The sequence below is a fragment of the Flavonifractor sp. An10 genome, from assembly GCF_002161215.1.
In the GTDB taxonomy this organism is placed as follows: domain Bacteria; phylum Bacillota; class Clostridia; order Oscillospirales; family Oscillospiraceae; genus Flavonifractor; species Flavonifractor avistercoris.
In genome coordinates this window covers 340,197-396,023 of record NZ_NFMB01000001.1, presented here as the reverse complement: position 1 = coordinate 396,023, position 55,827 = coordinate 340,197, and the positions used below count along the sequence as shown (strand labels likewise).

56 protein-coding genes (1 of these 56 cut by a window edge) are annotated in these 55,827 nt (G+C 65.8%); 32 read left to right on the top strand and 24 right to left on the bottom strand.

What is annotated here, in order from left to right; all coding sequences use genetic code 11:
- The 4 genes in view from B5E42_RS02010 to B5E42_RS01995 are tightly spaced (at most 29 nt apart) and all read left to right on the top strand, a layout consistent with a single transcriptional unit that may run on beyond the window.
- A protein-coding gene (locus tag B5E42_RS02010) for a WecB/TagA/CpsF family glycosyltransferase (protein ID WP_087236386.1) crosses the window boundary here: on the top strand, positions 1-326 show its 3' end. The gene continues 409 nt to the left of window position 1, outside the view; only the last 326 of its 735 coding nucleotides appear in the window; the start codon falls outside the window, past its left edge; the stop codon is at positions 324-326.
- Entirely contained in the window at positions 323-1,009 is a 687-nt protein-coding gene (locus B5E42_RS02005) for a thymidylate kinase (protein WP_087236384.1), read from the top strand. The genes B5E42_RS02010 and B5E42_RS02005 overlap by 4 nt, the downstream gene beginning before the upstream one ends.
- A gap of 29 nt (positions 1,010-1,038) precedes the next feature.
- Entirely contained in the window at positions 1,039-1,584 is a 546-nt protein-coding gene (locus B5E42_RS02000; RefSeq protein ID WP_087236382.1) for a DJ-1 family glyoxalase III, read from the top strand.
- On the top strand, positions 1,562-2,164 hold the full coding sequence (locus B5E42_RS01995; protein ID WP_087236380.1) for a 5-formyltetrahydrofolate cyclo-ligase: 603 nt from the start codon (positions 1,562-1,564) through the stop codon (positions 2,162-2,164). Before B5E42_RS02000 ends, B5E42_RS01995 begins: the two co-directional genes overlap by 23 nt.
- A 36-nt stretch (positions 2,165-2,200) precedes the next feature.
- Here the strand turns inward: B5E42_RS01995 and B5E42_RS19270 are convergent, their stop codons facing one another.
- Positions 2,201-2,344, bottom strand: a complete 144-nt coding sequence (locus B5E42_RS19270) for a hypothetical protein (protein ID WP_204244365.1) — start codon at positions 2,342-2,344, stop codon at positions 2,201-2,203.
- A gap of 115 nt (positions 2,345-2,459) precedes the next feature.
- Here B5E42_RS19270 and mltG point away from each other — a divergent pair, with 115 nt between their 5' ends.
- From mltG to B5E42_RS01975, 4 genes are read left to right on the top strand one after another with little or no spacing between them, the layout of a single operon-like run.
- Positions 2,460-3,650: an endolytic transglycosylase MltG gene (gene mltG, locus B5E42_RS01990; protein WP_087236378.1), complete on the top strand. Its 1,191-nt coding sequence runs from the start codon at positions 2,460-2,462 to the stop codon at positions 3,648-3,650.
- Positions 3,643-4,857, top strand: coding sequence for a U32 family peptidase (locus B5E42_RS01985; protein WP_087236376.1), 1,215 nt, complete (start codon positions 3,643-3,645; stop codon positions 4,855-4,857). Before mltG ends, B5E42_RS01985 begins: the two co-directional genes overlap by 8 nt.
- Positions 4,854-5,966: an acyltransferase gene (locus B5E42_RS01980; protein ID WP_087236374.1), complete on the top strand. Its 1,113-nt coding sequence runs from the start codon at positions 4,854-4,856 to the stop codon at positions 5,964-5,966. The genes B5E42_RS01985 and B5E42_RS01980 overlap by 4 nt, the downstream gene beginning before the upstream one ends.
- A complete protein-coding gene (locus B5E42_RS01975) occupies positions 5,963-6,502 on the top strand; it encodes a DUF3795 domain-containing protein (protein WP_087236372.1) in 540 nt (179 codons plus the stop codon). The genes B5E42_RS01980 and B5E42_RS01975 overlap by 4 nt, the downstream gene beginning before the upstream one ends.
- Before the next feature lie 910 nt (positions 6,503-7,412).
- On the opposite strand, the gene sigK is transcribed toward B5E42_RS01975, so the two are convergent.
- Positions 7,413-8,102, bottom strand: coding sequence for an RNA polymerase sporulation sigma factor SigK (gene sigK, locus B5E42_RS01965; RefSeq protein WP_087236370.1), 690 nt, complete (start codon positions 8,100-8,102; stop codon positions 7,413-7,415).
- A gap of 211 nt (positions 8,103-8,313) precedes the next feature.
- Here sigK and vanG point away from each other — a divergent pair, with 211 nt between their 5' ends.
- From vanG to vanT, 4 genes are read left to right on the top strand one after another with little or no spacing between them, the layout of a single operon-like run.
- Positions 8,314-9,366, top strand: coding sequence for a D-alanine--D-serine ligase VanG (gene vanG / locus B5E42_RS01960; protein WP_087236368.1), 1,053 nt, complete (start codon positions 8,314-8,316; stop codon positions 9,364-9,366).
- Positions 9,363-10,088 carry a M15 family metallopeptidase gene (locus tag B5E42_RS01955; protein WP_087236366.1) on the top strand — a complete coding sequence of 242 codons (726 nt, stop codon included), beginning with the start codon at positions 9,363-9,365 and terminating at the stop codon, positions 10,086-10,088. Before vanG ends, B5E42_RS01955 begins: the two co-directional genes overlap by 4 nt.
- Complete coding sequence (locus B5E42_RS19435; protein WP_242966982.1) at positions 10,085-10,753, top strand: acyltransferase family protein; 669 nt, start codon at positions 10,085-10,087, stop codon at positions 10,751-10,753. Before B5E42_RS01955 ends, B5E42_RS19435 begins: the two co-directional genes overlap by 4 nt.
- The gene (gene vanT / locus B5E42_RS01950) at positions 10,702-12,201 is read left to right on the top strand and encodes a serine racemase VanT catalytic subunit (RefSeq protein ID WP_242966981.1); all 1,500 of its coding nucleotides are present in this window, start codon (positions 10,702-10,704) and stop codon (positions 12,199-12,201) included. The genes B5E42_RS19435 and vanT overlap by 52 nt, the downstream gene beginning before the upstream one ends.
- Positions 12,202-12,505: 304 nt before the next feature.
- Here vanT and B5E42_RS01945 read toward each other — a convergent pair whose 3' ends face one another.
- The 10 genes from B5E42_RS01945 to B5E42_RS01900 all read right to left on the bottom strand — a co-directional run bounded on the left by B5E42_RS01945 (position 12,506) and on the right by B5E42_RS01900 (position 22,446).
- Positions 12,506-14,068, bottom strand: a complete 1,563-nt coding sequence (locus B5E42_RS01945; RefSeq protein ID WP_087236364.1) for a phosphodiester glycosidase family protein — start codon at positions 14,066-14,068, stop codon at positions 12,506-12,508.
- A gap of 199 nt (positions 14,069-14,267) precedes the next feature.
- A complete protein-coding gene (locus tag B5E42_RS01940; RefSeq protein WP_087236362.1) occupies positions 14,268-16,268 on the bottom strand; it encodes a YgiQ family radical SAM protein in 2,001 nt (666 codons plus the stop codon).
- On the bottom strand, positions 16,265-17,443 hold the full coding sequence (locus B5E42_RS01935) for a bifunctional histidine phosphatase family protein/GNAT family N-acetyltransferase (RefSeq protein WP_087236360.1): 1,179 nt from the start codon (positions 17,441-17,443) through the stop codon (positions 16,265-16,267). Before B5E42_RS01935 ends, B5E42_RS01940 begins: the two co-directional genes overlap by 4 nt.
- Before the next feature lie 37 nt (positions 17,444-17,480).
- Positions 17,481-17,810 (bottom strand): hypothetical protein, encoded by a 330-nt coding sequence (locus B5E42_RS01930; protein ID WP_087236358.1) that lies wholly within the window; start codon positions 17,808-17,810, stop codon positions 17,481-17,483.
- Between the two features lie 14 nt (positions 17,811-17,824).
- Positions 17,825-18,154, bottom strand: a complete 330-nt coding sequence (locus tag B5E42_RS01925; RefSeq protein WP_087236356.1) for a DUF6054 family protein — start codon at positions 18,152-18,154, stop codon at positions 17,825-17,827.
- A 15-nt stretch (positions 18,155-18,169) separates the two neighbouring features.
- Entirely contained in the window at positions 18,170-18,520 is a 351-nt protein-coding gene (locus tag B5E42_RS01920; protein ID WP_087236354.1) for a DUF6054 family protein, read from the bottom strand.
- A 4-nt stretch (positions 18,521-18,524) separates the two neighbouring features.
- Complete coding sequence (locus B5E42_RS01915) at positions 18,525-19,448, bottom strand: dihydroorotate dehydrogenase (RefSeq protein ID WP_087236352.1); 924 nt, start codon at positions 19,446-19,448, stop codon at positions 18,525-18,527.
- On the bottom strand, positions 19,441-20,220 hold the full coding sequence (locus B5E42_RS01910; RefSeq protein ID WP_087236350.1) for a dihydroorotate dehydrogenase electron transfer subunit: 780 nt from the start codon (positions 20,218-20,220) through the stop codon (positions 19,441-19,443). Before B5E42_RS01910 ends, B5E42_RS01915 begins: the two co-directional genes overlap by 8 nt.
- Before the next feature lie 12 nt (positions 20,221-20,232).
- Positions 20,233-21,159 carry an orotidine-5'-phosphate decarboxylase gene (gene pyrF, locus B5E42_RS01905; RefSeq protein WP_087236347.1) on the bottom strand — a complete coding sequence of 309 codons (927 nt, stop codon included), beginning with the start codon at positions 21,157-21,159 and terminating at the stop codon, positions 20,233-20,235.
- 3 nt (positions 21,160-21,162) lie between these two features.
- Positions 21,163-22,446 carry a dihydroorotase gene (locus B5E42_RS01900; RefSeq protein ID WP_087236345.1) on the bottom strand — a complete coding sequence of 428 codons (1,284 nt, stop codon included), beginning with the start codon at positions 22,444-22,446 and terminating at the stop codon, positions 21,163-21,165.
- 218 nt (positions 22,447-22,664) lie between these two features.
- Between B5E42_RS01900 and B5E42_RS19265 the strand changes: the two genes are divergently transcribed.
- Positions 22,665-22,841 carry a hypothetical protein gene (locus B5E42_RS19265; RefSeq protein WP_191379024.1) on the top strand — a complete coding sequence of 59 codons (177 nt, stop codon included), beginning with the start codon at positions 22,665-22,667 and terminating at the stop codon, positions 22,839-22,841.
- A 321-nt stretch (positions 22,842-23,162) separates the two neighbouring features.
- Here B5E42_RS19265 and B5E42_RS01895 read toward each other — a convergent pair whose 3' ends face one another.
- Both B5E42_RS01895 and B5E42_RS01890 read right to left on the bottom strand, forming a co-directional pair.
- Positions 23,163-23,798: a TetR/AcrR family transcriptional regulator gene (locus B5E42_RS01895; RefSeq protein WP_087236343.1), complete on the bottom strand. Its 636-nt coding sequence runs from the start codon at positions 23,796-23,798 to the stop codon at positions 23,163-23,165.
- Between the two features lie 247 nt (positions 23,799-24,045).
- Positions 24,046-26,049, bottom strand: a complete 2,004-nt coding sequence (locus tag B5E42_RS01890; protein ID WP_087236341.1) for an S-layer homology domain-containing protein — start codon at positions 26,047-26,049, stop codon at positions 24,046-24,048.
- A 218-nt stretch (positions 26,050-26,267) separates the two neighbouring features.
- Between B5E42_RS01890 and B5E42_RS01885 the strand changes: the two genes are divergently transcribed.
- Both B5E42_RS01885 and B5E42_RS01880 read left to right on the top strand, forming a co-directional pair.
- Entirely contained in the window at positions 26,268-26,768 is a 501-nt protein-coding gene (locus tag B5E42_RS01885; RefSeq protein ID WP_087236338.1) for an RNA polymerase sigma factor, read from the top strand.
- On the top strand, positions 26,768-28,105 hold the full coding sequence (locus tag B5E42_RS01880; RefSeq protein WP_087236336.1) for a DUF4179 domain-containing protein: 1,338 nt from the start codon (positions 26,768-26,770) through the stop codon (positions 28,103-28,105). Before B5E42_RS01885 ends, B5E42_RS01880 begins: the two co-directional genes overlap by 1 nt.
- A gap of 403 nt (positions 28,106-28,508) precedes the next feature.
- Here the strand turns inward: B5E42_RS01880 and B5E42_RS01875 are convergent, their stop codons facing one another.
- The 5 genes from B5E42_RS01875 to rpmB all read right to left on the bottom strand — a co-directional run bounded on the left by B5E42_RS01875 (position 28,509) and on the right by rpmB (position 31,108).
- Entirely contained in the window at positions 28,509-29,093 is a 585-nt protein-coding gene (locus B5E42_RS01875) for a DUF308 domain-containing protein (RefSeq protein ID WP_087236334.1), read from the bottom strand.
- Positions 29,094-29,336: 243 nt separating this feature from the next.
- Positions 29,337-29,810 carry a YbaK/EbsC family protein gene (locus B5E42_RS01870; protein ID WP_087236332.1) on the bottom strand — a complete coding sequence of 158 codons (474 nt, stop codon included), beginning with the start codon at positions 29,808-29,810 and terminating at the stop codon, positions 29,337-29,339.
- Between the two features lies 1 nt (position 29,811).
- Positions 29,812-30,207: a thioesterase family protein gene (locus B5E42_RS01865; RefSeq protein WP_087236330.1), complete on the bottom strand. Its 396-nt coding sequence runs from the start codon at positions 30,205-30,207 to the stop codon at positions 29,812-29,814.
- A 106-nt stretch (positions 30,208-30,313) separates the two neighbouring features.
- Entirely contained in the window at positions 30,314-30,787 is a 474-nt protein-coding gene (locus B5E42_RS01860) for a superoxide dismutase family protein (RefSeq protein ID WP_242966980.1), read from the bottom strand.
- 132 nt (positions 30,788-30,919) lie between these two features.
- Complete coding sequence (gene rpmB / locus B5E42_RS01855) at positions 30,920-31,108, bottom strand: 50S ribosomal protein L28 (protein WP_033116638.1); 189 nt, start codon at positions 31,106-31,108, stop codon at positions 30,920-30,922.
- Between the two features lie 172 nt (positions 31,109-31,280).
- Here rpmB and hprK point away from each other — a divergent pair, with 172 nt between their 5' ends.
- The 9 genes from hprK (at position 31,281) to B5E42_RS01810 (ending at position 42,586) form a co-directional block, all read left to right on the top strand.
- Entirely contained in the window at positions 31,281-32,237 is a 957-nt protein-coding gene (gene hprK / locus B5E42_RS01850) for an HPr(Ser) kinase/phosphatase (RefSeq protein WP_087236326.1), read from the top strand.
- Between the two features lie 94 nt (positions 32,238-32,331).
- Positions 32,332-33,774, top strand: coding sequence for an MBOAT family O-acyltransferase (locus tag B5E42_RS01845; RefSeq protein ID WP_087236324.1), 1,443 nt, complete (start codon positions 32,332-32,334; stop codon positions 33,772-33,774).
- Between the two features lie 18 nt (positions 33,775-33,792).
- Complete coding sequence (locus tag B5E42_RS01840) at positions 33,793-34,842, top strand: hypothetical protein (RefSeq protein WP_087236322.1); 1,050 nt, start codon at positions 33,793-33,795, stop codon at positions 34,840-34,842.
- A gap of 360 nt (positions 34,843-35,202) precedes the next feature.
- The gene (locus tag B5E42_RS01835; protein ID WP_087236320.1) at positions 35,203-35,703 is read left to right on the top strand and encodes an RNA polymerase sigma factor; all 501 of its coding nucleotides are present in this window, start codon (positions 35,203-35,205) and stop codon (positions 35,701-35,703) included.
- Positions 35,684-36,961 (top strand): DUF4179 domain-containing protein, encoded by a 1,278-nt coding sequence (locus B5E42_RS01830; RefSeq protein WP_087236318.1) that lies wholly within the window; start codon positions 35,684-35,686, stop codon positions 36,959-36,961. Before B5E42_RS01835 ends, B5E42_RS01830 begins: the two co-directional genes overlap by 20 nt.
- A gap of 239 nt (positions 36,962-37,200) precedes the next feature.
- Complete coding sequence (gene rpsB, locus B5E42_RS01825; RefSeq protein WP_087236316.1) at positions 37,201-37,935, top strand: 30S ribosomal protein S2; 735 nt, start codon at positions 37,201-37,203, stop codon at positions 37,933-37,935.
- An 86-nt stretch (positions 37,936-38,021) separates the two neighbouring features.
- A complete protein-coding gene (gene tsf / locus B5E42_RS01820; RefSeq protein ID WP_087236314.1) occupies positions 38,022-38,936 on the top strand; it encodes a translation elongation factor Ts in 915 nt (304 codons plus the stop codon).
- A gap of 531 nt (positions 38,937-39,467) precedes the next feature.
- On the top strand, positions 39,468-41,648 hold the full coding sequence (locus B5E42_RS01815; RefSeq protein ID WP_087236311.1) for a UvrD-helicase domain-containing protein: 2,181 nt from the start codon (positions 39,468-39,470) through the stop codon (positions 41,646-41,648).
- Positions 41,645-42,586 carry a 3'-5' exonuclease gene (locus tag B5E42_RS01810; RefSeq protein ID WP_087236309.1) on the top strand — a complete coding sequence of 314 codons (942 nt, stop codon included), beginning with the start codon at positions 41,645-41,647 and terminating at the stop codon, positions 42,584-42,586. The genes B5E42_RS01815 and B5E42_RS01810 overlap by 4 nt, the downstream gene beginning before the upstream one ends.
- A 274-nt stretch (positions 42,587-42,860) precedes the next feature.
- Here the strand turns inward: B5E42_RS01810 and B5E42_RS01805 are convergent, their stop codons facing one another.
- From B5E42_RS01805 to B5E42_RS01785, 5 genes are all read right to left on the bottom strand, one after another.
- The gene (locus tag B5E42_RS01805; protein WP_087236307.1) at positions 42,861-44,282 is read right to left on the bottom strand and encodes a DUF4340 domain-containing protein; all 1,422 of its coding nucleotides are present in this window, start codon (positions 44,280-44,282) and stop codon (positions 42,861-42,863) included.
- On the bottom strand, positions 44,269-45,723 hold the full coding sequence (locus B5E42_RS01800) for a GldG family protein (protein WP_087236305.1): 1,455 nt from the start codon (positions 45,721-45,723) through the stop codon (positions 44,269-44,271). Before B5E42_RS01800 ends, B5E42_RS01805 begins: the two co-directional genes overlap by 14 nt.
- Positions 45,723-46,586: an ABC transporter permease gene (locus B5E42_RS01795; protein ID WP_087236303.1), complete on the bottom strand. Its 864-nt coding sequence runs from the start codon at positions 46,584-46,586 to the stop codon at positions 45,723-45,725. The genes B5E42_RS01800 and B5E42_RS01795 overlap by 1 nt, the downstream gene beginning before the upstream one ends.
- Positions 46,583-47,638 (bottom strand): ABC transporter ATP-binding protein, encoded by a 1,056-nt coding sequence (locus tag B5E42_RS01790; RefSeq protein ID WP_087236301.1) that lies wholly within the window; start codon positions 47,636-47,638, stop codon positions 46,583-46,585. The genes B5E42_RS01795 and B5E42_RS01790 overlap by 4 nt, the downstream gene beginning before the upstream one ends.
- A gap of 150 nt (positions 47,639-47,788) precedes the next feature.
- Positions 47,789-48,136 carry a helix-turn-helix domain-containing protein gene (locus B5E42_RS01785; protein ID WP_087236637.1) on the bottom strand — a complete coding sequence of 116 codons (348 nt, stop codon included), beginning with the start codon at positions 48,134-48,136 and terminating at the stop codon, positions 47,789-47,791.
- A 167-nt stretch (positions 48,137-48,303) separates the two neighbouring features.
- Here B5E42_RS01785 and B5E42_RS19075 point away from each other — a divergent pair, with 167 nt between their 5' ends.
- From B5E42_RS19075 to B5E42_RS01745, 8 genes are all read left to right on the top strand, one after another.
- Positions 48,304-48,879 (top strand): hypothetical protein, encoded by a 576-nt coding sequence (locus B5E42_RS19075; protein WP_087236299.1) that lies wholly within the window; start codon positions 48,304-48,306, stop codon positions 48,877-48,879.
- Between the two features lie 93 nt (positions 48,880-48,972).
- The gene (locus B5E42_RS01775; protein ID WP_087236297.1) at positions 48,973-49,647 is read left to right on the top strand and encodes a response regulator transcription factor; all 675 of its coding nucleotides are present in this window, start codon (positions 48,973-48,975) and stop codon (positions 49,645-49,647) included.
- Entirely contained in the window at positions 49,644-50,906 is a 1,263-nt protein-coding gene (locus B5E42_RS01770) for a HAMP domain-containing sensor histidine kinase (RefSeq protein ID WP_141242421.1), read from the top strand. The genes B5E42_RS01775 and B5E42_RS01770 overlap by 4 nt, the downstream gene beginning before the upstream one ends.
- Before the next feature lie 112 nt (positions 50,907-51,018).
- Positions 51,019-51,582, top strand: coding sequence for a hypothetical protein (locus B5E42_RS01765; protein WP_087236293.1), 564 nt, complete (start codon positions 51,019-51,021; stop codon positions 51,580-51,582).
- Positions 51,579-52,202, top strand: a complete 624-nt coding sequence (locus tag B5E42_RS01760; RefSeq protein ID WP_204244364.1) for a hypothetical protein — start codon at positions 51,579-51,581, stop codon at positions 52,200-52,202. Before B5E42_RS01765 ends, B5E42_RS01760 begins: the two co-directional genes overlap by 4 nt.
- Complete coding sequence (locus B5E42_RS01755) at positions 52,165-52,545, top strand: hypothetical protein (protein ID WP_204244363.1); 381 nt, start codon at positions 52,165-52,167, stop codon at positions 52,543-52,545. Before B5E42_RS01760 ends, B5E42_RS01755 begins: the two co-directional genes overlap by 38 nt.
- Before the next feature lie 343 nt (positions 52,546-52,888).
- The gene (alaS, locus tag B5E42_RS01750; protein WP_087236288.1) at positions 52,889-55,561 is read left to right on the top strand and encodes an alanine--tRNA ligase; all 2,673 of its coding nucleotides are present in this window, start codon (positions 52,889-52,891) and stop codon (positions 55,559-55,561) included.
- Positions 55,562-55,633: 72 nt separating this feature from the next.
- Positions 55,634-55,813 (top strand): DUF4250 domain-containing protein, encoded by a 180-nt coding sequence (locus B5E42_RS01745; protein WP_087236286.1) that lies wholly within the window; start codon positions 55,634-55,636, stop codon positions 55,811-55,813.
- The last annotated feature ends 14 nt before the right edge of the window (positions 55,814-55,827 follow it).

The following is a 55,827-nucleotide window of genomic DNA, read 5'->3' as shown; positions in this document are numbered from 1 at the left end:
TCCAGGAGGACGGCCCGGTGGTGAAGGCCATTCAGGAGTCGGCGGCCGACGTGGTGTTTGTGTGCCTGGGCGCCCCCAAGCAGGAGCTGTGGATGGTGCGCAACGGCCCCGCCGCCGGCGCCCGCCTGATGGTGGGCCTGGGCGGCTCCCTGGACGTGTTTGCCGGGGTGGTGGAGCGGGCCCCGGAGGGGCTCCAGAAGCTGGGGCTGGAGTGGCTCTACCGCCTGATGAAGGAACCCCGACGCATCGGCCGCATGGCCCGGCTGCCCCTGGTGCTCTTCCAGGCGGCAGGGGCGCGGCTCACCGGAGGGAGGGCGCGGGCTTGAAGGGCAGGCTGATTGTCTTTGAGGGCACCGACGGGTCGGGCAAGTCCACCCAGTTCCGGCTGCTCTGTGAGCGGATGGAGGCCGAGGGCCTCCCCTTCCAGCGGCTGATCTTCCCCCAGTACAGCGAGCCCTCCTCCGCCCTGATCCGCATGTACCTGGGCGGGGAGTTCGGCTCCCACCCCTCAGATGTGAACCCCTATGCGGCCTCCACCTTCTACGCAGTCGACCGCTACGCCTCGTGGAAGAAGGTGTGGGGAGGGTACTACCAGGACGGCGGGCTGGTGCTCTCCGACCGGTACACCACCTCCAACGCCGTCCACCAGGCCTGTAAGCTGCCGGAAGACCAGTGGGAGGGCTTCTTCCGCTGGCTCTTTGACTTTGAGTGCTCCAAGCTGGGCCTGCCCCTGCCCGATCTGGTGGTCTATCTGGACATGCCCACCGACCGGGCGGTGCACCTGCTCCGCAGCCGGGAGGCGGCCACCCACACCCACGGGGACATCCACGAGGTGGATACCGATTACCTGGCCCTGTGCCGCCGCACCGCCCTGCGGGCGGCGGAGTGCCTGGGCTGGGTCAGGATCCCCTGCGTGGACGGCGCGGGCGCCCTGCGCAGCGTGGAGGACATTCACCGTGAGATCTGGGGGCGGGTCGCCCCCGTTTTGGGAAAGAGCGAGAACACTTAATTTAAAAAAGGGAAAGGTGCTGTTGCAACATGGTAGCCATTCTGCTGGGAACGGGATTTGAGGAGAGCGAGGCCCTGGTGCCCGCCGATCTGCTGCGCCGGGCCGGCGTGGAGGTCTGTCTGGCGGGCATCGGCGGGACGCAGATCACCGGCGCCCACGGCATCACCGTCACCGCCGACTGCGCCCTGGAGGCGCTGAACGCCGACGCGCTGGACATGCTCATGCTCCCCGGCGGCCTGGGCGGCGTGGAGGCCATTCAGGGAGAGCTCCGCGCCCAGGCCCTGATCCAGCGCTGCTACGACGAGGGCTGCTGGCTGGCCGCCATCTGTGCCGCCCCCACCATCCTGGCCAATCTGGGCTTCCTCGACCGGCGGCGGGCTGTGTGCTACCCCGGCATGGAGGAGCTGATGGGCTCCGCCGTGGTGCAGAAGGGGACTCCCGTGGTGGTGGACGGCCACATCGTTACCGCCGAGGCCGTCGGCTCCGCCTTCCCCTTCGGCCTGAAGCTGGTGGAGGTGCTCAGGGGCGCCGACGCCGCCCGGAAGGTGGCCCATGACGTCCACTATCACGGCTGAGAAGGCCGCGCTGCGCCGCCGTGTCCGGGCGTATCTGGAGGACCTGTCCCCCAGGCAGCGCCGGGAGAGCGACGACGCCCTCTTCGCCCGCTTCCTCTCCCTGCCCCAGGTGGAGGCGGCGGACACCCTGCTGCTCTACCACGGCATGGGGGCGGAGCCGGACACCGCCCGTCTCTTCCCCGCCCTGTGGGCCAGGGGAAAGCGGCTCTGCCTGCCCCGGTGCCTGCCCGGCCATGGGATGGAGGCCCGGCTGATCCGGCCGGACAGCGTCCTGCTCCCCCACCGCTTCGGCATGCTGGAGCCGGGGGAGGACTGCCCCCCGGTAAACCGGGCGGACATCGGCCTGGCGCTGGTGCCCGGCCTGGCCTTCGACCGCTCCGGCGGACGCCTGGGCCAAGGGGGCGGGTACTACGACCGCTGGCTGGCCGGGTTTTCCGGCTTTACCGCCGCCCTGTGCCGCGCCCCGCTGTTGCTGGAGCGGCTCCCCGCGGAGGGGCATGATCTCCCGGTGGCCCTGGTGCTCACCGAGGAGGGGCTGTACGGCCCGTCCGCGCCTCTGACAGCGCAGAGCGGGGCCTGAGGCCCCGCTCCTGGCGCTCCACGGTACGTAACCGGCTCAGCAGCAGCCGTCGTTGCACCCGCAGTTGCTGCTGCAGCCGCAGCTGCTGCCGCTGCCGCCGCAGCAGCAGCAAATGATGATGAGAATCAGGATGATCCACAGGCAGCCGCTGCCGCCCCAGCCATTGTTGCCAAAGCACATGTTTGTTTCACCTCGCTTGCTTCATCTGGCCCATACTATGCGGCCGGATGCGGGGTGGTTCCCGTCTGGGTGCCGGCGCCTGTGAGAAGCCTTTTGTTTGATTGGAGTGGAACCCATGTCTCAGGAAGAATATCGGAACGAAGAACGCCGCCCCGCCCAGCACCGGAGCGCCGGCCACGGCGGGAAGCGGGTGGCCCCCTCCCATCCGGAGGGTGAGCGGCGCCCCGCCCCCCGCCGCCGGCGGAAAAAGCGCCTGGGCGCGTGGGGCGTGCTGCTCTATATCATTTTTGTGCTGGGCATCTCCGCCATTCTGGCGGGGGTGGGCTGGATGTGGGCCAACGACGTGCTGGCCCTGAACAAGGCCCCCCTCACCGCCACCGTGCAGGTCGAGGAGGGCGACACGGTGAGCGATGTGGCCGACAAGCTGAAGGAGGCCGGCCTCATCGAGTACAAGATGGTCTTCAAGATGTTCTGCGCCCTCACCCATGTCTCCGGCCAGGCCGGGGAGGAGGACGCCAAGATCACCCCGGGCACCTACCAGCTGGACACCGACATGGACTACCGGGCCCTGGTCTCCAGCATGGGCTCCTCCTCCGCCAGCCGGATGATCACCACGGTCACCATCCCCGAGGGCCAGACTGAGGCCCAGATCTTCCAGCTGCTGGAGGAGAAGGGGGTGTCCACCGTGGAGCAGCTGGAGGACACCGCCGCCAACTACGACTTCAACTTCTCCTTCCTCAAGGGGGTGCTGCCCCTGGGGGATGCCAAGCGGCTGGAGGGCTATCTGTTCCCTGACACCTACGAGTTCTATATGGGCGAGGATCCGGTGAGCGTGCTCAACAAGATGATCCTCCGCTTTGACGAGATCTTCACCGAGCAGATGCGCGCCGACATCCAGGCCTCCGGCCACACCATCAACGACGCGGTGATCATCGCCTCCATGATCGAGAAGGAGACCGACGGCCAGGATCAGGCCCAGATCGCCTCGGTCATCTACAACCGTCTGGACAACCCCACCAGCGAGACGGCGGGCTATCTGAACATCGACGCCACCATCCTCTACGCCACCGGCGGCACCGAGGTGGATCTCAACGCCGACACCCCCTACAACACCCGCACCCACACCGGCCTGCCCCCCACGGCCATTTCCTGCCCCGGCGTGGACGCCCTGCGGGCGGCGGTGTACCCGGACGACACCAACTACTACTTCTACGCCCTGGGCGACGACGGACTGCACCACTTCTTCCGCACCTATCAGGGCCAGCAGGACTTCATCGCAACCCAGGAGCGTTACCAGAATGGCTGAACACATTGAATTGCTCGCCCCCGCCGGGGACATGGAGCGGCTGCGCATGTCCCTGGCCTACGGTGCCGACGCGGTATATCTGGCGGGCACGGACTTCGGCATGCGCTCCTTTGCCGGCAACTTCACCCCGGAGGAGCTGAAACAGGCGGTGGCCCTGTGCCACAGCCGGGGCGTGGCCGTCCACGTCACCTGCAACACCATGCCCCGCAACGGGGAGATCGCCCGGATGCCGGAGTGGCTCTCCTACCTCCAGGAGCTGGGGGTGGACGCGGCCATCCTGGCCGACGTGGGGGTGCTCTCCCTGCTGAAAAAGCACGCCCCCAAGCTCAAGGCCCACATCTCCACCCAGGCCAGCGTCTCCAACTACCAGGCGGCCGCCGCCTGGTACGAGCTGGGGGCCAGCCGGGTGATCCTGGCCCGGGAGCTGTCCCTGGACGAGATCCGGGAGATCCGGGCCAAGGCCCCAAAAGAGCTGGAGCTCGAGGCCTTCGTCCACGGGGCCATGTGCGTCAGCTACTCGGGCCGCTGCCTGCTCTCCAACTATATGACGGGCCGGGACGCCAACCGGGGCGCCTGCGCCCAGCCCTGCCGCTATCAGTACGCCCTGGTGGAGGAGAAGCGCCCCGGCGAGTACTTCCCCATCGGGGAGGACGAGGGGGGCGCCTACATTCTCAACTCCCGTGACATGTGCATGATCGACCACATCCCGGAGCTCATCGACGCCGGGCTGGACTCCCTGAAGATCGAGGGGAGGGCCAAGTCGGCCTATTACGCCGCCGTGGTCACCGGCGCCTACCGCCACGCCATCGACGCCGCCCTGGCCGGACAGCCCCTGGAGCCGGTGTGGCGGGACGAGGTGGAGAAGGTGAGCCACCGGCCCTACTCCACCGGCTTCTACTTTGGGGAGCCGGGCCAGCACACCAGCCACTCCCGCTATGTCCGGGACTGGCAGATCATGGCGGTGGTCACCTCCTGCACCCCCGACGGGCTGGCCCTGTGCGAGCTGCGCAACAAGCTCTCCGCCGGGGACGAGCTGGAGCTTATGGGCCCCGGCCTGAAGCCGGTGCCCGTCACCGTGGAGGGTCTCACCGACGGGGACGGCCTGCCCATTCCGGAGGCCAGAAAGCCCCAGATGCCCTTCTACCTGAAGCTTCCCGTCCAGGCCCCGCCCCTGTCCCTGCTCCGGCGGAAGGCGGTGGGCCTGTGAGTGCCCCGGCCGCCCGCCGCCTGGACTGCGATCTGCTGCGGGTGCTGTCCATGCTGGGGGTGGTGTATCTCCACACCGCCTCCGGCGCCCTGCGTCAGTCCATCGGCTCCCTGTGGCACTTCTCCAATCTGGTCACCTCCCTGGCCACGGCGGCGGTGCCCCTGTTTTTCATGCTCTCCGGCGCCCTGCTGCTGAACCAGCCTCAGACCGCCTCCCTCCACACTCTGTTCCGGCGGCGGCTGCCCAAGCTGATGGTGCCCCTGCTGGCCTGGTCTGCCCTGGTGCTGCTCCTGATGGCCGCCATGGGAAGCCCCCAGGCCGCGCTGGAGCAGCTCACCTCCATACTGGGCACGCCGGTGCTCACCCCCTACTGGTTTCTGTATGCCCTGATCGTCATGTATCTGCTCTCCCCCCTGCTCCGGGAGCTGACGGTGCGCCTCAGCGACCGGCACTGGGACTACATGATGCTGCTGTGGTTCGTGTTCGTCCTGCTGCTCAACACCCTGCGGGATCTGGCCCCCGCCGGCCCCTGGAAGACCGCCTTCACCGTGTCCACCGTGTCCAACCTGAACTTTGTGGGGGGCTACCTGGGCTACTTCCCCCTGGGGGCCTGGCTGGCCCGGAAGCGGCCCCCCTCCCGCCCCGTCCTGTGGGCCGCGGCTGCGGTCAGCTACGCCGTCATCGCCGTGGGCACCTGGCGGGCCACCCTGGCCGCCGGCGCTTACAGTGAGGTGTATAAGAGCTATCTGCACATCTTCTGCGCCGTGCTGGCCTGCGCCCTGTTCCAGCTGGCCCGCTCCTACGCGGAGCACCGGCAGAGCGGCCGGGCGATCACCGCCCTGTCCGGCCTGTCCTTCGGCATCTACCTGGTTCACCCCCTGGCCATCGAGTTCTGGCAGAAGGTGTGGACTCGCTTCATCACCCCGGCGGTGGACACCATCCCCATCCAGCTGGGCTACTATCTGGCCATCCTGCTCAGCAGCCTGGCGGGCATCTGGGTGCTCACCTCCATCAAGCCCCTGTGCTGGGTGTTCACCGGCCAGAAGTTTTCCACCGCCTGCCGGGAGTGCAACCTGTTCGCCCTGCTGCGGAGAAAGGAACCGTCATGAGGAATTACCGGCGGAGCGACCCGGCGTTCTCCCTGTGCGGGCTGTGCTGCGCCCTGTGCCCCATGCACCGGATGGAGAGGGGCTGCCCCGGCTGCGGCGGCGGGGAGGGGCACCAGAGCTGCGCCGTCATCCGGTGCGCCCTGGCCCACGGCGGGCCGGAGTCCTGCGCCCTCTGCCCCGGCTACCCCTGCCCCCGGCTGAAAGAGGCCGCCCGCTTCGACTCCTTCGTGCCCCACCGAAACCAGCTGGAGCATTTGAACCGCTGGGCGGCGGCGCCGGAGGACTTTCGGGCGGAGCTGGCGGAGAAGAGCCGCCTGCTCACCCAACTGCTGGAGCACTACAACGATGGGCGGCGCAAGAGCTTCTTCTGCACCGCCGTCAACCTGCTCCCCGCCGGGGACACGGCGGGAGTGCTGGAACAGCTGAACGGCTCCCTCCCCCTGAAGGAGCGGGCCGCCCAGGCCGTCCGCCTGCTGAACGGGGCGGCGGAGGCCCGGGGCATCTCCCTCAAATTGAACAAAAAGCCGAAAAACTAGGGCTTGTTTGAAAAATAAAAGTTGCACAAAAGAAGCAGATATGCAAAGCTAGGGCTTGTTTGAAAGTTGGAGACATGCCCAGCGGCGAGGAATTTTGGGTCGCTGACAAGCAATTTTTTCGCAGGAATCCTGACGGATTTCAAGAAAAAATTGTGCCGTTCAGGGGACAAAAGGCCCGCCGATTGGGTATGTTGGCATTTTTCAAACAAGCCCTAATGCTGGCCTGGTTCTTTTTCAGCACCTGGGGCTTAAATTCCCTCTTCCGATCTCGGGGAACCGATACATCCACTTCACAAAGCTGGTACGCGGCGTCTTACTGCTGTGGCCGCTGCGGCTGTTGCCGGTGTCCTTATTCTTGTGTCATATTTGCTGTACGCCTGCTCGTCATCCAGCTCCGCCACCAAGCCATTCAATAGGGGACGGATACCGAGAATACAGAAGCGGCCCCAAGATCTGCGCCAGTTGCCCTACCCGCCATCTGTGTACCTGCTCCAAGGACTGTGTAAAGGCCATACAGAGGCATATCTGGAAGGCCTATGGGAATTGGCCGGCGACGCCCGCTATACCCTTCAATACCAGGAACTCTACAAGCGCCGGAAAGAGACCATTGAACGGGTCTTCGCAGACGCCAAGGAAAAACACGCCATGCGTTATACGCAGTACAGAGGCTTGGCCCAGGTTACAACTGGGTGAAGCTTAAATTTGTTGCCATGAACCTCAAAAAACCGGCCAATTGGCTATGGAGAAAGCTCTTTCCCTCCTTCCTATCCCTACTCCTCCATCTCTTTTATGCCAGAAACCCGGCCTACACATTCATGTAGACCGGATTTCTCGACACGCTGAGGCCATTAAAGGGCATTTTCAAGTCTCGGGAATTGCCGGGAGGGTTTAACTTTGCGGAAGCGCGCCCCTACGCTTCCATCGCCTCCTCCAACTTTTTCAGCGCCTTTTTCTCAATGCGGGATACATAAGACCGGGAGATGCCGCACTTGGCGGCGATTTCCCGCTGGGTCAGGGGTGGGCGGGCGTTGAGCCCGTATCGCAGGGTGATCACCATGGCCTCCCGCTCGTCCAGGCACTGGGCCACGCACCGGCGCACCTTGGCACAGGCATCCCTGGCATCCAGCTCCTCCAGCATATTGTCGTCCACGCTGATGGTGTCCAGAAGGGACAGGGAGTTCCCATCCCCGTCCCCGTCGATGGAGTCGGACAGGGACACCTCACCCTGGAGCTTCCGCTGGGAGCGGAAATACATCAGGATTTCATTCTCAATGCACCGGGAGGCGTAAGTAGCCAAGCGGACATTCTTATCCGGCTTGAAGGTGCTGATGCCCTTGATCAGGCCGATGGTGCCGATGGAAATCAGGTCGTCCTGGTCGCCGTTGGGGGTGTAATACTTTTTCATGATGTGCGCCACCAGGCGCAGGTTGTGCTCAATGAGGATGTTGCGGGCCTCCAGATCTCCCTGGGCCATGCGCTCCAGGTACATCCGCTCCTCCTCCGCCTTCAGGGGGCGGGGGAAGGAGCCGGTGACCCCGCCGGAGAGCCGCAGGGTGAAAAACAGGCTGTTGAGGGACAGGAAAATCCAGGCTGGGAACATAATGTCACACCTCCGCTTCCACTCTATTCCCGCCGCGTCTGTCCCTATGCGCCGCCCGGCGCCCGGTGCCGGCGGCTCCCGGCCCCGGAATTGTCAGATAATTTTAAGGTTTGTGTCAGAGGAATGTAAGCACACGGTCGCTTGAACGTCAGAAATGCCTGCTATACTTCCCATATACAAAAAAGCGCAAGCGCTTTGGGAGGTAATCAGTATGAAAAAGCGGAAGCTGGCCGTCCTGTTCGGCGGCTGTTCCTCGGAATACGACATTTCCCTCCAGTCCGCCCACGCGGTGCTCACCCACCTGGATCCGGAAAAATACGAGCCGGTGCCCCTGGGCATCACCCGGGACGGCCGGTGGTTCCTCTACCAGGGGCCCTTTGACGCCCTGCTGGACGACAGCTGGCACACCGATGAGCGGCATCTGGTTCCCGCCGTGATCTCCCCCGACCGGGGCGTCCATGGCCTGCTCCTCATCGCCCCCGCTGGCCCCTCCACCGTGTACCTGGACGCCGCCTTCCCGGTGCTCCACGGCAAAAACGGGGAGGACGGCACCGTCCAGGGCCTGCTGGAGCTGTCGGGCATCCCCATCGTGGGGTGCGGCGTGCTCCCCTCCGCCCTTTGCATGGACAAGGACGCGGCCCACCGCTTGGCCGCCGCCGCGGGGGTGGCGGTGCCCCCCTCCGCCCTGTTCCGGGCCGGGGAGGACATGGCCCTGCTGCCAGAACGCACGGCGGGGCTCACCTATCCCCTCTTTGTCAAGCCCGCCCGGGCGGGCTCCTCCTTCGGCATCTCCAAGGTGGACTCCCCCGAGGCTCTGTCCGCCGCCGTGGCCGCCGCCCTGGAGCACGACAGCAAGGTGGTGATCGAGGAGGCCGTCCCCGGCTTTGAGGTGGGCTGCGCCGTGCTGGGCAACGAGGAGCTCACCGTGGGGCTGGTGGACGAGATCCAGCTGTCCGGCGGGTTTTTCAACTTCACGGAGAAGTACAACCTGATCACCTCCGCCATCCACGTGCCCGCCCGCATCGCCCCAGAAAAGGCGGCGGAGATCCAGGAGACGGCGAAAACCCTCTACCGGGCCCTGGAGTGCCGGGGCTTCGCCCGGGTGGATCTGTTCCTCACCCCCGACGGGTGCGTCGTGTTCAACGAGATCAACACCATCCCCGGCTTCACCGCCCACAGCCGCTACCCCAGCATGATGAAGGGGGTCGGCCTGGACTTCCCCCAGCTGCTGGACAAGCTGATCGGACTGGCGGTGGGCGCATGAGGGGCACCCTGTATCTGGTGAACCGGGCCCACCCCCTGGCCGGGGAGCCGGAGGCGGAGGCCCTGGTGCCCGTGGACGACAGCCATCCCCGGATCAGGCTCCACGCCAGGGCCAAGACTATGTTGGAGCAACTGCTCACCGCCGTGGGCGGCAGGGGGGCCATCGTACCGGTGAGCGGCTACCGACCACGCTCCGAGCAGCAGGCCATCTGGGACGACTCCCTGGCGGAGCACGGACAGAAATTCACCGAGACCTATGTGGCCATGCCCGGGTGCAGCGAGCACCAGACCGGCCTGGCTATCGACCTGGGGGAAAACCGGCCGGACATCGACTTTCTCTGCCCCGCCTTCCCCGATGACGGCCCCTGCGGGGAACTGCGCCGCCGGGCCGCCGACTACGGCTTTGTCCTCCGCTATCCTGAGGGCAAGGAGGCCGTCACCGGCATCGGCCACGAGCCGTGGCACTTCCGCTATGTGGGCTGGCCCCACGCTAGGCTGATGGAGGAGCGGGGCCTGGTGCTGGAGGAATATCTGTCGTGGCTCCACGAATTTCCCCTGGGGGCGGAGCCCCTGCGGTATCAGGGGCTGGGCCGGCAGTTTGAGATCAGCTATGTGCCCGCAGAGCAGGCGGCGGAGCTGGAGTTCCCTGCCAATCTCCCCTGCCAGACATCCGACACCAACGAGGGCGGCGTGGTGCTGACGGTGTGGAGGGACGCGGGATGAGGGGAAACACACTGGGGGGCTTCGACCGCTTCCGCCTCCCCGCCGCCCTGCTGGTGGCAGCCATCCACACCGGCCCTCTGCTGTCGGTGAGCCCCTTGGCCAACGACCTGCTCACCGATATCTGGGGGCGGATTGCCGTCCCCTTCTTCTTCGCCGTCAGCGGCTGGTTCCTGGTGCCCCGCCTCCGGCGGGAGGGGGTTGCGGCTCTGGGGCCCTTTCTGAAAAAGGCCCTGCTGCTCTATCTCCTGTCCGCCCTGCTCTACCTGCCTCTGAACCTCTATAACCACACCCTTCAGGACAGCGGGGCCGCCCTGCTGCGGGACATCTTCTTCAACGGCACCTTCTATCACCTGTGGTACTTCCCCGCACTGGCCCTGGGGGCCTGCATCGTCTGGGCCCTGGTACGGGGGCTGGGGAGATGGGCCTGGCTGCCCGCGGTGCTGCTGTATCTGATCGGCCTGCTGGGGGACAGCTGGTACGGCCTCACCGCCGCGCTGCCGCCGGTACGTGCCGCCTATGAGGCCATGTTCCTCTGCTTCGACTACACCCGCAACGGCCTGTTCTCCACCCCCATCTTCCTGCTGCTGGGCTGGCTGGCCGGGCGGCCCGGCGGGTGGGGGCCGGGCGGTACGGGGCCGGTCTGCTGGCCTCCCTGGTTCTGCTGACGACGGAGGGCCTGCTGGTCAAGCACTTCGCCCTGGCCCGGTTCGACGCTCTCTACCTCACCCTCCCCCTGTGCGTGGGCTTTCTGCTCCTGTGGCTGGCCGCCCTGGAGCTGCCCGCCGCCCCTGCCCTCCGGGGGTGGACAGCGGCCATCTACGTGCTCCACCCCTGGTGTATTGTGCTGGTGCGGGGCGGGGCGCGGGTGGTGGGCCTCACCGGGCTGCTGGTGGACAACAGCCTGGGCCACTATGGGGCGGTGGTACTCCTGTCCGCCCTGCTGGCCCTCCCCTTCGCCTTCCTCCGTCCCGCCAGGGCTGACCCCAGGGGGCGGGCGTGGATTGAGGTGGACGCCGCCGCCCTACGGCACAACCTGTCCGCCCTCTCCGCCCTGCTGCCGGAAGGCGGGAAGCTCATGCCGGTGGTGAAGGCCAACGCCTACGGCCACGGGGATCTGGCGGTGGCCCGCATCTGCGCCGGTGAGGGCGTCCGCGCCTTCGCCGTAGCCACCGCCGCCGAGGGGGCGCGCCTGCGGCGGGGCGGCGTCCGGGGTACCATCCTGGTGCTGGGCTGCACCGGCCCCGGAGAGGTTCCCCTGCTGGCCCGGTACTGCCTGACCCAGGCGGTGGTCAGCGCCGACCACGCCCGGGCCCTGGACGCCCAGGGCCGCCGGATCGCGGTGCACCTGAAAATCGACACCGGCCTGCACCGGCTGGGCATCCCCTGGGACGATGTGGAGGGCCTGGTTGCCCCCTTTGCCTGTAAAAACCTGAAGGTCACCGGCGTATTCACCCACCTGTCCGACGCGGAGGCGCTGGACGAGGCCAGCCGGGCCCGCACCCTGGAGCAGCTCCGCCGCCTGCAGCGCGCGGTGGACGGCCTGCGCAAGGCCGGGTTTGACCCGGGGGCGATCCACTTTCAGGGCAGCTACGGCCTGCTCAACTATGCCGACAGCCTGCCCTGCGATTTCGCCCGGCCGGGCATCGCCCTCTACGGGGTGCTCAGCTCTCCCGACCACCGCACCCGCTCGGCGGTTGACCTGCGGCCCGTCCTCTCCCTCCGGGCCCGGGTGACCCAGCTCCACCGTCTGGAGGCCGGGGAGGCGGCGGGGTACGACGGGGCCTTTACCGCCCGGCGGCCCACGGTGCTGGCCGCCCTGTCCATCGGCTACGCCGACGGCTGGCCCCGGAGCCTGTCCAACGGGGCGGGACAGGTGTTGATTCACGGCCAGGCCGCCCCGGTGGCCGGGCTGGTGTGCATGGATCAGCTCCTGGTGGACGTGACGGATATCGACGGGGTCTCCCCCGGCGACACCGCCACCCTCATCGGCCGGGACGGGGCGGCGGAGCTCACTGCCGGGCAGGCCGCCCGGGCCGCCGGCACGATCACCAACGAGCTGCTCTCCCGTCTTGGGCCCCGCCTGCCCCGGCTGGTGACGGATGACACGCCATAACAAAACGAGGGCCGGAAGCAGATGCTTCCGGCCCTCAGCCTGTCGAAAAAGTCTTTTCGACAGGCTGCTGAACTTTTTGAACCTTCAAAAAGTTTCAAAAAGTTGTTTGATCCAACGCGAAAGGGAACCCTGACGGTTCATCTCCGCGCCAAGTGCCGCCGCATTGCGGCGGTTGCGCTTCGAAACGCCCTGCGGGGCAGCCTTTCACACTATCCTTCCCTCCGAATCCTTTGACAAGAGGGTTTATCGACAGTCTCAAGAGAGGGCCGGAAGCATCTGCTTCCGGCCCTCTCTCATAACGTTTTTACTCGCTGACAAAGACCTGCAGGGTGGTGGTGAGCTGCCGGCCGGGGCTGGCAAGGGTCTGGCCCTTGTAGTACATGGCAGTGGAGCCGCCGCCGTCCAGGCAGAAGGCGTCCACACAGCCCAGCTGGCTCATCAGCTCCCGCATCTGCTGGATGGTGCCGGAGGAGACGCTGACCAGCACCAGCTTGTTGTCCGCGGTGGCGCCCACGGCCGTGCGGGGGGCGGAGCCGTTGACGCTGAACCGGCCGCTGGTGTCGTTGGCGAACAGGGACTCCATCTGGCTCACCACGGCGCCGTCCTTGATCAGGATGGGGCCGCCGGAGACGATGCTCTGCACGCCCTCCAGCTCAAAGCCCTCGGAGTCGGCGTTGGCGAACAGGTAGGGCTCGATGGTCACCGCGCGGCCCATCTCCGGGATCTGGTACCAGGCGGTGGAGGTGACCTCGTTGCTGGAATAGAGCACGAAGCCGTTGGCGGGGATGGTGATGGTCTCACCGCTGGCCACGGTGCGGTAGTTGGTGGTGACGCCGTTCTCCACCACCAGCACGGCGCCGGGGTAGGTCACCGGGAAGGAGGCGCCCCAGGCGGGGGTATAGAGCACCGACTGATTGGCGAACTGGGAGAGCACATTGCACTCATAGCCCGACCACTCCTGGGCCTTGCCGCCGTCGGTGGTCTTGACCCGGAAGAACATGGCCGGCCGGCCGAAGGTCATCTTGTTGTCGGCGGTGATGCCCAGGGAGTTGAGCCCGGTGGAGCCGTAGAGGAACTGGCCGTTCACCATCACGTGGCCGATGGGATCCTTGATGGCATTGTAGGACTGGAAGTAGTTGGCGTTGATCACCGCCACCGCGCCGGAGGCGGCGCAGATGTCGGAGAAGGCGCGGGTGTTGTTCAGCTTGTTGTCGGGCAGGGCCGCCTTGACGCTCACCCGGGGATCACTCATGTTGACGGTGATCACCTTGGCGCTCACCGTGCCGGAGGGCAGGGCATAACTCTGCTGGGTGAGGGTGGTGGGCTCCGCCTTGGGGGTGGTCTTTTCGATGAGGGTCTTGACCTGGGACAGGCTGGTGAGGGCGCTGGCGTCCACGTCGCCGTCGGCCACCACCACGATCTGATTGGTGGGCTCGTACTGCACGGTCAGGCCCAGGCTCTCGCTGACGAAGCGCACCGGAACAAAGGTGCGGCTGTTCATGGCCTTGGCGGGCACGTCCAGGGTGACGCTCTCGCCGTTGACCAGGGCGGTGGTGGTATTCAGGGTCAGCTCCACCTCGATGCCGTTGAGGCTGCACAGCACGCCGTTGGTCTCGGGCACCCAGGTGGCGCTGCCGCCGAAGGCCTCCAGGATCCGGGCGATGGGCACCAGGGTGCGGCCGCTCTCCGCCACCGGCACCACCTTGTCGTTGGCGGTGTCAATGGTGGTGGTCTCGCTGCCGATGACGCACCAGGGGCTGTTGATCTTCAGGGCCACCACCTGGGTGGGGGACGCGGCCAGGGCGGCGGGGGCCAGGGAGATCAGCAAAGCAAGGGACAGAAGCAGGGACAGGATTCGCTTTTTCATGGCACTCTTCCTTTCTTCCTCCTCAGTTTGAGGGTTTCCGCCTTCCGGGCGGGGAGGGTTTGCTCTGTGTCCTGCGGTTGGTATTTAGTCTACTACATATTGGAAGCCAAAGCAATATGCAGGCAGCATACTCCCCGGCCTTTTGGCTGCAAATCGGGCCCCGGCCGAGTTATCGGCCGGGGCCCTGCTGTCCGCCGGATTACCGCCAGCCCTTTCCCTTCCTGGGCCTGGCGTTTTTCTTGGGCTTGGCCGCCGCCCAGCCCGCCTTTTTGGCCGGGCGCTGGCGGGGCTTTTCCGCAGCCCTGGCCTGGCCGGAGGCCGGCTTCCCTTTGGAGGCCGCCCGTCCGGCGCCCTGCTTCCCCCTGGCGGGGGCGTGCCGCGCAGCCTGCTCTCCCGCCCCGGCGGGCTTGGTGGGCCGGAGCAGGCAGCCCTTGCCATAGCCGATCAGATCCTCCCGGTGGGCCCGGTGAAGGGCCTCCCGCACCAGGGGGCGCTTCTCCGGCCGCTTCCACTGCATCAGGGCCCGCTGCATGGCCTTCTCGTGGGGATCTTTGGGGACGTACACCGGCTGCATGGTGCGGGGGTCGATGCCGGTGTAGTACATGCAGGTGGACAGGGTGCCCGGCGTGGGGTAGAAGTCCTGCACCTGCTCCGGCTGGCGGCCGGACTTGTTGAGCCACTCGGCCAGGCGGATGGCGTCGTCCAGAGTGCAGCCCGGGTGGGAGGACATGAGGTAGGGCACCAGATACTGCTCCTTGCCGTACTTCTGGTTGAGCCGCTCGTACTTCTGCCGGAACTTCTCATACACAGCGATGTGGGGCTTGCCCATATAGTCCAGCACGCCGTCCACGCAGTGCTCCGGCGCCACCTTCAGCTGGCCGGACACGTGGTACTTCACCAGCTCGGCGAAGAACTCCCCGCTGGGGTCCTTCAGCATGTAGTCAAACCGGATGCCGGAGCGGATGAATACCTTCTTCACCCCCGGCACCGCCCGGATTTTCCGCAGCAGCATCAGGTAATCGGTGTGGTCGGCGTCCAGGTTGGGGCAGGGCTCGGGAGCCAGGCAGGCCCGGTTCCGGCACAGCCCCGCCTTCATCTGCTTCCTGCAGGCGGGCCGGCGGAAGTTGGCGGTGGGGCCGCCCACGTCGTGGATATATCCCTTGAAGCCGGGGTGCTTCGTCAGGGCCTCCACCTCCCGCAGTACGCTCTCGTGGCTGCGGGAGGAGATGATCCGCCCCTGGTGGAAGGCCAGGGAGCAGAAATTGCACGCCCCGAAGCACCCCCGGTTGTGGGCCACGGAGAAGCGCACCTCCTCGATGGCGGGTACGCCCCCCATCTGGTCGTACATGGGATGGGGCTCCCGCACGTAGGGCAGCTCCGCCACAAAATCCAGCTCGGCGGTGGTCAGGGGCATGGCCGGCGGGTTGACGATGAGCAGCCGGTCGCCGTGGCGCTGGAGGATGGCCCTCCCCCGGATGGGGTCGTGCTCCTCGTACTGGATCTGGTTGGCCTGGGCATAGGAGCGCTTGTCGGTGGACACCTCCTCGAAGGAGGGGCACTCCACCTTGGGATAGGCGCAGGCGGAGGGATCTTTGGCGATAAAGGCAGTTCCCTTTACATCGGTGATCTCCCCGATGGGGGTGCCGGAGGCCAGACGGGCGGCGATCTCCCGGGTGGCGGTCTCCCCCATGCCGTAGACCAGCAGGTCTGCCTGGCTGTCAAAGAGCACCGCCCGGCGCACCTTGTCCTCCCAGTAGTCGTAATGGGCAAAGCGGCGCAGGGACGCCTCCAGCCCGCCGATGATCAGCGGGATGTCCCCAAAGGCCTCCCGCACCTTGTTGGCGTAGACGATCACCGCCCGGTCTGGCCGCAGGCCGGCCCTGTTTCCCGGGGAATAGGCGTCGTCATGGCGGCGCTTCTTGGCCACGGTATAGTGGGCCACCATGGAGTCGATATTGCCGCTGGACAGCATGACGCCCAGCCGGGGACGGCCAAGGGCCGTAAAGGAGCTGGCCTTGCGCCAGTCCGGCTGGGCCAGGATGGCCACCCGGTAGCCCTCCGCCTCCAGCACCCGGGAGATAATGGCCGGGCCGAAGGAGGGGTGATCCACATAGGCGTCGCCGGTGATGATCAAAAAGTCATAGCTGTCCCAGCCCCGCGCCTCCATATCCGCGACGCTGACGGGTAAAAACTGATTCATAGGTTCATCCAATCTTCTTTTACGGTATATCCGATGTCCTTCTCCAGGATGTCCAGGGGCACCCGGCTGCCCTGGGCCTCCCCCACCTTGACGAAGCCGTACTTCTGATAGAAGCGCTGGGCCCGCAGGTTGTCCGGGGCGCAGCGCAGGCGCAGGCGGGTGCGGCCCAGGGGGCGGAAGGCGGACACCGCCTGGCCCAGCAGCTGCACCCCCAGACCCTGGCAGCGCAGCTGGGGCATCATGTAGAAAAAGGGTATGTAGCCCACGCCCTGGTCGGCGTCCCGCTCCAGATCCAGGTGGAGGATGCCGGCGGGCTCGTCCCGGCGCATGGCCCACATGACCGCTTTGTGGGGATCCTGCTTCCAGCAGCGCAGGGCGTCCTTCACGAAGCCGTCCCCGTCGAAGGGCACCGACGTGCCATGGATGTTCTGCCATGCCTCGTGGCGGGCGGCCCGGAAGCGCTCCGCCTCCTTCTTCATGTTCAGGGGGCGGAACCACAGGTTGGCGTCGCCGCCGCCCCCGTCCCGCTCCTTCCACCACTTCTGCCGGGCCAGGGTGGAGATCTCCTCCGGCAGGTGGGAGTTGTCGTTTTCAAAGACGATGCGGGCCTTTTCCCCCTGGATCTCCAGGCAGGTCACCGCCGTGTTGTCGCTGTGGCCCAGGCCGTCCATCTCGCCGGGGCCCAGCCCGCGGATGGCGGCCTGGAGGCAGCGGATGGCGGTGCCGTGGGAGAACAGGGCAATGGTCTGGCCCGGGTGGGCGGCGGCCAGCCGGAACACCGTCTCCCTGATCCGGGCCTGCACCTGGGCAAAGGTCTCCCCGCCCCGCACCCTGAACTCCGGGGAGCAGTGGTTGAAGCGGATCAGGTTCAGGGCGTCCTCCCGCTCCAGCGCGCCCCAGGGCTTGTCCTCCCACACCCCCACGCCGATCTCCCGCAGGCCCGGGGTGGTGTGGAGCTCCAGGCCGTGGCCCGGGTAGATGGCCCGGGCGGTGGTCATGGTGCGGAACAGGTCGCTGGAGTACACCGCGTCGATGGGCACATCGGCAAAGCGGCCCCGCAGGGCCGCGATCTGCCGGTAGCCGTTCTCGGTGATCAGGCTGTCGTACCAGCCGTGGACACGGCGGTACAGGTTCCCCTCCGCCTCCGCGTGGCGGATCAGATAAACGGTTGTCATTGCTCTGCTGCACCTCTGCATCTGAAATCCATTGGGCTCATTCCTCCAGGGCCTTCTCTACCAGCTGGAGCAGCTTTTTTGCCGGATAGGTGCGGATGCTGTGGTATTCCGAGTCATCCTTGACGCTCAGATGGAGCCGGAGCCGCCCCGTCACCGTATCCAGCACCGCGCACAGCGGCAGCGTACTTTGTGTGAACGTATAGTATGTGTCAAACAGCAGGATACATACAGGCCCTTCAGCGGTCTCCACCGTGTAGCGATCCACCTCTGTCCCACTGCCAAAGCCGCCGTGAAGCACCGCGTCGGAAACCCGCTTCGCACACTCCTCCATCGTCAGCGCCGGATACAGCTCGGCCGTGTAGTTCATCTGCCGCTCCTTTCTCAAAGCCGGTAGGGGCCCAGCGCGTCGTGGACGACGCCCTCAAAGGACTCCGCCGCGCCCCAGTCGAAGCGGAACAGGCCCTCGCCCCCGCCGCCGCTGGCGCAGTGAACCCGGGTTCTGCCCGTGAAGTCGTCCAGGGTGACGGTGAGGGTGAGCCGGTTGCCCGCCCGGTAGTAGTGCTTCTCAAACACCAGCACGATGCACCGGCCTCCGCTGGGGTGGGTGATGGCATAGGCGTCGATCTCCTCGCCGGTGACGCTGTCGAACACCGCCTCCCGGATGCGGTTGGCGCAGTCCACCGCGTCCAGGGATACAAAATAGCTGTCCATGTACCGCTCCTTCCGTCAGTCCAGGGCCAGATAGGGGAACAGCTTCTGCCGCAGGGACTCGCTGTACTTCTCCGCCGCAGCCTTGCTGTCGCCGCTCTGGCCCAGAATCCCCTCGCCGCCGGTGACCGCCCAGTAGAGCCGGGTGCGGCCCTCCAGGCTGTCGAGCACCGCCGTCATGGTCAGGCGGCTCCCCGCCCGGATGAAGTATTTCTCAAAAATCAGCACCATGCCCCGCAGCTCGTCCCCCTGCCGCAGCTCGTGGCAGTCTACCATCCTGCTGGTCAGGCCGTCCTTCTCCACCAGCTCGGATACGGTGCGGGCCGCCTCCGCCACGGTGAGGGCCAGATAACAGGTGTTCCGCTCCATGGCGTCACCAGGGGCGCACGCCGCCGGTGAGGTCGGCCGCCCGGGCCAGGCCCTGCTCCGCGGCCAGCTCCGCCAGCTCGTCCCGCACCTTGACGGGGGCGTAGGGATCGGCAAAGCAGGCGGTGCCCACCGCCACGGCGGAGGCCCCGGCCAGCATGAGCTGGGCCGCGTCCTCCCCTTTTGCCACGCCGCCCATGCCCAGGATGGGCAGGCCGGGGACGGCACAGGACACCTCCCACACCATGCGCACCGCCACGGGGAGCACGGCGGGGCCGGACAGGCCGCCGGTGTTCATCTTCAAAATGGGCCGCCGGGTGTTCACGTCGATGCGCATGCCCCGCAGGGTGTTGATCAGGGACAGGGCGTCCGCCCCCGCGTCCGCCACGGCCCTGGCGATCTCGGTGATGTCGGTGACGTTGGGGGACAGCTTCACCATCACCGGCACTGTTCCGGCGTGGGCCTTGGCTACCGCCGTGACCTCGGCGGCCAGCTCCGGCTTGGTGCCGTAGGCCAGGCCGCCGGCCTTCACGTTGGGGCAGGAGATATTGACCTCAATCATGTCCACTCCGGCCTCCGACAGCTTTTCACACATGATGCCGTACTCCTCCGGCGTGCTGCCGGAGATGTTGGCGATCACCGCCAGATCGTGCTTCCGCAGCTCTGGCAGCTCGTACTCGATGAAGGCGTCCACCCCCGGGTTCTGAAGCCCCACGGAGTTGAGGATGCCCATGGGAGTCTCGGCGATGCGGGGGGGCGGGTTGCCCTCCCGCCGGTGGAGGGTCAGGCCCTTGCAGCAGATGCCCCCCAGCTCGCTGAGATCGTAAAACTGGCCGTACTCCCGGCCGAAGCCGAAGGTGCCGGAGGCCACCACAATGGGGTTTTTCAGGCGGACGCCCGCCAAAACCACAGACAGATCCACCTTAGACATCCCAGTCCACCTCCCCCGCGTCAAATACCGGCCCGTCCTTGCAGACGTGCTTCATGGTGCCGTCGGCTATCTGGATGGCGCAGCCCAGGCAGGCCCCCACGCCGCAGGCCATCCGCTCCTCCATGGACACCTGGCAGGGCACGCCGAACTCCGCAGCCACGGCAGCCACGCTTTTCAGCATGGGCCTGGGGCCGCAGGCCAGAATTGCTGTAAAGTTCTTATCCTTTTCAAGTATATCCCTCACCTGGGCGTCCACAAAGCCGTGCCGCCCGGCGCTTCCGTCATCTGTGCAAAGGTAAACTTCTTTACAGGCTTCCCGGTACCGCTCCTCCAGGATCACCCGATCCGCCGACCGGAAGCCCAGCACGGCCACGGCGTTCTGACGGAAGGCTTCGGCATAGCCCAGCAGAGGGGGCGTGCCGATGCCGCCCCCCACCAGGAGGTAGCGGCCCCCATTCTCCACAGCAAAGCCGTTGCCCAGGGGGCCCAGCACGTCCACGGTGTCCCCCACCTGACGCCGGGCCAGCCAGCGGGTGCCCTCCCCCTTCACCTCGAAGATCAGGGCGGCGGTGTCCTCCGGCTCGTCCGGATAGGCGAGGGCCACGGAGATGGGCCGGCGGAGGAGATTGGCCTCCCCGCAGGCCACATGGAGGAACTGCCCGGCACGGAGCCCCAGCTCCTCCACCATGTTGCCCACCTCCAGAACCATCCAATAGGTGGTGGGGTTGATCGGCGTCATCTCCACCACGGTACAGCGCTGCTGAACAGGCATGGTCTTCCCTCCTTACCCGATGGTGATGAACCGGCAGATGTCGTCCCGCATGGCGATGGCGGCGTTCCGGGCCGCCTCCTGGTAGTCCTCGCCGTTCTTTCCGGTCTTCTGCCAGGCGCAGATGATACCCCGGGAGGAGTTGACGATGGCGCCCTTCCCTCCATCCTGGAAGGCGTACTGCACGTCCTCGGCGGTGCCGCCCTGGGCGCCGTAGCCGGGCACCAGCAGGAAGGTGTGGGGCATCCGGGCCCGGAGCTTCTGCAGCTCCTCGGGGTAGGTGGCCCCGGCCACCGCGCCGGCCCGGGTGTAGCCATATTTCCCCTCGGTGCCCGCGCCCCACTTCTCGATCAGATCGGCCATGAGGCCGTACACCGTGTCGTTGTCCCCGGCGGTGACGTTCTGCAGCTCACCGGAGCCGGGGTTGGAGGTCTTGGCAAGGATAAACACGCACTTGTCCCGCTCCCCCGCCACCTTCAGGAAGGGGTTGACGCTGTCCGCCCCCATATAGCCGTTGAGGGTGACGCAGTCGGCGTTGAAGCCCTGGCACAGGGTCTCCCCCACCTTGGTGGCGCCCAGCCAGGCGTCGGCGTAGGCCTCCGCCGTGGAGCCGATGTCCCCCCGCTTGATGTCGGCGATGACGTACATGCCCTTCCCGTGGGCGTAGCGGATGGTCTGCTCCAGCGCGATCATGCCGTGCCAGCCCAGCCGCTCGTAATAGGCGGACTGGGGCTTGACGGCGGGGACGATGTCGCACAGGGCGTCGATGAGGCCCTTGTTGAACTGGAGCACGGCGTCCGCCGCCCCCTCCAGGGTCTCGCCGTACCTGCCGTAGGACTCCCTGCGGATATGCTCCGGCACATACTCCGGCTTGGGATCCAGGCCCGCCACCGTGGGATTTTTCAGGGCAATGATCTTCTCCTGCAGTACATCAAAGGACATGATTTATTCTCCTTCCCGGTAGACGACCCGGCCGCCTACGATGGTATATTTGACTTTTCCCCTCAGGGTCTTGCCGCCAAAGGGGGTATTGCGCCCCCTGGAGGCGAATTGATTGGGATCCACCACCCACTCCTCATCCGGATCGAAAATCACCATGTCCCCGTCCGCCCCGATGGACAGCCGGCCCTTGGTGGGCAGGCGGAGGATACAGGCCGGGTTGATGGTCATCTTGCGCAGGATGTCGGACAGGTTCATCTCCCCCGTGTGGTAGAGGTAGGTCAGGGTCACCGCCAGGGCGGTCTCCAGCCCCACCATGCCGCTGGGGGCCTCGGTGAGGGGCCTGGCCTTCTCCTCGGCGGAGTGGGGGGCGTGGTCGGTGGCGATGGCGTCGATGGTGCCGTCCTTCAGGCCCTCGATGATGGCCTCCACGTCGGACTTGGTGCGCAGGGGCGGATTCACCCGGGCCAGGGAGCCCTGGGAGAGAATCTCGTCCTCAGTGAGGGAGAAATACTGGGGGCAGGTCTCGCAGGTGATCTGCACCCCCTTGCGCTTGTACCGCCGCACCAGAGCCACCGACTTGGCGGTGGAGATGTGGCAGATGTGCACCGCGCCGCCGGTCTCCTCCGCCAGCATGGCGTCCCGGGCCACCATCAGCTCCTCGGCGATGGCGGGCCGGCCGTTGAGCCGCAGCTGCCGGGACACCCGGCCCTCGTTCACCGCGTAGTTCTTCACCATGTCCGCGTCCTCACAGTGGGACAGGATGGTCAGGTTCTGCCGGTGGGCCAGGATCAGCCCGTCCCGCATGAGGTTGGCATTCTGCACCGGCACCCCGTCGTCGGACAGGGCCACCGCCCCGGCCTCCTTCAGCGCCTCGAAGTTGGTGAGCTCCTGCCCCGACTCCCCCACCGTCACCGCCCCGATGGGCCAGACGTGGACGCCGCAGGCCTTGGCCGCCTTCTGCTTTACGTAGTCAATCCGCTCCGGGCTGTCGGTGGCGGGCCGGGTATTGGGCATGCAGGCGATGGAGGTAAAGCCCCCGTGGGCCGCCGCCGCCGCCCCGGTCTCGATGGTCTCCTTGTACTCAAAGCCCGGCTCCCGCAGGTGCACGTGCATATCCACCAGCCCGGCGCACACCACCAGGCCGCTGGCGTCAATCACCTGGGCGTCCGGCTCGCTGATGTTGCTGCCGATCATCGCCACCCTGCCGTCCTCCAGCAGGACGTCCATAACGCCGCCGATGCCGCCCACCGGATCCACCAGCCGCCCCTGCCGAATCAACAGCTTCACGAGATCACTCCTTTCTTCACGAAAAAACGCTTCCCTGCGCCCCATGGCGCACACAAAAAGAGGAGAACACAGGCGCGCTCCCGTCTCCCCTCCTCGATCATCTCTTTCTTCTGGTATTATACCTTGAAAGCGATGGAAACACAATATTTAGCAGCGGTTTTTTCCGCGCTCCCGGCCATACTATTTCCGGACGCAGATCTGGAAGGGGGCGAATCACAGTGACCAAGCATGCGTTTCTAGAGGGCATGGGCCTGGGTGTTCTGGCCGGCGCCGCCATCGGCATGGCGGTGGCCGCCCGGGGGATGCAGAACCCCGACGTGCGCCGGGCCGCCCGGAAGGCCGGCCGGCGGATGAGCCACATGAAGGCCGAGCTGGCCGATACGCTGGGGCTGTAAGCCCGGCGGGCACAGGAAGGGGGGCGCCGCTTTCGCGGCGCCCCCCTGAGGCTGTCGATAAACCCTCCTGCTGGAGGATTCGGAGGGAAGGATAGTGTGAAAGGCTGCCCCGCAGGGCGTTTCGAAGCGCAACCGCCGCAATGCGGCGGCACTTGGCGCGGAGATGAACCGTCAGGGTTCCCTTTCGCGTTGGATCAAACAACTTTTTGAAACTTTTTTGAAGTTTCAAAAAGTTCAGCAGCCTGTCGAAAAGACTTTTTCGACAGGCTGGGGGGCGCCGCTTTCGCGGCGCCCCCCTGGTGATTCGCTGCCTGCCTCCGCTTACGCGTTGACCTTGGTGATGGCGGCCAGGAGCAGCCGGCTGCCGTGCTGGAGGAACTCCTCCCGGGACAGGCCGATGGCGGTGCCGATATACTCCTCCCGCAGCTCTGCAGTGTGCACCATGCCGGACAGGGCCGACCAGAACAGCAGCACCGTCTCCATGGGGGGCAGCTGGGAGCGCACCGCCCCCTCCGCCGCGCCCCGCACCAGGAAGGCGGCCAGCTCCTCATTGATCTCGCCGTTCACCCGCTGGATGTCGGCCACGCCCTTCTTGGCCTCGTCCGACGCCTGGGACAGGGGCATGGCCCCGGTGGCCGCGTCGTAGGCCGTGGGATTCTCATCATAAAAGCGGACAATGGCCCGGCACACCGCGTCATAGGCCTGGTACCAGTCGCTGTGGCTCTCAATGGCCTCGTGGATCTTCTTTTTCAGCAGCACCATGCCGCTGAGGAGGATGGCGTTGATAATCTCCTCCTTGCTCTGGAAATAGACATACAGGGTCGCCTTGCTGTACTCCGCCTCCCGGGCGATGTCGTCCATCGTCGTCTTTTCCGTCCCCTTCTCTGCAAACAGCCGCTCAGCCGCTGCCAGGATGGAACCGCGATGAAACTCGGTCAATGCCTGTTTTTTGCTCATCTCTATCATTCCAGCCTTTCAGATTTACATATCAAACTTTTGGTTTAAGAAATGATATCATGATTTTTGTTTTATTGCAAGGGCCTTTGCAAATTTTACACGCCCTGCCGGGCGCAAAAAGGCCGGGGGATATTATAATGGAGCCGGGGCAAAAAAGCAACACCGGATTGCGCCCCCTTCGGGGGAATTTTTCAGATCATACAGGGAGGCCCCCGCCGCCGGCGGGGGCCTCCCTCGGTTAAGCCGCTTACTCGTCGGCGGTGATGGTGTAGCCGCTGAGATCGATGCGGAAGGTACAGGTGGCTGCCACGTTGTCCTGGGAGCCGTCGCTGGACAGGAAGGCGATGGTGTAGTCAAACACGCCGCCGTCCTTCATCTGGTAGACATCCTCCGCCTGCTGGGCGAACACGGCGCCCCACTTGAAGTAGTAGTTGTCGCCGTCCTTTGTCCACCAGCCGGCGCCGGCATCGGCGCCGGTGGAGCTGGGCATGGCCCAGGTGTTCCACTTGCCGCCGTTGACGGAGCGGGCGATCTTGTCGAACTGGAGGGTGCCCTCACCCAGGGCCTGGGGCACGGAGTAGTACACGGTGTACTCGCCGCCGCCGCCCATGGCGGCCACCTGGGACTGGGTCAGCTCTCCGGAGCCGCCGTTCTCCACCAGGGCGGTGGAGCCGTCAAAGGCCAGGCCCTCGGCGGTGGAGGAGACGCCGGCGGGCAGCTGGTGGGTGGACACGGTGACGCCGGTCAGCTCCGGGATGTCCACCCGGACGCCGGACAGATCCACCTCATAGCGGACCGCCTCCCGGCCGTCCCACTGGAGGGTGATGTGGGTCTTGGGGGTGAGGGCGGCGGCGTTGATGAAGAACACCGCGTACTTGCCCTCGCCGATGGAGGGGTTCTCGGTCACGCCGGTGCTCTGGCCGGCCTCACCGCTCTCCTCGGTGCCGAAGGCATAGTGGAAGGTGTCCCCCTCATAGCCCTCGGGGGCGGCGAAGGCCACGCCCACCCAGGCGCCCTTGCCGGCGCCCTCGCTCTGGTGGACGGGCACCACCTCGTCGGTGGACAGGGCCACGCGGACAAAGTCCTCGCCGGCGCGCTTGACGGCCTTGGCGGTGACGGCGGGCAGCTGGGTCTCAGGGCTGTCCTGATCCACGGGGCGGACGCCCACCACGCCGGACACCTTCTCCACGCCGCCGGTGACGGTGTCGCCGTCGCTGTCGGTGGGCGGGGTCACGCCCTCGGCCACCTCCACGGCATCGGGCTGCCTGCCGTCCAGCACCACGTTGTCGGCGTGGACGTTGGCCTTGGAAATGGAGCCCTGGTTGTCCACCTTCACGGCGGCCCGGGCGTTGAGGGCGCTGACGGAGGAATCCGCGCCCACGGTCACGGTGCCGTCGGCCCTGTCCACGGTCAGCTCCGCCACCTGGGAGGCGCCCTCCAGGGACACGGCGGCGCCCTTGGTGTTCACCCACAGCTCGCCGGCCACACTGGAGTCCTTCACGGTCAGCCTGGCCTCACCGGCCTTGGGGGCCACGATCACGCCGCCGTCCACGTCGGCGGCATCCACGGTCACGCTGTCGGCGGCCACCAGCACGATGCCGTCCACGTCGCCGGTGACGGAGGCGCCGTCCTGGTCGGCGTACTCAGCCACCGCGTTGTCCAGCAGGGTGACCACGGAGCCCCGGGTGATGCTGGCGCCCAGGGCCAGCCTGCTGCCGCCGATGCCCTGGACAATGCCGGCGTCGGCCATGGCGTCGATGTAGCCCACAGACCAGTCGGCGGCCTCATCGCCGTCCACGAAGTTGGACAGGTCGGGGCTCTGGCTGGGGCGGATGCCCATGGCCCGAGCAAAGAGGACGGTGGCCCGCTCCCGGTTCATGGGTTCCTCGGCGTTGCAGTTGACGCCGTCGCCCTCCAGGATGCCGGCGGCGGTGAGGCGCAGGATGTAGGGGGCGTACCACTCGTCGCCCCTGAGATCGGCGTAGGGGTTCTCCACCGTCTCGGTGTAGCCCATGGCCCGGCAGAGGATGGCGGCGAACTCGGCCACCGTCATGTTGGCGTCGGGGCGCATGCCCCGGCTGTCGCCCTCCACGATGCCGTGGGCGTGCCACCGCTCGAAGGCGGCCTGGCTCCAGTGGCCGTCCAGCTCGGGCAGGGAGCCGGCGGCGTCGCCCTGGGCCGCCGAGGCCAGGGGGGTGGTCAGGGAGGCCGTCAGGGCCAGGGACAGCAGGGCGGCAGGGATTTTCTTCATACTTGGTTGTGCTCCTTTGTGTTCAACTCCCCGTCGGGCCGGTGGGCCGTCCCGTCGGGCTGTGCCGTTATCATACATAAACGCTATGATATTTGCAATGCTGAACTTCTGGAAGCGCAGGCAGCGGCTGGGCGGTAAAATTTTTGTAGAACCGGGAACCAAACCGGTCTCAGATTGATCTATAGAGTGTCCGGACAGAGAAAGGAGGCGGCAAGCCTATGGAATTGGTGCCGACGGCGGCGGAGCGGGCCCGGGAGCAGTTTTCCGCGGTGGTGACCCGGCACGGCCGCAGCCTGTTCCGCGCGGCCAGGGCCGTGCTGGACAGCGACGCTGACGCGGAGGACGCGGTGGGCGAAGCCGTGCTGCGGGCCTGGCAGTCCTGGGACAGGCTGCGCACACCGGAGGCCGCCCGGGCCTGGCTGCTGAAAATCGTGGTCAACTGCGCCTATGAGCTGCGGAAAAAGCAGGGCCGGGTGACCTATACCGACGAGCTGGAGCGCCTGGCCGGCGCCACAGAGGAGGAACCCGCCCATGGCCTGTGGGAGGCGGTGCTCCGCCTGCCGGAGGAGCAGCGGGCGGCAGTGGTACTCTACTACTATGAGGAACTGAACGTGGCGGAGACCGCCAAAACCCTCGGCGTCGCCCAGGGAACGGTGAAGTCCCGGCTGAGCCGGGCAAGAGAGCGGCTCCGGGAACTGCTGAACGAGGAGGAATCCTGATGAACGAATTTGACAAGCGCATGAGAGGCCGGGCCAGGGCGGAGGACTGCCCCATTCCCGCAGACTTTGACGGGCGGCTGGAGACCCTGCTGGAGACGTTGCCCCAGCAGAAAACAGCCCGTCGCTTCTCTCGGCCCCGCAAGTTTGTGAAGCATATTCTGGTCGCAGCCTTGGCAGCCATCTTTGGTACAAGTGTGTGCGGGGTATTCGCGGCCTCTGGGTACCCTGTCCGCCCCGGCGGCTTCGGCAGCGCGGCGGAGGGGTTCCAGCCCTACTCCGCCCAGGTGGGGGCGTCGGTGACCGACCAGGGCTACACCCTCAGCCTGGATGGCATCGGCATGGACGAGGCCTTTATCACCCTCTACGCCACCATCACCGGGGAGGAGCCCATCCCCAAGGACGAATGGGGTGAGCCGGAACTCTGGGCCCTGCGGCTCAGAGCCGAGGGGGAGGAACTGGAGTTTTGGGGCCAGGATCAGGAGACCGAGTGGGTGGACGACTACACCCTGAAGGTGTCCCAGCGGTGCCCGGTGCTCCGCACCCTGCCGGAGCAGGTGGAGCTCCAGATCTATTCCGACGAGCTGTTCTACGGCGTCTCCGGGGACTGGAGCCTGAACCTGCTGGTGGACAAGAGCGCCCCCGATGGGGAGAGCCTGGTGGTGGAGCCCAACCAGGCTGTCACCCTCCACGGCGGCCGGTGGAAGGTGTCCAAGGTGGTGGTGGCGCCCTCCGGCGGCGGGCTGGTGCTCACCGGCGCGGGGGATTACCCTCCGAGCAACTTCTTCATTCGGGACGACCAGGGGAATTACCTGTACAAGGAGAACTATGGCACGGTGTCCAGTCCCCTGCTGCCCATCTCCAACTTCATCGCCTTCTACGGCGGCCGCACGGACATGGAGTTCCTCACCATCGTCCCCTACGAGCGGGTCAGCCCCGACGGGGAGCCAGCGGGCAACCACCGGGTATTCGGCAGCCTGGACGGGCTGCCCCTCACCGACGGCTCCGCGGAGGACGGCTACACCCTCCTGACCCTGGACATCGGGGAAGAGCAGGCCGTGGCCACCTTCCAGACCGGCCAGGGACTGTACCAGTACGGCGGCTACGGCGGCTTCGGCACAGAATTCGGCCTCCTGGACGGGGATGGAGCGGAGCTGGAGCTGGGGGACACCTACCTGAACCGCGACTATGACCGGGAGACGGGGATCTGGACGGTGACCATCTCCTATCCGGACGCCGACCCGGCGGAGCTGGCCCGGGCGGAGCGGGTCTGGTTCTGGCAGCCCGACGACACCATCCGCGTGCTGGAGGATCAGGCGGTGACCATCGACCTGAGCTGATCCCGTCCGGGGGCCGCCGGGGGCGCGAACTCTGCGAGGCTTTTCGGCACGCTGACCTTCCCCCCGCCGGGGGGAAGGTGCCCCAGTGCGCACACTGGGGCGGATGAGGGGTTCCACGGTTTCACGCCGGGGTACCCCCCGCGGAGCAGGCCTGCCCGGCCAGGGCCCTCTTTAAGCGGCCGCGCAATGCACGCCCCTACAGCGTAGACGGAGCATGGCGGTTGACACGCGCGCCGGGTCGCCGCGCGCCGCAGGCCTGTGACTGCGGTGCCCTGGACGGGCGGATGATATCCGCCCCTACAGCACGGAAGTCCACACGCCCGTCCTGAAAACCACAGGTGGAGTCCCGCCGGACAAAACAGCGCCCCGGAGGCGATTGCCTCCGGGGCGCACGGTTTTTCTCTCAGAAATCCAGGGGATCCACGTCCACCGGGTGGGTCTTGCGGTACTCCTTGGTCCACTGGGTCACCCGGAAGATGGTCCACAGGTCGGACACCCCCTCGTAGACCAGCACGGCGCCCAGGAACATGACCAGGGCCTCGGCGGCCAGGAAGGGCTGGAACACGATGAACGCCCCCAGCGCCACCGAACCCACGGAGAGCCACAGGGGGATGTTCCACCGGACGTAGGCCATGCGGCGCAGCTCCAGGGCCCGCTTCAGGTTGACCAACCCGTCCACCACGATGAACAGGCCCAGGATCACGGGCAGGATGGTAGCCACGATGGCGGGCCGCAGGAGGAACAGCAGGCCCAGGGCGGCGGCGATGATGCCCAGCAGCAGCTCAAAGACAAAGCTGCCCTGCCGGCTGTCCCGCAGGAAGAAGCTGACCACGGTGACCACGCCGTAGGCCAGCAGCACGCCGCCGAAGGCGTAGCAGAACACCACGGCGCTGACGCCGGGCCAGAGCAGCAGCACCAGGCCCAGAATGACATAGAGGATCGCGGCCAGCAGAAAGCTGACCTTCATGGTGTGGAAGAACTCCCGCACGGAGCATCCCCTCCTTTTCCCCTCTAGTATAACCCGGCGGCGGGCAAAAGTCACTGGACAAAAGGCCGTTCCTGTCCAGTCAGGGCTTGTTTGAAAATTGGCGATGTGTCCAGCGGCGAGGGATTTTGGGCCGCTGGCAAGCAATTTTTTCGCAGGAATCCTGACGGATTTCAAGGAAAAATTGCGCCGTCCAGGGGGCAAAAGGCCCGCCGATGGGGCATGTTGACATGTTTCAAACATGCCCTAGGCCCAGTTTTTGCACACGTCGATCCACCCGGCGCTGTTGGACAGCTCTGAGAGCTCGTCGCAGGTCAGGCGCACGGCAGAAGCTGCGTTGCCGGCGGCGGGATAGACGATGTCGAACCGCTTCAGGGACACGTCCAGGTAGGTGGTGACCTCCGGGCTGGTGACGCCGAAGGGGCACACGCCGCCCACGGCGTGGCCGGTGTAGGCGAGCACCTGGTCGGGGGTGAGCATGGTGGCCTTGGTGTGGAACTGGGCCTTGAACTTGGGGTTGTCGATCTTGGCGTCCCCGGCGCAGACGATGAGCACGCAGCCGCCGTCCACGGCGAAGGAGAGGGTCTTGGCGATGCGGGCAGGCTCACACCCCACGGCCTGGGCGGCCAGCTCCACCGTGGCGCTGGACACGTCGAACTCCCGGATGCGATCCTCAAAGCCCTTCTCCCGCAGGTAGGCCCGGGCGGTCTCAATAGACATGTCAGTCCGCCCCCTTCTTGGCCTGGGCTTTGGCCAGGAACTTCTCGTTCTGGATCACAAACCGCTGGTGGACGCCCTTGCCGATGGGGCCGGCGTCGTCAAAGGCGGTGACGGCGAAGGTGAGCTTGCGGCCGTCCACGGCGGTGAGCTCCGCCTCGGCCCACACCTTCATGCCCACGGGGGTGGCGGCGTCGTGGCTCACGTCCAGGTGGGTGCCCACGGTGCCCTCCCCCTCGTTCAGACCGGCCTGGACGGCGTTGACGGCGGCGTTCTCCATCAGGGCGATCATCTGGGGGGTGGCGAATACGGGCAGCAGGCCGCTGCCCACGGCGGCGGCGGTGTTCTCCTCGGTGACCACGCACTGGGCGCGGCCCCTGGCTCCAACTTGCAGTGACATGGGGATGCTCCTTTCGGGATGTTCAGAATATCCCTATTTTACAACATCCGCCCAGCCCTGACAAGAAAAAACTGGAGCCGCGGCCATGGTGCGCGGCTTCAGTTTTTCAAGCGGGGCGGATCACGCCGCAGGCGATACGCGCCCCGGCGCCGCCGGTGGGCTGGCTGCGGTAGTCGTCGGGCAGGGCGTGGAGCACGGCGGAGCGCCCCACCACCTGCCCCGGCGTGAAGCGGCCGGTGTAGTTCACCGAGAAGGCCCGGCCGCCGCCGGACAGCAGCACGGGCAGATCCCCCGCGTGGTCGGGGTGGCGGCGCCCCGCCGGGTTGAAGTGGCCGCCGGCCCCCAGATAGGCCACGTCTCCGCCGGTGCGGCAGGAGCCGAAGGCGTGGATGTGCAGGGCAAAAAAGCCGTCGCCGGGCAGGCCGACGGCCCGGGTGAGCACCAGGGTGCCCCCCTGCCAGGGGTAAAACAGCATCTCCCCCAGCAGCCCGGGGTGGGCGTCGCTCCCCCGGAGCAGGGCCCGGGCGGCGGGGCGCCCCTCCAGCAGGACGCCGGGCAGCGGGCCGGAATGGTCGGACATGGCTCTGCCTCCCTTCTCCCCCATCCTATGCGGCGGAGGGGCGCGGCGGTTCGGCCCCCAGGAGGCGTTTTGGGCGAGCGCCGCTGCGCAGGCAGCAAAAAAGGATCAGCCGCATCGGCTGATCCTTTTTTATTACACAGCGCGGGTGACCTTACCCGAACGGAGGCATCTGGTGCACACGTACACGTGCTTGGGCGTGCCGTTGACAATCGCCTTGACGCGCTTCACGTTGGGCTTCCAAGGGCGGTTGGAGCGGCGGTGGGAGTGGGAAACCTGGATGCCGAACACAACGCCCTTATCGCAAAACTCACATTTGGCCATTCGCTATTACCTCCTCGCTCGTCAGGATCGCTTACTAAAGCATCGATTGATATAATAACAGAGCCCGGCGGGAAATGCAAGCACTTTTTTTCAAAACCCGACTTTTTTTCGTCCGGCTTGCAAAGGGACGGGCTGTGGTGGTATACTAAACCAAATAAAGGAGGGAGCGCCAGTGGACAGCCTGTACAGCGTCAAATTGGGAAAATTGATCCGTGAGTTCCGCCTGGAGGTGCTGCGGGGCGCCGCCGGATATGAAGACCGGCCCATCCGCACCGAGAACGTGAACCGCCCGGGGCTCCAGCTCACCGGCTTTTTCGACTACTTCGATCCCGACCGGCTCCAGGTCATCGGCCGGGTGGAGGACACCTTCCTGTCCGGCCTGACGGCGGAGCAGCGGCGGGTCAGCTTTGAGCAGCTCTTGTCCCAGGACATCCCGGCCCTGATCATCTCCCGGGGCATCGACCCCTACCCCGAGTGCATGGAGATGGCGGACAAGTATGACCGGACGGTGCTGCGCAGCCAGGACACCACCTCCGTGCTCATGAGCAACATCATCGCCGCCCTCAAGTCCTACCTGGCCCCCCGCATCACCCGCCACGGGGTGCTGGTGGAGGTATACGGCGAGGGCGTGCTCCTGCTGGGCGAGTCCGGCGTGGGCAAGAGCGAAACCGCCATCGAGTTGGTCAAGCGGGGCCACCGCCTGATCGCCGACGACGCGGTGGAGATCAAGCGCAACGTCACCGACCGGCTGGTGGGCACCGCGCCGGAGCTGATCCGCCACTATATCGAGCTGCGGGGCATCGGCGTCATCGACGTGTGCCGCCTGTTCGGCATGAGCGCCGTCAAGGACGAGGCGGAGATCGACATGGTCATCAACCTGGAGCCCTGGAAGGACGGCACCATGTACGACCGGCTGGGCCTGGAGAACCTGTACACCACCATTCTGGACATCCAGGTGCCCTCCCTCACCGTCCCGGTGCGGCCGGGCCGCAACCTGGCGGTGATCATCGAGGTGGCGGCCATGAACAACCGCCACAAGAAGATGGGCTACAACGCCGCCGTGGAGTTCACCAAGCAGATCAACGAGCACTTCGACCAGGCCATGAGCGCCCAGCTGGGCGGCGAATAACAGACCACGCTTCCGCAGAGCTCCCCGTTTTTTCGGGGGGCTCTGCGCTGTACCTGCCCTCTTCCACTCCAAGTGCAAGGACGGTGATCCGGGTTTGACCTTCCTCTCCCTCCCCTTCTTCTGCTTCTTCCCCATCACGGCGCTGGGGTACTTCTGTCTGCCCCGGCGGGTGAAGAACCTGTGGCTGCTGCTGGCCAGCTGGTTCTTCTACCTGTGGGCCAGGCCGGTGTACCTCTCCCTGCTCCTCTTCGTCATCGCGGCCTCCTACCTCACGGGCCGCCTGCTGGCGGGGCGGCGGAAAAAGGGCGTGCTGGCCCTGTGCCTGGCGGTGCTGGGGGTGCTGCTCTTTTTATTTAAGTATGTGAACTTCGCCCTCTCCCTGGCGGGACAGGCCCTGGGTCTGCTGGGGCTCACCGTCTCCATGCCCGTGCTGGAGCTGGTGCTGCCAGTGGGCATCTCCTTCTACCTGTTTCAGGCCATGGGCTACGTCATCGACGTCTACCGGGGGAAGGCGGAGGCCCAGCGGGACTTCCTGCGGTACGCCCTCTTCCTCTCCTTCTTCCCCCAGGTGGTGTCCGGCCCCATCGCCCGGGCCGATCAGCTCCTGCCCCAGTTCGACCGGCCCCACCCCTTCCAGTGGGACGCCTTCCGGGCGGGCCTGTTCCGATTTTTGTGGGGCGCCTTCAAGAAGATGGTGCTGGCCGACCAGCTGGCGGTGCTGGTGAACACCGTGTTCGCCGCGCCGGAGTCCTACGGCGCGGTGCAGCTGGCGGGGGCGGCTGTGGCCTTCTCCCTCCAGATCTACTGCGACTTCTCCGCCTACTCCGACATGGCCCTGGGCACGGCGGGGGCCATGGGCTTCACCCTGATGGAGAACTTCCGCACCCCCTACTTCTCCCGCTCTATCGCGGAGTTCTGGCGGCGGTGGCACATCTCCCTGTCCTCCTGGTTCCGGGACTACCTGTACATCCCCCTGGGGGGCTCCCGCCGGGGGACGGCGCGGAAGTACGTCAACGTGCTCATTGTGTTCGCCGTCAGCGGGCTGTGGCACGGGGCGGCCATGACCTTCGTGGTGTGGGGGGTGCTCAACGGCCTCTACCAGGTGGCGGGGGCCCTGACCCAGCCCCTGCGTGACCGGGCGTGGGCCGCCCTGCATGTCAGCCCGGAGGGCAAGGTGCGGCGGCTGGTGCAGGTGGGCTGCACCTTCGTGCTGGCCACCATCGCCTGGGTGTTCTTCAAGGCCAGCACCCTGGAGGGCGCCCTGGCGGTGCTGGGGGGCATACTCCGCGGCCCCCTGTGGGTGCCCCTGAGCATGGGCCTCAACCGGTGGGATCTGCTGGCGGTGGCGGCGGGGCTGCTGCTTCTGCTGCTGGTGGATCTCCGCAGCGTGAACCACAGCCTCACCGGCGGATACCTGGCCCTGCCCCGGCCGGGGCGGTGGGCGGTGCTGTGGGTGCTGCTCTTTGCCTGCCTGATCTTCGGCAGCTACGGGACGGGCTACGACGCCCAGTCCTTCCTCTACGGCTTCAGCTTTTAGGAAAGGAGGCGGTACCCTGTGGAATCCCATCCGAACCCCGCGCCGGCGGCGAAACGCCCCCGGCGGAGGCGGGAGCTGCTCTTTGCCATAGCCTTCCTGCTGGTGACGGCCCTGCTGCTCCACTTCGCCGCCGCCGTGCTGCGGCCGGCCCAGACCAGCTACGGCTCCACCTGGAGCGCCTTCCTGGCCGAGCCGGAGGACAGCCTGGACGTGATCTACCTGGGCAGCTCCTTTGCCTACTGCGACATCAACCCCTCCATTGTGTACGAGCACTCCGGCCTCACCGGGTACGTCATGGGCGGCTCGGAGCAGCCCCTGTCCATCACCTACTGGTACCTGCGGGAGATCCTGCGCACCCAGTCCCCGGAGGCGGTGGTGCTGGAGGCCACCTCCCTCTACTTCAAGCGCTATCAGAACTACACCCAGACCAACATCGTCCCCATGCCCTTCTCCCTCAACAAGCTGGGGGCCGTTTTCACCGCCGCCGAGCCGGAGCTGCGGCTGGGTCTGCTCTTCGATTTGTACTTCTACCACGGCCGCTGGCAGGAGCTGGGACGGGCCGATGTGAAAAAGGCCCTCTTCCCCCACCAATGGGACGAGAAAAAGGGCTTCACCCCCATGAACGAGGTGCTGGAGGGGGTGGGCGAGGCCCCCTACGTGGCCGACCGGCAGGTGAGCGGGGAGGACTACGCCAACAACCTGTTCTGGCTGGAGAAGGTCATCGGCCTGTGCCGGGAAAAGGACATTCGGCTGATTCTCACCGTCAACCCCAGCTACACCCGCTGCACGCCGGAGGCCTACGCCTCCCTGGCGGAGGACGTCCACGCCATCGAGCCGTCGGTGGAATTTTACGACTGGAGCGCCATGTTTGAGGAGATCGGCCTGGTGCCCACCCTCCACCTCTACGACGGGGGCCACCTGAACCAGGACGGCGCGGCCGTCTTTTCCGCCTGGCTGGGGGGCTTCCTGACCGGGGAACTGGGCCTCACCCCCCGGGCCCAGACGGCGGAGAACACCGCCGCCTGGCAGTCCTGCGTGGCCTGGTGGGAGGACTACCTGGCCCAATAACGATTCTTTGCCGCCCTGTTTTCAGGGCGGCAAAGAGTGTCGAAAAAGCGGCTTTGCCGCTTTTTCGAGAAAGATTGCATGGTGGAAGGGGTTCGTTTTCTTGCGAAAAAGTCACCCCTTCCACCATGAGAAGTGTCATTTCCGAGGCGCCTGTCCCCGGAAATGACGGATTTTGATTTGATTCCTGCGGCTGCGGCCGCAGGAACTCTGCGAGGCGCTCCTTCGCGGGATGTTTTTCGACAGCCTGTGCCGCCCTGTTTTCAGGGCGGCAATTTTCTTTTCCGTTTTTTGTCACATTTCTCCCCCCTGGTGTGTATGTTAGGTGAACGCGTTCCAAACCGGACAGAGAGGAGGGCGCCCATGGCGGAGCCAGACAAGGAGGCCCTGGCGGAGCGGCTGGTGGAGCTCTATTCCGACAAGCTGCTGCGGCTGGCCTATTCCATTTTGAATTCGGTGCCCGACGCCCAGGACGTGTGCCAGGAGGTGCTGCTCAAGCGGCTGGAGCACCCCGGCGTCTTTGAGAGCCCGGAGCACGAGGCGGCATGGCTGGTGCGGGTGGCAGTGAATACCTGCAAGAACCTGCGCCGCAGCCCCTGGCGCACCCGGACGGTGGGGCTGGAGCAGGTGGCGGAGCCCGCCGCGTTCCAGCCGGAGGAGGGCGGCGTGCTGGAGGAGGTTCAGAAGCTGCCCGCCAAGTACCGGGAGGTGCTGGTGCTCTACTACTACCTGGGCTATGACACGGGCGAGATCGCCGCCCTGCTGAACATTCGGCCGGAGGCGGTGCGGGCCCGCATGAGCCGGGCACGGAGGCATCTGAAAGCAGAACTGGAGGGACAGGGCTATGGCAGGCTATCGGGATGAGCTGGAGAAGCTGGGCTTTTCCAGAGAGGAAAAGGCGGAGCTGGCGCGCCGCCTGGCGGCGGGGCGGCCCGCGGCGGAGAAGCGGCGGATGCGCCTGCCCTATCGGGGGCTGGTGGCCGTGGTGGCGGCGGTGTCCCTGCTGGTCGGGGCCGCCGGGGCGGCCTCCCTGGCCGGGGTGTCCCCGGCCTTCCGGGAGCTGTTCGGCATCACCAGCGAGGAGCAGGTGCAGAACCTGGGGGTTGTGCACCTGAACCAGGTGTTCGAGGACAAGAATGGCTCCGGCGCCACCGTCACCGTGAAGGAAGTGGCGGCGGATCAGGAACAGATCTATATCCTGGTGGAGTTTGCCGCGCCGGAGGGGACGATGCTGCCCGAGCCCGACCAGAGGGAGGAGGGCCTCACCCGCGCCATCCTCTGGGGCGGGCCGGACGGCAGAGGTATCGGCTACGGGCTCTATGCGGACGAGAACTGCACCAGCGTTGTCAGCCATAACAGCATGGGTTACAGGATTGACTATGTGGAGGACAGCGACCCCACAGACAACAAAATGGAATTTATCTACCGTGTGCATGTGGAGCCCATGCCGGAGGACGACGTATACTGCCTGTTTTCGGGGATACAGTCCCTGTGTGTGTATCATGAAGGGGAGGTGACTGCTGTGCTGGATGGCATGGACATCGACCTGGTCATCCCCCTGGCCGGTACGGGCACCCATTACGACTTCCGGGGCCGGTGCGGGGTCAACCTGGGGGGCGTGACGCTGGCGACGGTGGACGATCTCACCATCTCCCCCATCTCGGTGACCTTTGACCTGATCATTCCGGACGAGGCGGCCTATGAGGCGGCCCTGGCTGAGCACGGCCCCTGGGAGGCCTATATCCTGCTCCTGGACGGCACCCGGGTGGATGGGGAGTTCCAGCTCTCCCTTGACCAGCGGGACATCTCCGAGGAGCCCGGTGAGGAGGGGCGGGTCTACTTCCGCTCGGAGCACGTGCGCCTGGCCCTGGAGCACCCCATTGACGTATCCCAGATTTACGACATTGTCTTTGTGGGGGACAACAGTAAGGTGTACGACGGCCTGGATCATATTGGGGAGACCGTATACTTCTCCTTCTCGTCCTCCCACTTCTCCAACTCCGACTATTGGGACGAGGTCAACGAATACTGGCGGATCGACCAGGATAAGGAGATACACACCGGTACGCCGCCCATCTCCACCTCCGCCCCCGCGGAACCGGCCCATGCCGACACCCCTTGATCAGCGCCCCATTCCCCATGGGAGGCCCGGATGATATCCGGGCCTCCCCTTTTTCCCGGATTTTTTCCTTTTGGATTGGAAAAAATCCTTGCAAAAGGGAGAACACTGTGGTAGAATACTAGAGCATGTGATTACGCACACCCGCGGGACAGGGGGCCAGGTGCTTTCCATCAATGGGAGGTTGGCCGGCCCTGGAGGAACCGGGTGGAGGAATCAACAAATAAAGGAGGAAATTATCCATGGCAGTCGTATCTATGAAGCAGCTTCTCGAGGCGGGCGTCCACTTCGGCCACCAGACCCGCCGCTGGAACCCCAAGATGGCCACCTATATCTATACCGAGCGTAACGGCATCTATATCATCGACCTGCAGAAGACCGTGAAGAAGCTGGAGGAGGCCTACAACTTCGTCCGCTCTCTGGGCGAGTCCGGCCAGACCCTGCTCTTCGTGGGCACCAAGAAGCAGGCTCAGGAGGCCATCAAGGAGGAGGCCACCCGCTGCGGCGGCTACTACGTCAACGCCCGCTGGCTGGGCGGCATGCTCACCAACTTCAAGACCATGCGCGGCCGTGTGGATCGTCTGAACCAGCTGAAGAAGATGCAGGAGGACGGCACCTTCGACATGCTGCCCAAGAAGGAAGTCATGAAGCACCTGGGCGAGATCGCCAAGCTGGAGAAGTACCTGGGCGGCGTTGTGGAGATGAAGAAGCTCCCCGGCGCGCTGTTCGTGGTTGACCCCCGCAAGGAGCGCAACGCCATCAACGAGGCCCGCAAGCTGCACATCCCCATCGTGGCCATCGTGGACACCAACTGCGATCCCGACGAGATCGACTATGTCATCCCCGGCAACGACGACGCCATCCGCGCCATCAAGCTGATCTCCGGTGTGATGGCCAACGCCATCCAGGAGGGCAAGCAGGGCCAGGATGCCGCCGAGGCCGCCGCTGAGAAGGCCGAGGAGCCCGCCGCCGAGTAATCGACGCTGAACTGTGAAACCATGGAGCGCCCGCCCGCGCGGGCGAGGCGCTCCTTTTTTAACTTTGAGATGGAGGTAATGTGATTATGGCAATCACCGCGAAAGACGTACAGGCCCTGCGCGAGATGACCGGCGTGGGCATGATGGACTGCAAGAAGGCCCTCACCGAGGCCGAGGGCGATATGGACAAGGCCGTGGAGATCCTCCGCGAGAAGGGCCTGGCCGCCTCTCAGAAGAAGGCCGGCCGCATCGCCGCCGAGGGCATGGCCTATGCCGCCGTCATCGACGGCGTGGGCGTGGTGGTCGAGGTCAACGCCGAGACCGACTTCGTGGGCAAGAACGAGAAGTTCGTGGACTTCGTCAAGGGCGTGGCCGCCGTGGTCGCCAAGGAGAAGCCCGCTGATCTGGACGCCCTGATGGCTCTGCCCTTCGGCAACGGCCGCACCGTGCAGGAGGAGCAGCAGGAGATGGTTCTGGTCATCGGCGAGAACATCAAGGTTCGCCGCTTCGCCTTCTACACCGACGGCGTTTCCGTGGCCTATGTCCACGCCGGCGGCAAGATCGGCGTGCTGGTGAACCTGGAGACCAGCCTGTCCGCCGAGCAGGTGGAGGCCGTGGGTAAGGACGTGGCCATGCAGATCGCCGCCCTGAACCCCCGCTTCTGGGACAAGAGCCAGGTGGATCAGGCCACCCTGGACGAGGAGAAGAAGATCATGCTGGTGCAGATGGCCAACGATCCCAAGATGGCCTCCAAGCCCGAAAAGGTCAAGGAGGGCATTGTGGCCGGCAAGCTGGGCAAGTTCTACAAGGAGAACTGCCTGCTCCAGCAGGAGTTCGTGAAGGACAACTCCATGGACGTGGCCAAGTATATCGAGACCTCCGCCAAGGCTCTGGGCGGCACCATCACCTTCAAGGACGCCGTCCGCTTCGAGAAGGGCGAGGGCATCGAGAAGAAGCAGGAGAACTTTGCGGAAGAGATCGCCAAGCAGCTGGGCAAGTAAACAGCAGAAAGCTACCGAGGGCCGGACACAAGGTGTCCGGCCCTTTTCCATGCTTCGGCGTTCTCCTGCTCTCGCCGGGAGGCGGGCCGTGCCTTGAGGGTGCATCCGGGCTGTATGTATGCTCGTCCTTTTGGCGAAAAGTTTCGTCATGCTGCCAAATTCCCGCTTGAAATCCGTCAGGATTCCTGCGCGGAAATTTGTTGCCTAACAAAATTTTCGCGCAAAATTCCAAGCACACGTGCAACCCGGATACACCCTACCGCGTGCAAGCGTTTTGCCGGAGGCAAAACCTTGCGCCGGGGCGGATTCACTCCGCCCCGGCTGAAATGAAATCCGGGGCCCCCGGACGGCGGGAGCCGGACGGGGCCGAACTTCGCCGAAGAGATCGCCAAGCAGCTGGGCAAGTAAACAGCAGAAGGCTTTCAAGGGCCGGACACAGGGTGTCCGGCCCTTTTTTCGTCCCGGGGTTGAGATGGGCGGCCCGGTCTGCTATAATAGGGGAAAACGTATGTTCGAGCAGGAGGTGCTGTGATGTCGGATTTGCTGGAGGGGCTCAACCAGGCCCAGCGGGAGGCGGTGACCACCACCGAGGGCTTTGTGCGGGTGATCGCCGGGGCGGGCTCCGGCAAGACCAGAGCCTTGGCCCGCCGCTTCGCCTTCCTGGTGGAGGGGCTGGGCATCCTGCCGGGCAACATCCTGTGCGTCACCTTCACCAACAAGTCGGCCAACGAGATGCGCCAGCGCATCCACAACCTGACCGGGGACGACGACACCGGCTATGTCAACACCTTCCACGGCTTCTGCGTCTCCATCCTCCAGGAGGACAGCCACGCGGTGCAGTACCCCAAGAGCTTCCTGGTGCTGGACAACGCCGACATCAACGACATGCTCCAGATCATCTATGAGGAGCGGGGCCTTACCCTGCGGGACATGACCTTTGCCGACGCCCGGGACATGATTGAGATCCGCAAGCTGTTCCAGGAGCCGGACTACTACCGGGACATGATCGCCATGCCTCTGGACATTCTGAAGGAGAAGTACGACCGGGCCTCCTCCCCTGCGGACATCATCTTCTACGGCTACCTTTACCAGGAAAAGAAGTGCTTCGGCCTGGACTACAACGACCTCATCAAGTTCTCCCTGTACATCTTCCAGGAGCACGCCGACATCCGGCTGAAATGGCAGCAGCGGCTGGAGTACATCATGATCGACGAGTTCCAGGACATCGACCAGCTCCAGTACCAGCTGATGGAGGTGCTGTGCGGCTACCACAAGAACCTGTTCGTGGTGGGCGATCCCGACCAGACCATCTACACTTGGCGGGGCGCCGACGTAAAGTACCTGCTGGACTTTGACAGGCACTTCCCCGGCACCCGCACCATCCTGATGATGGACAACTACCGCTCCACCCCGGAGATCCTGGCGGCGGCCAACGCCCTGATTGATAAGAATGAGCAGCGCATCCAAAAGGAGCTGGTACCCACCCTCCCCCACGGGGCGCCGGTGACCTGCTGCCTGGCGGAAAACCAGGCGGCGGAGGCGGACTGGATGGCGTCGGAGATGCTGCGGCTCCACCAGGGCGGCCTGCCCTGGCGGGACATGGCCGTCCTCTACCGGGCCCACTATGTGAGCCGGTCGGTGGAGGAGGCTCTGCTGCGGGAGAAGATCCCCTACACCATCTACAGCGGGGTGCAGTTCTTTCAGCGCGCCGAGATCAAGGACGCCCTGTGCTACCTGCGGATGATCGCCTACCGGGACGATCTGTCCTTCCGCCGGGTGGCCAACGTGCCCCGGCGGAACCTGGGGAAGCGGCGGATGGCCTTTCTCCAGGAGTACGCCCAGGCCCACGGCTGCTCCCTGTACCAGGCCCTGACGGACAGCCTGGACGGCCCCCTGTTCAAGGGCACCGGGGCCCGGGGTTTTGTGTCCCTGGTGGAGGCCTTCTCCGCCGGGTACGAGGGCCGGCCGGTGTCGGAGGTGCTCGCCGCCCTGCTCAACGAGAGCGGCTATGAGCGGATGCTGCGCACCGAGGGCAGCCAGGAGCGGCTGGACAACCTGGCGGAGCTGAAGCAGTCGGTTCATGAGTACGAGACCACCTGCGGCGAGGAGAGCACCCTGGAGCACTACCTGGCCCATGTGGCCCTGTTCACCAACGCGGACACGGGGGAGGCCGGCGACCGGGTGAAGCTGATGACCGTCCATGCCGCCAAGGGTCTGGAGTTCCCCCACGTGTTCCTGTGCGGCATGAACGAGGGGGTGTTCCCCTCCCGGAAGGTGCGCACCCGCCCGGCCATGGAGGAGGAGCGGCGGCTGGCCTTCGTGGCCCTCACCCGGGCGGAGCAGGGCCTGTACCTGTCCGGGGCGGAGGGCCGCCGCTTCGACGGCTCCCCCTGGTACCCCTCCCGCTTCCTGTTGGATATCGGGCCGGAGCACCTGTCCTATGTGCGGGAGCCCCGGGAGGGCCTGATCCGGGAGGCGCGGGCCTACATCGACAGCAGCCAGCGCCGCCTGCCGGAGGACGAGCACACGGCGGCCTTCCCGCCCGGCCAGCGGGTGAAGCACTTCGTGTTCGGTGTGGGGACGGTGGTGGACGTGGACTGGGACAAGGGAGCCCACGTGGTGCAGTTTGACGACATGAGCACCCCCCGCCGCATCTCCTTCCGGGCCGGGCTGGAGCCCTGCCCCCCGGGCGCAGAGGGAGGGCAGCCATGATTATCCTGGATTTTGAGTGGAACCGGGGCTACGACGGCAAGCCCCTGGACGAGATCCTGCAGATCGGCGCGGTGCGCCTGGCGGGGCTGGGGGCACCCATCGACGACACCTTCAACGCCTACATCCGCCCCGCCGTCCACAAGAGCTTCGATCCCGGCGCGAAGGCCCTGCCGGAGCTGGCGGAGTGCCGGGCCTCGAATCTGGATTTTCCCGCCGCCCTGGCCGCCTTCACGGCGTGGATCGGGGACGAGACCGTCTTTGCCTCCTGGGGCGGCGGGGACGCGGACACCCTGGCCCGCAACTGCGCCCACTGGGGCCTCCCCTGTCCCGACCTGGGCCAGGTGTATGACCTCCAGCGGGCCTTCGGCCATGCGGCGGGGGCGGAGGGCCGGCAGGTGGCCCTGTGGCGGGCGGTGGAGTACTGCGGCATTCCGGACTGCTTCTCCTTCCACAACGCCCTGTACGACGCGGTGTACACCGCAGTGCTCTCCCGGTGGCTGACGGAGGAGGATCTGCTCTGGCAGCCGTCCAAGGCGGCGGCGCGGAAGCTGCCCGCCCTCTCCCGGCTGGCCTTCCAGCCCCAGCCCAGGACACGGGTGGGCCCCTTCCCCTCCGCCCGGGCGGCCCTCAGCTCCCGCACGGCCCGGCGGGCCGCCTGCCCCCTGTGCGGGCGGACGCTGTGGGTGCAGGAGTGGTACGGCCCCCTGGGTCAGCGGTACTACGGCCGCTTCCGCTGCCCGGAGCACGGCCGCTTCCTCCGTCGGCTGACCCTCTCCCGGCTGGAGGACGGCCAGTGGCGGGGCCGCCTTGCCCTCCCACCGGTCACCGAGGAGCTGGAGCGGGAGTATCAGGCGGCGTGGAGCGGCAAGCCCCTCCCCTGCCGGGGCACCCGCCGCCGGCGCAGGCGGGGACGGGCCAGGGCCGCGCAGAGTTCCTGACAGGCAGTATAAAGATAAAAGGGAGCACCGGGCCAAGCCCGGTGCTCCCTTCTGGCTGTCGATAACCCCTCCGGCTAAAGGATTCGGAGGGAAGGATAGTGTGAAAGGGAACCGTCAGGGTTCCCTTTCACGTTGGATCAAACAACTTTTTGAAACTTTTTTGAAGTTTCAAAAAGTTCAGCAGCCTGTCGAAAAGACTTTTTCGACAGGCTGAAGGGAGCACCGGGATTTCCCGGTGCTCCCTTTTGGTTTGCGTCTTCGGTTTCGATGCCGGTCAGTTCAGGACAATGGCGCGGACGGCCTCGGTCAGATCCACCACCTGCTCCCGGGGCACCAGGGAGACGCTCTCCCCGTCCACCACCGCCAGGCAGTTGGTGCCGTCATAGCGGTAGAGCTGGATCTCCACGGTGGGGAAGCTCTCGCTGTCCAGGTGAACCGTCAGGCTGATCTCCTCCTGCTGGTCGGGGGCCTCGTCGGTGAACTCCGCCGCCGTCAGGCCCTCCAGGGCGCTCTGGAGGTCGTCGATCTCCAGCTCCTCCCCCTGGCAGCTCCAGGTGCGGTCGTCCCCCTCCCCTTCGGCGGAAATGGTGTACTTCTCCCCCTCCAGGGCGATGTCCAGCTGGGTGACGCCGGCAAAGTCGGCCCACAGCACCTCCTGGTGGCGCAGCTCGTCATAGGACGCGGCCATCAGGGCCTCGTAGTCCGAGCCGGAGAGCTGATAGACAATCTGGGAGTCTCCCACCCGGGCGTAGGCGGTGATCTCCTCCTCCGTGTCCTCTGTCTCCTCCGAGCCGCTCTCTTCGTCCGCCTGGGCCTGGGCCAGCTCCTCGGGATCCCGGCTGATGTGGAGCACAAAGGTGCCGGAGGTCTCTGCCCCGTCCTCGTCCTCGCCGGTGTAGTCCACCGTCACCGTCAGCTGGGGCTCGTCCAGGCCGCAGTCGGCCAGCTCCTCGTCGGTGGCGTTATAGGTCACATAGTCGGTCAGCTCCAGGGACTGGAGGGTGCGCAGGTACCCCTCCACCAGGCTGGTGTCCAGGGGCAGGCTCTCCCCGTCCTGCTGGGTGAAGTAGACGTCGTCCTCGCTGTAGGACAGGCCGCTGTCCTCCTGCCAGGTAACGGTGTAGTCCTGTTCCCCGGCAAAGGTCAGGCCGGTGACCTGAGTCCAGTCCGGTACCTGGTCGTTGGCGATCAGGCCGCTGAGATCGGTATCATACACGTCCAGGGGGTCGCTGACCGCCAGGTACACGTTGCCGTCCCCGGTGGAGACATACCGCTGCTCGTCCATGTTGCTGTAGTTGCCCAGCTCGATGGTATAGCTCTCCTCCTCCGTGGCCAGCTGGATGGTGCAGGTGGGGTCGTCCAGGCCGTACTGGGCGTAGTCCTCCACGTCGGTGATGACAAAGGCCGCGCCGAAGGCCTCAAACTGCCCCAGCAGCTCCTGGATCTTCTCCCCGTCCACCGGGAAGGCCTCGTCATCGTCGTAGCGCCAGCCGTCGCCGTCCCGGTGGAAGGCCAGGGTCTCCCCCTCGTATTCCCAGGACAGGGACTGGACGGCATCCGGATCGATTTCCAGCACCGTCTCCCCGCTCTCGGCGATCTCCTCCTGCCGCTGCTCCAGGTGGAGCACCGCGAAGGCGGCGATGCAGGCCGCGGCCAGCACCCCCAGCAGGATATACAGCCGCTTAGCACGGTTCATTCTGATTCCTCCTTCTCCTCAGAACCACGGCGATGCCCACGCCCAGGAAGAGCAGGGGGCACACCCCGATCATCACGGTCTGCAGCAGGGCGGAGGTGGACTCGCTGATGGTCAGATAGTTGTAGTTCAGCGACTTGCTGCGGATGGCCATGGCCTCCCGCTCGCCGATCAGGTCGGACAGGGCGTTCATGGCCAGATCCCCGTTGGAGCCGGAGGAATAGGCGTTGTATACGTCCTCCAGGAACACGGAGGAGGTGAACCACACCATCTGCCCGCCGCCGTCGTCCTCCACGGACACCGCCACCGCGAAGGGGCCGTCGATGTCCCCCTCCTCCTTCTCGTAGGTGGACAGGTCATAGCCGGCCACCTTGCTGAAGGCGGCGTCGGAGGTGGTGAGCAGCTCGGTCACCGTGCCGCCGGAGCCCTCCCCCGTCACCGTCAGGCCCAGGGAGATGGGCAGGATGGGGAAGTAGTTCTCCTCGATGAGGGAGTCGGTGATGTCGTGGCTGGCCATGTCGGGCAGGAGCACGTAGGGGGCCTGGAAGGCGTAGTGCTCCCGGTCGGCCTCCACCACGATGCCCTCGTGGGCCTCCACGCCGTAGTCGGACAGGAGGCTGTACAGGTTCTCCAGGATGCCGTCCTCCACAGGGCCGGCCATGACCAGCAGCCTACCGCCGCCGGACACGTAGTCGGCCAGCATGTCCCGCTCCTCGGTGGAGATGTCGCTGGAGGGGGCGTAGATGAGGATGCAGTCGGCCTCCTCCGGGATGGCGTCCACGGTGAGCAGGGACAGGGTGTTGGTCTCGATGTTGGCCTTCTCGATCTGGTCGGCGAAGGTGGAGGGCAGCTCCGCCTCCCCGTGGCCCTCCAGGACGTAGAGCTGGGGCAGATCCTCGGTGACCACGTAGTCGATGGCGGAGGTGATGGCCCCCTCCCCGTCAAAATCGGTGGTGTAGGAGTAGGAGTACATGTCCGCGCTCTGCACGTAGATGTCGTTGTAGCTGATATACCGGCTGCGGTCGCCGCACTCCACCACCAGGCTGTTGTTGGGCACGTCCTCGTCGGTGTACTGCTCGGCAAAGGTGGGATACACGTCCGGGTTGCGCTTCACCACCTGGATGTGGTCGGAGAGGCTCTCGTACTTGCCCAGCAGGTTTTCGATCACGTCGTCCTCCTGCCCGGACTGGACGATCCAGTAGATGGTCACGTCCTCGGTCAGGCCGTTCACCACCACCTTGGTGTTGCTGGTGATGGAGTAGAGCTTGGAGGCGCTGATGTCAAACCGGGTATAGGCGGTGGGCAGGGCGGAGGCAAAGACGTTCACCGCGATGAGGATGGCCAGCACCACCGCAACAACCGCCAGGGAGTAGGCCCCGCCCTTCAGGGCGTTGCGCCCCCGGCGCTCCCCGCCGCCGGCGGGCTTTAAGCTCAGCTTTTTCATCAGTTGTACCTCCGTTTCTCCATGGACTGGACGGACAGGAGCAGGAAAAAGCCGATCACGCTCAGGTAGTACACGATGGCTGTCACGTCAAACACGCCGTTGACAAAGGTGTTGAACCGCTCGAACAGGGACAGCTGCTCCATGACGGCGGGCAGCAGCCCCTCAAACATAGAGCTGTCCACCAGGAAGGCGGCGGCCAGGGCCAGCACCAGGGCCAGGGCCACGCCGTAGGCCAGGCCCTCGTTCCGGGTGAGATAGCGGATCAGGAAGCCCAGGAGGATCGCCAGCACGTCCAGGGCGATGAGGGAGCCGAAGGCCGTGGAGGAGATGTACTCCGACAGGCTGACGCTGTAGTAGTTGAACAGGATCACCGCGATGGTGATGCCGGCGGCGAAGCCCTGGTTCTCCGTCAGGGAGGACAGGAACACCCCCACCGCCATCAGGGCCGCCCCCATGACAAAGAAGGCGAAGATGGAGCCGTAGGAGGTGGGCAGGTAGACCTCGCCGAACTGGGCGAAGATCAGGGGGTACACGCAGATCACCGCCAGGGGGATCAGGTACACCGCCAGCAGGGCCAGGTACTTGCCCAGCACCACCTGGGTGGTGGTGATGGGCAGGGAGTAGAGCAGCTGGTCGGTCTTCTGCCGCCGCTCCTCGGCCAGCACCCGCATGGTGAGGATGGGCACGATGACCACAAAGACCAGGCTGCTGAAGCTGAGGACATACTCGAAGTTGCTCACCGCCGCCTGGAGGTTGTAGAGCATGGCGCCCACACCCACCACAGCCAGCAGGAAGGCCCCGAACACGTAGGCCGTCAGGGAGTGGAAATACCCCCGCAGCTCATGCTTGCATACCGCGATCACGGTTCCTCCTCCCCCTTTCCTTCCGCGGTTTCCGCGCTTTCTGTCGCTTCCGCGGGCTCTGTCTCAGCCTGGTGCTCCGGCTGCTCCGCCCCGTCCGGCTCCACCGCCGGGGGCTCCTGGTGCTCGGTCAGCTCCAGGAACACGTCCTCCAGGCTGGCCTTCTTCAGGGACAGCTCCAGCAGGGCCTTCCCCGCCCCGGCGAAGGCGAAGAAGATCTCCCGGGACACCTGGTGGAGCTCGGTGCAGTCCGTCTTGAGGCGCAGCGCCGTCAGGCCGTCGGCCCGCTCCTCCGCCGCGCAGTCGGTGAGCTCCGCCACCCCGTCCAGCAGGGCGCTGGCCTCTGCCGGCGGCGCGTCGGTGACTACGGTGATCTCGTTGGAGCCCAGCAGCCGCTTCTCCAGGTTCTCCGGCCGGTCAAAGGCCACCAGCTTTCCCCGGGAAATGATCAGGATCTGGTCGCAGAGGTTCTGCACCTCCGACAGGATGTGGGAGCTGAAGATCACCGTGTGGCTCTGCCCCAGCTCCTTCACCAGGGTGCGGATCTCGATGATCTGCAGAGGATCCAGGCCCACGGTGGGCTCGTCCAGGATGATCACCTCCGGATTGCCCAGCAGGGCCTGGGCGATGCCCACCCGCTGCCTGTAGCCCTTGGACAGGGCGGAGATGCGCTTGCGGCGCACGTCGCCGATCTTCGTCTGCTCCACCACGGCGGAGATCTGCCGCTCCAGCTCCGCGCCCCGCAGGCCCTTGGCCTCCCCCACAAAGCGCAGGTACTCCAGGGGGCTCTCGTTCAGATACAGGGGCGGCTGCTCCGGCAGGTAGCCGATGCGCCGCTTGGCCTCGTTGGGTGATTCGAAGATATCGTACCCGTCGATCCTGACGGTGCCCTCCGTGGCGGACAGGCATCCGGTCATGATGTTCATGGTGGTGGACTTGCCCGCCCCGTTGGGGCCCAGGAAGCCGTAGATCCGGCCGCTGTCCACCCGGAAGCTCAGGTCGGATACCGCCGTGTGCTCGCCATATTGCTTGGTGAGATGCTCGACCTCAATCAAGGGGTCTCCCTCCTTATGTGCTCAGATAGCCTGATTGTAGCGCCGGGACTTAAAATCTACCTTAAAGAATGGCGGCAGAGCGGGGTGCGGACGGGCAAAAGGCAGGCGCGCCGCGGAATCCCGCGGCGCGCCTGCCTTTCTATGCTGTGCTTATCCGGTCAATGTTCCGTTCCCGCTCCTGGTCTTGTACGCCTCACCCCAGCTCTGCATGGCGTCCAGGACGGGCTTGAGGCTGTACCCCAGCTCAGTGAGGGTGTACTCCACCCGGGGCGGCACCTCCGGGTACACCGTGCGGGTGAGCAGGCCGCTCCCCTCCATCTCCCGAAGCTGGGCGGTGAGCACCTTCTGGCTCACCGTGCCCAGGGACTTTTTCAGCTCCCCGAAGCGCTTGGTGCCCGGCATCAGATCCCGGAGTATGAGCACCTTCCACTTGTCGCTGATCAGGGTCAGCGTGGTCTCCACCGGGCAGGCCGGAAGGGTCTTTGCCTCTGCCGGCATGGTTTCTCCCTCTCCCTTGGTTTCCATTTGGTCTGTACAGCTGCATTTTACCCCAGCCTCCCCGCCGGTGTCAAGACGCGGCAGGTCCTTTAAGTTCCTTTTGAGTTGGCGTGCCATCCTGTGGGCACCGGGAGACCCCCGGACACCTATGGAATGGAGTGATTCTTTTGAAACGAACCAAATGGCTGGCTCTGGGCCTGTGCGGGGCTATGCTGCTGGCGGCCCTGACCGCCTGTTCCGCCGATTCCGGCCAGGAGGAGGAGACTGTCAGCCCCACTCCCACCCCCGAAGAGACGGAGAGCGTATCCGCCACCCCCGCGGCAGAGGAGGAGGACGCCGTCCAGGAGACCGCCGCCCCCGATGAGACGGCAGACGCCGGCCTGACCCTCGCCTTCACCCTGCTGGATGCCGACGGCGCTCCCCTGTCCGACGCTTCGCTCCAGCTCACCATCGGGGAGGATCAGGCGGACTACCCCGCCGAGGAGGACGGCACCCTCACCGTGAGCGGCCTGCCCCGGACGGGCACGGCGGAGCTGGTGCTCACCGACGCCTCAGGGGCGGAGCTGGGCACCCTGGAGCTCCAGCTCTCCGAGGGCTCGGTCACCGACGCGGTGGACAACGGGGACGGCACCGCCTCCCTCACCGTCCTGACCGAATCGGAGGAGGCGGCGATCACCCTCGCCATGGGCGACGGCGGCACCCTGACCTGTTCCCTGACGGCTGCGGAGCCGTCCGCATCATAAAATTTGCAAAACGTTCAAGATTTGTCCACAGCCACGGCACAGAATCCGCTTAAACTGGAGCACGATACCTGACCAAAAAAGGAGTCTTGAACCATGCGGATTCTGATCGCCGAGGACGAGCCGGAGCTGGCCGCCGCCCTGGAGGCCATGCTCAAGCGGGAGCACTACTCGGTGGACGTGGTGCACGACGGGGACGACGCCCTGGACTACGGCCTGGCGGAGAACTACGACGGCCTGGTGCTGGACATCATGATGCCCCGGCGGGACGGACTGGAGGTGCTCCGCCTGCTGCGGGAGAAGGGGGTATCCACCCCCGTGCTCCTGCTCACCGCCAGAAGCGGGGTGGACGACCGCATCCGCGGCCTCAACGCCGGGGCGGATGACTACCTGCCCAAGCCCTTCGACATGGGGGAGCTGGTGGCCCGGGTGCGGGCCCTCACCCGCCGGGGCGCCGCCTATACCCCCAGTCAGATGACGGCGGGGGATCTGACCCTCGACCGGGACACCTTCGAGCTGTCCGCCCACGGTGCCTCGGTGCGTCTGGGCAACAAGGAGTTCCAGCTGCTGGAGCTGCTCATGCGCCAGCGGGGCGGCTTTTTGTCCACCGAGCAGCTGATGGAGCGCATCTGGGGCTATGAGAGCGAGGCGGAGGTCAACGTGGTATGGGCTTACATCTCCTATCTGCGCCGCAAGCTGGAGGGGCTGCACTCCACCGTGCGCATCACCGCCAGCCGGGGCCGGGGCTACACCCTGGAGGTGGGGGCGTGATCCGCGCCCTCCGCCGCCGCTTCCTCCTCATTGCCATGGCCTCCCTGGCCGGCACCCTGGCCCTGCTCTGCCTGGCCATCAACCTGGGCTACCGGCACATGCTCACCCAGCGGGCCGACGCGGCGGTGGAGATGCTCCACCAGACCGGAGGCGCCTTTCAGATCCCAGACGCGCCAGTGGATCCGGCGGCCCACGGCGGGTTTCAGGTCACCCCGGAGACCCCCTTTGAGACCCGCTACTTCATCGTCCACCTGACGGAAAACCGGGAGGTCACCGAGGTGGACGCCGAGCACATTGCCGCCCTGGATCGCCAGATGGTGGTGGAGTGGGTGGGCAATATCCTGGACGGAGGAAAGCAGTCCGGGTACACCAGCTATTACCGCTACGGCGTCTTTGCCGAGCCTGACGGCGGCACCACCATCGTGGTGCTGGACTGCTTCCTCCAGCTTCAGGGGGCGGGCGGCGTACTGCGCATCTCCCTGCTGGCCGCCGGTGTCTGCCTGCTTACGGTATTTCTGCTGCTGCTCCTCCTCTCCCGGCGGGTCACCCGGTCCTTTGTGGAGAACCTGGAGCGGCAGCGCCAGTTCGTCACCGACGCCTCCCACGAGCTCAAGACCCCTCTTGCCATCATCTCCGCCAACACCGGCCTGCTCTCCGACTCCCTGGGGGAAAACCGCTGGCTGGAGAGCACCCGGGCCCAGGTGGGGCGGCTGGACCGGCTGATCCAGAACCTGATCGAGCTGGCCCGCACCGAGGAGGCCCTGCCCGACGAGGCCGTCGCCCCCGTGCCCCTGGGACGGGTGGCGGAGCGGGCCCTGGAGGACTTCCGCCCCCTGGCCGAGGCCGCCGGCAAAACCCTGGACGGCCGGATTGAGCCGGAGCTGGTGCTCCCCGGTGTGGAGGATAACCTGGCCCGCCTGTGCGCCCTGCTGCTGGACAACGCGGTCAAGTACTGCGACGAGGGCGGCGCCATTCGCCTCACCCTGGCCCGCCGGGGCCGCTGGGCCGTGCTGTCTGTCTCCAACCCCTGCGCCGGGCTGGACGCCGCCCAGCTCCCCCGCCTGTTTGACCGGTTTTACCGGGCGGATTCCTCCCGCGCCCGCAGCAGCGGCGGCTACGGCATCGGCCTGTCCACCGCCCGGGCTATCGTGGCCCGGCACCACGGACGGCTCACCGCCCGCCTCTCCGGCGGCACGGTAACCTTTACCGCTGTCCTTCCCCTCTTTTCCCGCCCGCCAGAGCGGTTTTTACATAGATAAAGCCAGCGGAGTTATCTGTCTTGCCTTTTATCCAATTTTATTGTTTATCGCTAAAATAATATTGACTTTCAGCCATTGGCAGCGTATACTTGCCTCAGTGAGGTGAACGCTGATGCCTACGAGAGGTTCCATCCCCGGCCGCCTGGGCGCCTTTATCCTGGGCCACATTCTGTGTTCAGTGCTGTACTTTTTCTTTGCGTTTCTCAATTTCAGGCAGGCAGGCCCCGCTTCCTCGACAATCGCCGTGGTACAGATCTATCTGCTGCCGGCGGCGCTCTACCTGCTGGCGGGCTGCCTGTTCTCCCGGCTCCGACGCTGGCCCGGGCCGGGGCGGAAAACCGCTTTCCTCTCTGTCCTTTTCCCCACCCTGTGCGCCTGGGGCTGGGTGGCCGCCAGCGCGGGCGTTGGCATCTTTGCCTCTCTTGCGGGTATTCCGGCACTGGAGGGCGCCGGCTCCTGGATGCTCTTCTCCACCGTCTACTGGGCCCCGGCCTCCGCCCTGTTTGTCCTTCTTTCCCTGTTGTACTCCCTGGGCGGGCTCCCCTGGCTGTGGCTGGTCTGTGTCCCTTTGGCAGGCCTGCTTCCGCCTCTGCTGTTCTTTCTGGGCTCCCTTCTGCCCCACAGGTTCCGCCGGCCCCAGCCGCCGGCGCTCCCGGAAGGGGGAACTCCCGCATGAGGCATACCGGCTCTGTCCACGGCCGCTTCGGCGGGTTTGCCGCCGGGCATTTTACCCTCTCTGTCCTGGGCTTTGGGGGCTGGCTGCTCCTGTCCGGAGCGTGGGGGCTCCCTGTATTTCCCGTCTATGTGTACGTCCTGATGCTCCTCTATGTGCCGGCGGGCTGGGTGGTGTCCTCCCTGAGGCGCTGGCCCGCCCCGGATCTGAAAACCGGCGTCAAGGCCGTCCTGTACCCCGCCCTATGCGCCTGGATCTGGGCCTTCGGCGGGCTGTGGCTCTTCTCCTCCGGCGGCGCCTTGCCGTCGGTGGGCTATCTGGGCCTTCAAATTCTTCTGTCCACCTTCCTTCTGGCCTCCCCCTCGGCCCTGTTCGTCCTGATGACCGGCCTCGCCTTTCTGGACGGGGCCGCCCCGTGGCTGTGGCTGCCCCAGGTTATTCTGGCGGGCCTGCTGCCGCCCCTGCTGTTCTTCCTGGGGTCGCTTCTGCCCCGGGCGTCCCGGGAGGGTTGTTCTCATGAAAGCGAAAAAAGCATCGGTGCTCCTGATTCTCCTGTGCGCGCTCCTCATTCCGGCCCTGCTGCTGATGACAGTCCGGAGCGGGGATCATCCGGCGGGGATTGAGCGGTTTGTGGCCGCCAACCAGGCGGCACTGGAGGAGATCGCGGCGGACTGCCTGCGCGGCAGCCAGACGGCGGCGCGGTACAAGGGTGTAGAGATTGAAGGCGTCTTTCCCGGGGAGCACCGAATCGTGCAGTTCTTCTCCGGCGGCTTCGGCCTGGCCCCCGCCTCCACCTACTGCGGTTTTTACTACTCGGAGGACGGCGTGCCGGCGGCCTATCAGAACGTGGATGTCCCGCTGACCCCCGCCGGGGAGAATCGGTGGCGCTGGAGCGACGGGACGGACAACGGCGGCGTAACCCGGCGTATTACGGAGCACTGGTTCTCCTACCGGGCCTGGTTTTAGCCGAGAGCCGCCGCCTGCCGAAAAAGCGGTTGACAACGGCGAAAAATGTGATAGAATAATTCAGCTATCAGAAAAACGCCGCGACGAAGCCAAGCGGATGCCCGTGCGCCGAGCGAGGAGGGGACGGTGGAAGCCCTCTGCTGTACGGCTCCGCAAGCCACTTCACCAGCCGCCCGGGACGACCGGGACGCCTCATCCCCGTTACCGGATGGCATGAGATGCCCTTCGGGGCAGATCAGGGTGGTACCGTGGAGTGAATACGCTCCGCCCCTGACATGGGGGCGGGGCTTCTTTTTTGCCCGGCAAAGCCCAAAATTTTGGAAGATAGGAGTTTGGTCTGTCCATGCACAAGAACTACGGTCTCAACGAGCTGCGCGAGATGTTCCTGAAATTCTTTGAGACAAAGGGCCATCTGCGCCTGCCCAGCTTCTCCCTCATCCCCCAGAACGACGCCTCCCTGCTGCTCATCAACAGCGGCATGGCACCCATGAAGCCCTGGTTCACCGGGGAGCAGGAGCCCCCCCGCCACCGGGTGACCACCTGCCAGAAGTGCATCCGCACCGGCGACATCGAGAACATCGGCCACACCGCCCGCCACGGCACCTACTTTGAGATGCTGGGCAACTTCTCCTTCGGCGACTACTTCAAACGGGACGCCATCCACTGGGCCTGGGAGTTCCTCACCTCCCCCGAGTGGGTGGGCCTGGAGGCCGACCGGCTCTACCCCTCCGTGTTCGCCGGAAACGAGACCACCCCCGCCGACGACGAGGCCTTCGCCATCTGGCGGGACGAGATCGGCATCTCCGAAGACCGGATCTTCAAGTTCGGCAAGGAGGACAACTTCTGGGAGCACGGCTCCGGCCCCTGCGGCCCCTGCTCTGAGATCTACTACGACCGGGGCCCTGAGTGGGGCTGCGGCAAGCCGGGCTGCACCGTGGGCTGCGACTGCGACCGCTATATCGAGGTGTGGAACATCGTGTTCTCCCAGTTTGACAACGACGGGGAGGGCCACTACACCGAGCTGAAGCAGAAGAACATCGACACCGGCATGGGCCTGGAGCGGCTGGCCTGTGTGTGCCAGAACGTGGCCTCCCTGTTCGACGTGGACACCGTCATGAACATCACCAACAAGGTGTCCGAGATCACCCACGCCCACTACGGCGAGACCGCCGCCAAGGACGTGTCCCTCCGGGTGATCACCGACCACATCCGCTCCTCCGTGTTCATGATCTGCGACGGCGTGCTCCCCTCCAACGAGGGCCGGGGCTATGTGCTCCGCCGCCTGCTCCGCCGGGCCGCCCGCCACGGCAAGCTGCTGGGCGTCAACGATCCCTTCCTGTACGAGGTGTGCGACACCGTCATCCACGAGAACGAGGGCCACTACCCCGAGCTGCGGGAGCGGCAGGACTATATCACCAAGGTCATCCGCACCGAGGAGGAGAACTTCGCCCGCACCATCGACGGCGGCCTGAAGATCTTCAACGACATGCTGGAGCAGCACAAGGCCAAGGGGGAGAAGATCTTCTCCGGCGCTGACGCCTTCAAGCTGTACGACACCTACGGCTTCCCCATCGACCTGACCATGGAGATGGTGGCCGAGCAGGGCATGGCCGTGGACGAGAAGGGCTTCCAGAAGCTGATGCAGGAGCAGAAGGAGCGGGCCCGCAAGGCCCGGGAGGCCCTGGGCGACCTGGGCTGGGCCGGCGTGGAGTTCGGCAAGGACGTGCCCGAGACCGAGTTTGTGGGCTACGACCACACCGCCATCGACGGCGCCAAGGTAGTGGCCCTGGTGGTGGAGAACGAGCAGGCCGAGGAGCTGATGCCCGGCGTGGAGGGCATCGTGGTGCTGGACAAGACCCCCTTCTACGCCGAGATGGGCGGCCAGGTGGGCGACCACGGCGTGCTCACCGCCGCCAGCGGCGGCGTGTTCCAGGTCACCGACGTGCAGAAGAACAAGGGCGGCAAGTATATGCACTACGGCAAGATGTCCGGCGGCGTGCTCAAGCTGGGCGACACCGTGAGGGCCGAGATCGACGTGCCCCGCCGCAAGGCCGTCATGCGGGCCCACTCCGCCACCCACCTGCTGGACGCGGTGCTGCGGAAGGTGCTGGGCGACCACGTGCACCAGGCCGGCTCCCTGGTGGAGCCCGACAAGCTGCGCTTCGACTTCACCCACTTCGCCGCCCTCACCGCCGAGGAGCTCTCCCAGGTCTCCGCCCAGGTCAACGAGGCGGTGCTGGAGGGTTACGACGTACACACCGAGGTTCTCCCCATCGAGGAGGCCAAGCAGCGGGGCGCCATCGCCCTGTTCGGCGAGAAGTACGGCGACACCGTCCGGGTGGTGGACATGGGCCAGGGCTTCTCTGTGGAGTTCTGCGGCGGCACCCACCTGGACAACACCGCCAAGGTGGGCGTGTTCCACATCGACAGCGAGTTCTCCGTGGCCTCCGGCGTGCGCCGCATCGAGGCCACCACCGGCTTCAAGTCCCTGGAGATCATGAACCGCAACCAGGCCCTGCTCTTTGAGGCCGCCGCCGTCCTCAAGGCAAAGCCGGGTGAGCTGCGGGAGAAGGCCGAGCAGAACATGGCCGAGCTGCGGGAGATGCGCCACACCATCGAGAAGTTCCAGGCCAAGGAGGCCGCCGGCGAGACCGAGCGCTTCCTCATGGGCTGCCACCCGGTGGGTGATCTGCGGGTGCTGACCGCCACCCTGCCCAACGCCGACGCCGCCAAGCTGCGCCAGATGGGCGACATGTGCCGGGATCGGGAGCCCGGCATCGTGTCCGTCCTCTCCACCGTCAACGACGGCAAGATCACCTTCCTGGCCGTCTGCGGCAAGGAGGCCGTGGCGAAGGGCATCAAGGCCGGCGACATCATCAAGACCATCACCGCCATCTGCGGCGGCAAGGGCGGCGGCAAGCCGGACAGCGCCATGGGCGGCGGCAGCGACGTACTCAAGCTGGATGACGCCCTTGCCAAGGTGGACGACCTGGTCGCCGAAAAGCTGGGGCTCTAAGCCGCGTCAGGCACCACCGGCCCTTTCCGTCATATCATAGATTGTATTTTTTCAATAAAAGGAGACTACCCTATGCTTCCCAAGGACCCCGTGATTCTGCTCAGCGTCATCAACACCAAACTGCGGGATTTTTATCCCAGCCTGGACGCCCTGTGTGACGATCTCCAGGTGGACGCCGGGGAGATCACCCAGTCCCTCTCCGCCATCGACTGTTCCTACAGCCGGGAGCGGAACCAGTTCGTCAGAACCTGACCGCAGCCCCCGTC

Excerpts from the sequence above, each read along its gene's own strand:
- B5E42_RS01890 (WP_087236341.1), bottom strand. The coding sequence starts at position 26,049 with ATGAAGAAAATCCCTGCCGCCCTGCTGTCCCTGGCCCTGACGGCCTCC.
- sigK (WP_087236370.1), bottom strand. The coding sequence starts at position 8,102 with ATGTTCCCAGCCTGGATTTTCCTGTCCCTCAACAGCCTGTTTTTCACC.
- B5E42_RS01775 (WP_087236297.1), top strand. The coding sequence starts at position 48,973 with ATGCGGATTCTGATCGCCGAGGACGAGCCGGAGCTGGCCGCCGCCCTG.
- pyrF (WP_087236347.1), bottom strand. The coding sequence starts at position 21,159 with ATGTCCTTTGATGTACTGCAGGAGAAGATCATTGCCCTGAAAAATCCC.
- vanG (WP_087236368.1), top strand. The coding sequence starts at position 8,314 with ATGAAAAAGCGGAAGCTGGCCGTCCTGTTCGGCGGCTGTTCCTCGGAA.
- B5E42_RS01945 (WP_087236364.1), bottom strand. The coding sequence starts at position 14,068 with ATGAAAAAGCGAATCCTGTCCCTGCTTCTGTCCCTTGCTTTGCTGATC.
- B5E42_RS01935 (WP_087236360.1), bottom strand. The coding sequence starts at position 17,443 with ATGACAACCGTTTATCTGATCCGCCACGCGGAGGCGGAGGGGAACCTG.
- B5E42_RS01940 (WP_087236362.1), bottom strand. The coding sequence starts at position 16,268 with ATGAATCAGTTTTTACCCGTCAGCGTCGCGGATATGGAGGCGCGGGGC.
- B5E42_RS01745 (WP_087236286.1), top strand. The coding sequence starts at position 55,634 with ATGCTTCCCAAGGACCCCGTGATTCTGCTCAGCGTCATCAACACCAAA.
- B5E42_RS01800 (WP_087236305.1), bottom strand. The coding sequence starts at position 45,723 with ATGAAAAAGCTGAGCTTAAAGCCCGCCGGCGGCGGGGAGCGCCGGGGG.
- B5E42_RS19270 (WP_204244365.1), bottom strand. The coding sequence starts at position 2,344 with ATGTGCTTTGGCAACAATGGCTGGGGCGGCAGCGGCTGCCTGTGGATC.
- B5E42_RS01860 (WP_242966980.1), bottom strand. The coding sequence starts at position 30,787 with ATGTCCGACCATTCCGGCCCGCTGCCCGGCGTCCTGCTGGAGGGGCGC.
- B5E42_RS01755 (WP_204244363.1), top strand. The coding sequence starts at position 52,165 with ATGACAGTCCGGAGCGGGGATCATCCGGCGGGGATTGAGCGGTTTGTG.
- B5E42_RS01760 (WP_204244364.1), top strand. The coding sequence starts at position 51,579 with ATGAGGCATACCGGCTCTGTCCACGGCCGCTTCGGCGGGTTTGCCGCC.
- mltG (WP_087236378.1), top strand. The coding sequence starts at position 2,460 with ATGTCTCAGGAAGAATATCGGAACGAAGAACGCCGCCCCGCCCAGCAC.
- B5E42_RS01985 (WP_087236376.1), top strand. The coding sequence starts at position 3,643 with ATGGCTGAACACATTGAATTGCTCGCCCCCGCCGGGGACATGGAGCGG.
- B5E42_RS01765 (WP_087236293.1), top strand. The coding sequence starts at position 51,019 with ATGCCTACGAGAGGTTCCATCCCCGGCCGCCTGGGCGCCTTTATCCTG.
- B5E42_RS01910 (WP_087236350.1), bottom strand. The coding sequence starts at position 20,220 with ATGCCTGTTCAGCAGCGCTGTACCGTGGTGGAGATGACGCCGATCAAC.
- B5E42_RS01975 (WP_087236372.1), top strand. The coding sequence starts at position 5,963 with ATGAGGAATTACCGGCGGAGCGACCCGGCGTTCTCCCTGTGCGGGCTG.
- B5E42_RS01920 (WP_087236354.1), bottom strand. The coding sequence starts at position 18,520 with ATGGAGCGGAACACCTGTTATCTGGCCCTCACCGTGGCGGAGGCGGCC.
- B5E42_RS01995 (WP_087236380.1), top strand. The coding sequence starts at position 1,562 with ATGACGTCCACTATCACGGCTGAGAAGGCCGCGCTGCGCCGCCGTGTC.
- B5E42_RS01830 (WP_087236318.1), top strand. The coding sequence starts at position 35,684 with ATGGCAGGCTATCGGGATGAGCTGGAGAAGCTGGGCTTTTCCAGAGAG.
- B5E42_RS01835 (WP_087236320.1), top strand. The coding sequence starts at position 35,203 with ATGGCGGAGCCAGACAAGGAGGCCCTGGCGGAGCGGCTGGTGGAGCTC.
- B5E42_RS01785 (WP_087236637.1), bottom strand. The coding sequence starts at position 48,136 with ATGCCGGCAGAGGCAAAGACCCTTCCGGCCTGCCCGGTGGAGACCACG.
- rpsB (WP_087236316.1), top strand. The coding sequence starts at position 37,201 with ATGGCAGTCGTATCTATGAAGCAGCTTCTCGAGGCGGGCGTCCACTTC.
- B5E42_RS01880 (WP_087236336.1), top strand. The coding sequence starts at position 26,768 with ATGAACGAATTTGACAAGCGCATGAGAGGCCGGGCCAGGGCGGAGGAC.
- B5E42_RS01865 (WP_087236330.1), bottom strand. The coding sequence starts at position 30,207 with ATGTCACTGCAAGTTGGAGCCAGGGGCCGCGCCCAGTGCGTGGTCACC.
- B5E42_RS01885 (WP_087236338.1), top strand. The coding sequence starts at position 26,268 with ATGGAATTGGTGCCGACGGCGGCGGAGCGGGCCCGGGAGCAGTTTTCC.
- B5E42_RS01915 (WP_087236352.1), bottom strand. The coding sequence starts at position 19,448 with ATGTCTAAGGTGGATCTGTCTGTGGTTTTGGCGGGCGTCCGCCTGAAA.
- B5E42_RS19435 (WP_242966982.1), top strand. The coding sequence starts at position 10,085 with ATGAGGGGAAACACACTGGGGGGCTTCGACCGCTTCCGCCTCCCCGCC.
- B5E42_RS01810 (WP_087236309.1), top strand. The coding sequence starts at position 41,645 with ATGATTATCCTGGATTTTGAGTGGAACCGGGGCTACGACGGCAAGCCC.
- B5E42_RS01895 (WP_087236343.1), bottom strand. The coding sequence starts at position 23,798 with ATGAGCAAAAAACAGGCATTGACCGAGTTTCATCGCGGTTCCATCCTG.
- B5E42_RS01815 (WP_087236311.1), top strand. The coding sequence starts at position 39,468 with ATGTCGGATTTGCTGGAGGGGCTCAACCAGGCCCAGCGGGAGGCGGTG.
- B5E42_RS01805 (WP_087236307.1), bottom strand. The coding sequence starts at position 44,282 with ATGAACCGTGCTAAGCGGCTGTATATCCTGCTGGGGGTGCTGGCCGCG.
- rpmB (WP_033116638.1), bottom strand. The coding sequence starts at position 31,108 with ATGGCCAAATGTGAGTTTTGCGATAAGGGCGTTGTGTTCGGCATCCAG.
- B5E42_RS01930 (WP_087236358.1), bottom strand. The coding sequence starts at position 17,810 with ATGAACTACACGGCCGAGCTGTATCCGGCGCTGACGATGGAGGAGTGT.
- alaS (WP_087236288.1), top strand. The coding sequence starts at position 52,889 with ATGCACAAGAACTACGGTCTCAACGAGCTGCGCGAGATGTTCCTGAAA.
- B5E42_RS01870 (WP_087236332.1), bottom strand. The coding sequence starts at position 29,810 with ATGTCTATTGAGACCGCCCGGGCCTACCTGCGGGAGAAGGGCTTTGAG.
- B5E42_RS01925 (WP_087236356.1), bottom strand. The coding sequence starts at position 18,154 with ATGGACAGCTATTTTGTATCCCTGGACGCGGTGGACTGCGCCAACCGC.
- tsf (WP_087236314.1), top strand. The coding sequence starts at position 38,022 with ATGGCAATCACCGCGAAAGACGTACAGGCCCTGCGCGAGATGACCGGC.
- B5E42_RS01955 (WP_087236366.1), top strand. The coding sequence starts at position 9,363 with ATGAGGGGCACCCTGTATCTGGTGAACCGGGCCCACCCCCTGGCCGGG.
- B5E42_RS02000 (WP_087236382.1), top strand. The coding sequence starts at position 1,039 with ATGGTAGCCATTCTGCTGGGAACGGGATTTGAGGAGAGCGAGGCCCTG.